Origin of the sequence: Streptomyces sp. NPDC020490, assembly GCF_044335305.1 — a bacterium.
Lineage (GTDB): Bacteria > Actinomycetota > Actinomycetes > Streptomycetales > Streptomycetaceae > Streptomyces.
This window is the reverse complement of record NZ_JBIRUY010000001.1, coordinates 1-57,671: the sequence shown is the minus strand read 5'-3', so window position 1 is coordinate 57,671 and position 57,671 is coordinate 1. Positions and strand designations below refer to the sequence as shown.

General features: G+C 72.3%; 44 protein-coding genes and 5 pseudogenes (1 of these 49 running past the window's edge). 31 read left to right on the top strand and 18 right to left on the bottom strand.

Features of this window, described 5'->3' with window-relative positions; all coding sequences use genetic code 11:
- Window positions 1-244, bottom strand: the 5' portion of a protein-coding gene (npdG, locus tag ACH4ZX_RS00245; RefSeq protein WP_398265048.1) for an NADPH-dependent F420 reductase. It extends 431 nt beyond the left edge of the window; only the first 244 of its 675 coding nucleotides appear in the window; its start codon is at window positions 242-244; its stop codon lies beyond the left edge, outside the window.
- A gap of 68 nt (window positions 245-312) precedes the next feature.
- Window positions 313-1,743, bottom strand: coding sequence for an aldehyde dehydrogenase family protein (locus ACH4ZX_RS00240; protein WP_398265045.1), 1,431 nt, complete (start codon window positions 1,741-1,743; stop codon window positions 313-315).
- Between the two features lie 157 nt (window positions 1,744-1,900).
- Between ACH4ZX_RS00240 and ACH4ZX_RS00235 the strand changes: the two genes are divergently transcribed.
- The 10 genes and pseudogenes from ACH4ZX_RS00235 (at window position 1,901) to cofC (ending at window position 14,130) form a co-directional block, all read left to right on the top strand.
- The gene (locus ACH4ZX_RS00235; RefSeq protein ID WP_398265042.1) at window positions 1,901-2,938 is read left to right on the top strand and encodes a LacI family DNA-binding transcriptional regulator; all 1,038 of its coding nucleotides are present in this window, start codon (window positions 1,901-1,903) and stop codon (window positions 2,936-2,938) included.
- A gap of 233 nt (window positions 2,939-3,171) precedes the next feature.
- Window positions 3,172-3,677: pseudogene (locus ACH4ZX_RS00230) on the top strand (transposase); the annotation flags it as partial.
- A 238-nt stretch (window positions 3,678-3,915) separates the two neighbouring features.
- Window positions 3,916-4,932, top strand: a complete 1,017-nt coding sequence (locus tag ACH4ZX_RS00225; RefSeq protein WP_398265039.1) for a biotin-dependent carboxyltransferase family protein — start codon at window positions 3,916-3,918, stop codon at window positions 4,930-4,932.
- Window positions 4,929-5,720 (top strand): LamB/YcsF family protein, encoded by a 792-nt coding sequence (locus ACH4ZX_RS00220; RefSeq protein ID WP_398265036.1) that lies wholly within the window; start codon window positions 4,929-4,931, stop codon window positions 5,718-5,720. The genes ACH4ZX_RS00225 and ACH4ZX_RS00220 overlap by 4 nt, the downstream gene beginning before the upstream one ends.
- The gene (locus ACH4ZX_RS00215) at window positions 5,717-6,550 is read left to right on the top strand and encodes a carboxyltransferase domain-containing protein (RefSeq protein WP_351898183.1); all 834 of its coding nucleotides are present in this window, start codon (window positions 5,717-5,719) and stop codon (window positions 6,548-6,550) included. The genes ACH4ZX_RS00220 and ACH4ZX_RS00215 overlap by 4 nt, the downstream gene beginning before the upstream one ends.
- A 13-nt stretch (window positions 6,551-6,563) precedes the next feature.
- Window positions 6,564-7,592: an LLM class flavin-dependent oxidoreductase gene (locus ACH4ZX_RS00210; RefSeq protein WP_398265032.1), complete on the top strand. Its 1,029-nt coding sequence runs from the start codon at window positions 6,564-6,566 to the stop codon at window positions 7,590-7,592.
- A gap of 41 nt (window positions 7,593-7,633) precedes the next feature.
- Window positions 7,634-8,791: a mandelate racemase/muconate lactonizing enzyme family protein gene (locus ACH4ZX_RS00205; protein ID WP_398265029.1), complete on the top strand. Its 1,158-nt coding sequence runs from the start codon at window positions 7,634-7,636 to the stop codon at window positions 8,789-8,791.
- 93 nt (window positions 8,792-8,884) lie between these two features.
- Window positions 8,885-10,201: an aminotransferase class III-fold pyridoxal phosphate-dependent enzyme gene (locus ACH4ZX_RS00200; RefSeq protein WP_398265026.1), complete on the top strand. Its 1,317-nt coding sequence runs from the start codon at window positions 8,885-8,887 to the stop codon at window positions 10,199-10,201.
- Between the two features lie 621 nt (window positions 10,202-10,822).
- Entirely contained in the window at window positions 10,823-13,414 is a 2,592-nt protein-coding gene (locus ACH4ZX_RS00195; protein ID WP_398265023.1) for a bifunctional FO biosynthesis protein CofGH, read from the top strand.
- Window positions 13,411-14,130, top strand: coding sequence for a 2-phospho-L-lactate guanylyltransferase (gene cofC / locus ACH4ZX_RS00190; RefSeq protein WP_398265020.1), 720 nt, complete (start codon window positions 13,411-13,413; stop codon window positions 14,128-14,130). The genes ACH4ZX_RS00195 and cofC overlap by 4 nt, the downstream gene beginning before the upstream one ends.
- 193 nt (window positions 14,131-14,323) lie before the next feature.
- Here the strand turns inward: cofC and ACH4ZX_RS00185 are convergent, their stop codons facing one another.
- From ACH4ZX_RS00185 to ACH4ZX_RS00160, 6 genes are all read right to left on the bottom strand, one after another.
- Entirely contained in the window at window positions 14,324-15,274 is a 951-nt protein-coding gene (locus ACH4ZX_RS00185) for a cytochrome P450 (RefSeq protein ID WP_398265017.1), read from the bottom strand.
- A 796-nt stretch (window positions 15,275-16,070) separates the two neighbouring features.
- Window positions 16,071-16,457, bottom strand: coding sequence for an aminotransferase class III-fold pyridoxal phosphate-dependent enzyme (locus ACH4ZX_RS00180; RefSeq protein ID WP_398265014.1), 387 nt, complete (start codon window positions 16,455-16,457; stop codon window positions 16,071-16,073).
- Window positions 16,450-17,646: a biotin synthase BioB gene (bioB, locus tag ACH4ZX_RS00175; protein ID WP_398265011.1), complete on the bottom strand. Its 1,197-nt coding sequence runs from the start codon at window positions 17,644-17,646 to the stop codon at window positions 16,450-16,452. Before bioB ends, ACH4ZX_RS00180 begins: the two co-directional genes overlap by 8 nt.
- Window positions 17,647-18,417: 771 nt before the next feature.
- On the bottom strand, window positions 18,418-20,028 hold the full coding sequence (locus tag ACH4ZX_RS00170; RefSeq protein WP_398265008.1) for a purine-cytosine permease family protein: 1,611 nt from the start codon (window positions 20,026-20,028) through the stop codon (window positions 18,418-18,420).
- Window positions 20,029-20,105: 77 nt separating this feature from the next.
- Window positions 20,106-20,339 (bottom strand): biotin/lipoyl-binding carrier protein, encoded by a 234-nt coding sequence (locus tag ACH4ZX_RS00165; protein ID WP_351895093.1) that lies wholly within the window; start codon window positions 20,337-20,339, stop codon window positions 20,106-20,108.
- 34 nt (window positions 20,340-20,373) lie between these two features.
- Window positions 20,374-21,735, bottom strand: a complete 1,362-nt coding sequence (locus tag ACH4ZX_RS00160; RefSeq protein ID WP_398265005.1) for an acetyl/propionyl/methylcrotonyl-CoA carboxylase subunit alpha — start codon at window positions 21,733-21,735, stop codon at window positions 20,374-20,376.
- Window positions 21,736-22,198: 463 nt separating this feature from the next.
- On the opposite strand from ACH4ZX_RS00160, the gene ACH4ZX_RS00155 reads away from it, so the two are divergent.
- From ACH4ZX_RS00155 to mug, 9 genes and pseudogenes are all read left to right on the top strand, one after another.
- Window positions 22,199-22,885, top strand: coding sequence for a class I SAM-dependent methyltransferase (locus ACH4ZX_RS00155; RefSeq protein ID WP_398265002.1), 687 nt, complete (start codon window positions 22,199-22,201; stop codon window positions 22,883-22,885).
- Window positions 22,886-23,137: 252 nt separating this feature from the next.
- Window positions 23,138-24,058: an ABC transporter ATP-binding protein gene (locus ACH4ZX_RS00150; protein ID WP_398264999.1), complete on the top strand. Its 921-nt coding sequence runs from the start codon at window positions 23,138-23,140 to the stop codon at window positions 24,056-24,058.
- A 4-nt stretch (window positions 24,059-24,062) separates the two neighbouring features.
- Window positions 24,063-26,630 (top strand): ABC transporter permease, encoded by a 2,568-nt coding sequence (locus tag ACH4ZX_RS00145; RefSeq protein ID WP_398264996.1) that lies wholly within the window; start codon window positions 24,063-24,065, stop codon window positions 26,628-26,630.
- An 81-nt stretch (window positions 26,631-26,711) separates the two neighbouring features.
- Window positions 26,712-27,138 (top strand): annotated as a pseudogene (locus tag ACH4ZX_RS00140) (GNAT family N-acetyltransferase).
- A 207-nt stretch (window positions 27,139-27,345) separates the two neighbouring features.
- Complete coding sequence (locus ACH4ZX_RS00135; protein ID WP_398264993.1) at window positions 27,346-28,680, top strand: hemolysin family protein; 1,335 nt, start codon at window positions 27,346-27,348, stop codon at window positions 28,678-28,680.
- Window positions 28,677-29,690 carry a hemolysin family protein gene (locus tag ACH4ZX_RS00130; protein ID WP_398264990.1) on the top strand — a complete coding sequence of 338 codons (1,014 nt, stop codon included), beginning with the start codon at window positions 28,677-28,679 and terminating at the stop codon, window positions 29,688-29,690. Before ACH4ZX_RS00135 ends, ACH4ZX_RS00130 begins: the two co-directional genes overlap by 4 nt.
- A 58-nt stretch (window positions 29,691-29,748) precedes the next feature.
- Entirely contained in the window at window positions 29,749-30,531 is a 783-nt protein-coding gene (locus tag ACH4ZX_RS00125) for an SGNH/GDSL hydrolase family protein (RefSeq protein WP_398264987.1), read from the top strand.
- Window positions 30,532-30,640: 109 nt separating this feature from the next.
- Window positions 30,641-32,083, top strand: a complete 1,443-nt coding sequence (gene purB, locus ACH4ZX_RS00120; protein WP_398264984.1) for an adenylosuccinate lyase — start codon at window positions 30,641-30,643, stop codon at window positions 32,081-32,083.
- 44 nt (window positions 32,084-32,127) lie between these two features.
- Complete coding sequence (mug, locus tag ACH4ZX_RS00115) at window positions 32,128-32,628, top strand: G/U mismatch-specific DNA glycosylase (RefSeq protein WP_398266623.1); 501 nt, start codon at window positions 32,128-32,130, stop codon at window positions 32,626-32,628.
- Window positions 32,629-32,635: 7 nt separating this feature from the next.
- On the opposite strand, the gene ACH4ZX_RS00110 is transcribed toward mug, so the two are convergent.
- Both ACH4ZX_RS00110 and ACH4ZX_RS00105 read right to left on the bottom strand, forming a co-directional pair.
- A complete protein-coding gene (locus tag ACH4ZX_RS00110; RefSeq protein ID WP_398264981.1) occupies window positions 32,636-33,079 on the bottom strand; it encodes a hypothetical protein in 444 nt (147 codons plus the stop codon).
- A 125-nt stretch (window positions 33,080-33,204) separates the two neighbouring features.
- A pseudogene (locus ACH4ZX_RS00105) lies at window positions 33,205-33,522 on the bottom strand (ABC transporter permease); the annotation flags it as partial.
- Here ACH4ZX_RS00105 and ACH4ZX_RS00100 point away from each other — a divergent pair.
- Window positions 33,499-33,801, top strand: a pseudogene (locus ACH4ZX_RS00100) (response regulator transcription factor); the annotation flags it as partial. The pseudogenes ACH4ZX_RS00105 and ACH4ZX_RS00100 overlap by 24 nt on opposite strands.
- 123 nt (window positions 33,802-33,924) lie before the next feature.
- Complete coding sequence (locus tag ACH4ZX_RS00095) at window positions 33,925-35,082, top strand: ROK family transcriptional regulator (RefSeq protein ID WP_398264978.1); 1,158 nt, start codon at window positions 33,925-33,927, stop codon at window positions 35,080-35,082.
- A gap of 51 nt (window positions 35,083-35,133) precedes the next feature.
- On the opposite strand, the gene ACH4ZX_RS00090 is transcribed toward ACH4ZX_RS00095, so the two are convergent.
- Window positions 35,134-35,895, bottom strand: coding sequence for a GntR family transcriptional regulator (locus ACH4ZX_RS00090; protein ID WP_398264975.1), 762 nt, complete (start codon window positions 35,893-35,895; stop codon window positions 35,134-35,136).
- 184 nt (window positions 35,896-36,079) lie between these two features.
- The gene (locus ACH4ZX_RS00085) at window positions 36,080-36,982 is read right to left on the bottom strand and encodes an RNA polymerase sigma-70 factor (RefSeq protein ID WP_398264972.1); all 903 of its coding nucleotides are present in this window, start codon (window positions 36,980-36,982) and stop codon (window positions 36,080-36,082) included.
- A 211-nt stretch (window positions 36,983-37,193) separates the two neighbouring features.
- Between ACH4ZX_RS00085 and ACH4ZX_RS00080 the strand changes: the two genes are divergently transcribed.
- From ACH4ZX_RS00080 to ACH4ZX_RS00055, 6 genes and pseudogenes are all read left to right on the top strand, one after another.
- The gene (locus ACH4ZX_RS00080) at window positions 37,194-38,024 is read left to right on the top strand and encodes an alpha/beta fold hydrolase (RefSeq protein ID WP_398264969.1); all 831 of its coding nucleotides are present in this window, start codon (window positions 37,194-37,196) and stop codon (window positions 38,022-38,024) included.
- A gap of 229 nt (window positions 38,025-38,253) precedes the next feature.
- A pseudogene (locus ACH4ZX_RS00075) lies at window positions 38,254-38,807 on the top strand (PLP-dependent aminotransferase family protein); the annotation flags it as partial.
- 240 nt (window positions 38,808-39,047) lie between these two features.
- Window positions 39,048-40,634, top strand: a complete 1,587-nt coding sequence (locus ACH4ZX_RS00070; RefSeq protein WP_398264966.1) for an alkaline phosphatase D family protein — start codon at window positions 39,048-39,050, stop codon at window positions 40,632-40,634.
- A 141-nt stretch (window positions 40,635-40,775) separates the two neighbouring features.
- Window positions 40,776-42,182: an SWIM zinc finger family protein gene (locus ACH4ZX_RS00065; RefSeq protein ID WP_398264963.1), complete on the top strand. Its 1,407-nt coding sequence runs from the start codon at window positions 40,776-40,778 to the stop codon at window positions 42,180-42,182.
- Complete coding sequence (locus ACH4ZX_RS00060) at window positions 42,179-44,827, top strand: DUF6493 family protein (protein ID WP_398264960.1); 2,649 nt, start codon at window positions 42,179-42,181, stop codon at window positions 44,825-44,827. The genes ACH4ZX_RS00065 and ACH4ZX_RS00060 overlap by 4 nt, the downstream gene beginning before the upstream one ends.
- 124 nt (window positions 44,828-44,951) lie before the next feature.
- Window positions 44,952-46,409 carry a GNAT family N-acetyltransferase gene (locus ACH4ZX_RS00055; protein ID WP_398264957.1) on the top strand — a complete coding sequence of 486 codons (1,458 nt, stop codon included), beginning with the start codon at window positions 44,952-44,954 and terminating at the stop codon, window positions 46,407-46,409.
- A 75-nt stretch (window positions 46,410-46,484) separates the two neighbouring features.
- Here ACH4ZX_RS00055 and ACH4ZX_RS00050 read toward each other — a convergent pair whose 3' ends face one another.
- Window positions 46,485-47,720 (bottom strand): trans-sulfuration enzyme family protein, encoded by a 1,236-nt coding sequence (locus ACH4ZX_RS00050; RefSeq protein ID WP_398264954.1) that lies wholly within the window; start codon window positions 47,718-47,720, stop codon window positions 46,485-46,487.
- Between the two features lie 60 nt (window positions 47,721-47,780).
- Between ACH4ZX_RS00050 and ACH4ZX_RS00045 the strand changes: the two genes are divergently transcribed.
- Together ACH4ZX_RS00045 and ACH4ZX_RS00040 are read left to right on the top strand one after the other, a co-directional pair.
- Window positions 47,781-48,272 (top strand): Lrp/AsnC family transcriptional regulator, encoded by a 492-nt coding sequence (locus ACH4ZX_RS00045; RefSeq protein ID WP_398264951.1) that lies wholly within the window; start codon window positions 47,781-47,783, stop codon window positions 48,270-48,272.
- Window positions 48,273-48,305: 33 nt separating this feature from the next.
- A complete protein-coding gene (locus ACH4ZX_RS00040; RefSeq protein WP_398264948.1) occupies window positions 48,306-49,994 on the top strand; it encodes a DUF885 domain-containing protein in 1,689 nt (562 codons plus the stop codon).
- A 210-nt stretch (window positions 49,995-50,204) separates the two neighbouring features.
- Here the strand turns inward: ACH4ZX_RS00040 and ACH4ZX_RS00035 are convergent, their stop codons facing one another.
- Complete coding sequence (locus tag ACH4ZX_RS00035; protein ID WP_398264946.1) at window positions 50,205-50,714, bottom strand: immunity 21 family protein; 510 nt, start codon at window positions 50,712-50,714, stop codon at window positions 50,205-50,207.
- A 66-nt stretch (window positions 50,715-50,780) separates the two neighbouring features.
- Window positions 50,781-51,314: a rhodanese-like domain-containing protein gene (locus ACH4ZX_RS00030; protein ID WP_398264943.1), complete on the bottom strand. Its 534-nt coding sequence runs from the start codon at window positions 51,312-51,314 to the stop codon at window positions 50,781-50,783.
- Between the two features lie 94 nt (window positions 51,315-51,408).
- Here ACH4ZX_RS00030 and ACH4ZX_RS00025 point away from each other — a divergent pair, with 94 nt between their 5' ends.
- Entirely contained in the window at window positions 51,409-51,855 is a 447-nt protein-coding gene (locus ACH4ZX_RS00025; RefSeq protein WP_398264940.1) for an Lrp/AsnC family transcriptional regulator, read from the top strand.
- On the opposite strand, the gene ACH4ZX_RS00020 is transcribed toward ACH4ZX_RS00025, so the two are convergent.
- The 3 genes from ACH4ZX_RS00020 to ACH4ZX_RS00010 all read right to left on the bottom strand — a co-directional run bounded on the left by ACH4ZX_RS00020 (window position 51,849) and on the right by ACH4ZX_RS00010 (window position 56,883).
- The gene (locus tag ACH4ZX_RS00020) at window positions 51,849-54,989 is read right to left on the bottom strand and encodes an AAA family ATPase (RefSeq protein ID WP_398264937.1); all 3,141 of its coding nucleotides are present in this window, start codon (window positions 54,987-54,989) and stop codon (window positions 51,849-51,851) included. The genes ACH4ZX_RS00025 and ACH4ZX_RS00020 overlap by 7 nt on opposite strands.
- The gene (locus ACH4ZX_RS00015) at window positions 54,986-56,149 is read right to left on the bottom strand and encodes an exonuclease SbcCD subunit D (protein ID WP_398264934.1); all 1,164 of its coding nucleotides are present in this window, start codon (window positions 56,147-56,149) and stop codon (window positions 54,986-54,988) included. Before ACH4ZX_RS00015 ends, ACH4ZX_RS00020 begins: the two co-directional genes overlap by 4 nt.
- A gap of 107 nt (window positions 56,150-56,256) precedes the next feature.
- Window positions 56,257-56,883, bottom strand: a complete 627-nt coding sequence (locus tag ACH4ZX_RS00010) for a YigZ family protein (protein WP_398264931.1) — start codon at window positions 56,881-56,883, stop codon at window positions 56,257-56,259.
- A gap of 261 nt (window positions 56,884-57,144) precedes the next feature.
- Here ACH4ZX_RS00010 and ACH4ZX_RS00005 point away from each other — a divergent pair, with 261 nt between their 5' ends.
- Window positions 57,145-57,435 (top strand): hypothetical protein, encoded by a 291-nt coding sequence (locus ACH4ZX_RS00005; protein ID WP_398264928.1) that lies wholly within the window; start codon window positions 57,145-57,147, stop codon window positions 57,433-57,435.
- Window positions 57,436-57,671 lie beyond the last annotated feature (236 nt).

Genomic DNA, 57,671 nt, shown 5'->3' with positions numbered 1-57,671 from the left:
CTTCCCAGGGGACGGCGACCACGACGATGTCGCCTGCTTCGGCAGCACCGCGATTGTCGAGGCCGGTCACGTCGCCGCCGGTGGCGGCGGCAAGCGCCGTGGCAGTGTCGGCTGCCCGTTCCGCACTGCGGCTGCCGATGACCACCTTCACCCCGGCGCTGGCGAAGCGGCGGGCCAGTCCACGTCCCTGGGGGCCCGTTCCCCCGAGCACTGTCACGACACGATCTGCGAGGAGAGAGAGCATGCGGGATTTCCTTGAGTCGGATTGGAGCTGCGGCCGCCGGCGCGGCACGGTGCCGCGCGGGGCCGAGTTCAGGCGATTTTGATAGTGACGGTTTTGGTCTGTACGTAGTGGTGAACTGCCTCCAGCCCCTTCTCGCGGCCGTAGCCGCTGTTCTTGAACCCGCCGAACGGTGTCTCCACACCCCCGGCGAAGTACTGGTTCACGAACACCTGGCCGGCCTCGAGTCGAGCAGCGACCCGGTGCGCCCGGCCCAGGTCATTGGTCCAGATGCCGGCCGCCAGTCCGTACTCGGAGTCGTTGGCGATGGCAACCGCCTGGTCCTCGCCGTCGAAGGGCAGAACGACGAGAACGGGGCCGAAGATCTCCTCGCGCGCCACGCGCATGCCCGGGGTCACTTCAGTCAGGAGCACTGGTGCCTTGAACTGCGCGTTGCCGGTGAGCGCGTCGGGGACCGAGCCACGGAACGCGACGTGGCAGCCTTCCCTTCTGGCGAGCTCTTCGTACTCGGCGACGAGCTTCGCCTGGGATGCGGTGGTCAGCGGACCCATCTGGGGGTCTTCCACTCCGGGCCCGATCGCCATCGCCGAGAGCCGCTCCACCAGAAGCCGCACGAACTCGTCGTGCACGGCCCGGGAGACCAGGAGCCGGGATCCCGCGGAGCAGATCTGACCGCTGTTCAGGAAGGCCGCGGTGATGGTGGAGTCGGCGGCGGCGGCGAGGTCGGCGTCGGCGAAGACGATGTTGGGCGACTTGCCGCCGAGCTCCAGCGTGGCCGGGATCAACTTCTCGGCGGCCAGGTGGGCCACCCTGCGGCCGGTCGCCACCGAACCGGTGAAGACCACTTTGCGGACGAGGCCGTGGCTGATGAGGGCCTCGCCCACCGACGAACCCGGGCCCGGGACGACGTTGAGTGTGCCGTCGGGAAGTCCGGCTTTCGAGGCGATGGCCGCTAGCTCCAGGCAGGTCAGTGGCGTCTCCATGGCCGGCTTGACGACAGCGGAGTTGCCGGCCACCAGTGCGGGCGCGATACCGCGAGCGGCCTGCTGGAGAGGTGCGTTCCACGGCACGATGTGGCCGGTCACACCGAAAGGCTCGCTCCGGGTATAGGACAGGTAGCCGTCTCCGAGGGGGATGGTCTCCCCCTGGATCTTGTCGGCGAAACCGCCGTAGTACTCGAAGTAGCGTGCCGCCAGCTCGACGTCGCCGCCTGCCTGACTGATCGGCTTGCCGTTGTCACGGGTCTCCAGGTGAGCCAGACGCTCGCTGTCCCGGCGCAGCAGTTCGGCGATCCGCAGCATGATGCGACCGCGTTCAGCCGGCTTGAGGGCCGCCCAGGCGCGCTGGCCCCGGGCGCTCGAGATCACAGCCCGGTCCACATCGGCGGGCGTCGCCTCGCTGACCCGGGCGACCACGTCCCCGGTGGCGGGATCCCGGGTGTCGAACCACCCGCCCTCGGACGAGGGGCTCCATCTCCCGTCGATGAACAGCTCGTACTGCATCAGCCCTCCTCGCTTTCCCTTTGGAATCGATTCCATTACACTAGCGGCAGGCAGTCGGTGACGCAACGTCGCGGGACTGCGGAAAATTGCCGCTAGGCTCGGGGGGATTCGAGGACATCGAACGTGAGCCGCAGTGCAGGGAGAGGAGAGCAGAGCGATGGCTGGGTCAGGGGGAGGCCGCGGCAAGCAGGCACGCAAGCCCGTCATCAAAGATGTCGCCCAGCACGCGGGGGTCGCGCCTTCGTCCGTGTCCCGCGCCCTGTCCGGGCATCCATCGGTCAGCGCCAGCCTGCGGGCGAAGGTGATGGCGTCGGCGCACGCGGTCGGCTACACGCCCGACCTCCTGGCCCAGGCGTTGCGCAGACAGCGGAGCAAGACCGTGGGCTTTGTCGTGAGCGACATCTCCAACCCGCTGATCTCCGAAATCGTCTCCGGTGCCGAGCAACGGCTGCGCCAGGCCGAGTACTCCCTGCTCCTCACGAACTCCGAGGGCCAGGCCGAGCGGGACGAAGCCCACATCCGGCTGCTCGAGCGCCGGAGGGTGGACGGGTTGCTGCTCTTGCTGTCGAGCGAGGAGCACCCTCAGACCGTGGCGGCGCTCGAGGAGCGAGTCGAGCCGGTCGTGCTCATCGATCGACAGCTCGATGGCGAGATCGAGGGCGGTGCGGTCCTCTCCGACCATGCGAGCGGAATGCTGGCCGCCGTGCAACATCTGTTCAAGATCGGCCACACCCGCATCGGACTCATGGTAGGGCGCAACGTGCGGCCGGCGAAGGAGCGCGTGCGTGCACTCAAGCAGGCGTACGACGAGGCCGGCATTCCACCCCGGTACGCCCTCGAGGTCAACATACCGCTGGACGCCGACCGCGCCCGGGCCGCCACTCGCCGCCTGGTGGAGCCGCCGAACGCCTGTACCGCACTCATCGTGGGGTCGAATCAGCTTCTGCCCTGGGCTCTGAGCGCGCTACGCGATCTCGGCCTTCAATTCGGCCGGGACCTTGCAGTCGTCACCTGCGACCGCACCGCCGTCACGGACGTGATCCACCCCGAGATCGCAGCCGTCCACCGCGACAACCGCGCGGTCGGCTACCAGGCTGCCGACCTGCTGCTCGCGCTGCTCAACGGCGAGGCGCCACATCAGGTGCTGCTCCCCACCGAGTTCTCCGCAGGTGAGACCTGCTGCCCGCCACACTGAAACCTGGCAGTCCCCAGCCTCGGGCTTTCGCGAGTGCGGCTGTCCGGGAACTTGTTCGAATAAGCGGAGAGCGCCGCTGAACCGCAACGAACTCTCCAGGGGAAGAAGCACAGCGCGTCGTACCCGCGCGTCCGGGACGAGGGCGGCGGCCGGGCCGTGGTCTCACAGCGCGGGTTCGGCGCTGCTGGTCGAGACGGTCCGCAAGACCGGCCTTGACCAGGCTGTATCCACACGCCGAACTCACTGGCCGCCTGCCCGGCGGATGACCCAGGGGCATGCGGCTGGTCATCCGAAAGGAACGGCCGCGCCCCGGGGCCCGGTCGAGAATCACGGACGTGGACGGCATGCGGATCACCGCTTCGCCACCAACACCGCCGATCCGCCCATCGCCGGACTCGAACTCCGCCACCGGCCGCCGACCCGTGCCGAGGACCGCACCCGGGCCGCGCGCTCGACCGGCCCGCGCGACCTGCCGCCGCACGACACCGCGCAGCAGCAGGTCTGACTGGAGATCGTCCAGATCCCGCTGGACCTGCCGGCCTGGATGCCCGTGCGCGCCCTGACTGGCACAGCCCGTCCCCGGGAACCCCGCCGCCTGCGGTTCCGCCTGTTCACCGCCGCCGGACACCTGGTAACCACCGGCCGTCGCCACATCCTCCGCCTCGCCGCCCACCGGCCCTGGACACGCGACATCACCGCCGCTCGCGAACGGCTCACCCTCCTGCCGAACCCTGGATGAACAGCGGAGTCCCGTCCCGACGAGCAGCGGCCTCTCCCCCGGAGCAGTGGAACCCAGCGCCTCCCGGGAACGTCAGCCGGACCACAGCTCTGCCCACCACCCGGCACTGAACGCGAAACGGTCCGCCGACTCCGTCGATGGACCGTCACAAAAGATCGAGGCCGGCTTTCACAGATCGCCGTTGACAGGTAGAAGTGCTGTCCCTACGCTGAGGAATCGATTCCAAGGAGATATTATCATGGTCAGATCAGCGACCGTCATCAAGCCCGGCACGCTGACCTCCGTACAGGATGCGGGCCGTCCCGGCTACCTCGGCAAGGGCATCGCGCCGGGGGGCGCCATGGACAATGCCGCCTTCCGCGCTGCGAACCTCCTCGTCGGGAACGAGGCCGGGTCCCGGGTCCTCTCACACGGGCCGCGCGGGGCCGCCGTCCTCGAGTGCACCATCTCCGGTCCTGAGCTCCGTTTCGACTCCGACGTGGTGGTGGCTGTGACGGGCGGCGAGTGCACTCCCAGGGTGGGCAAGGACACCGTGCAGATGTGGACGCCGTTCACGGTGCCCGCCGGCCAGCCCCTCGCGCTCGGGGCCATCCGGCGCGGGCTCCGCTCGTACGTGGCGGTCCAGGGAGGCTTCGACGTGCCGGTGTACCTGGGCAGCCGTTCCACGATGGTGGCGGCCGGACTCGGAGGGCATGAGGGCCGGGCGCTTCGGACAGGTGATGTCCTGCGGGTCGGTGACCCGCAGGGTCAGGCCACAGCGGGCCGGCGGTTCCCTCCTCTGCCCCTGCCGGGCCCTGAGGAGCCGTGCCGTGTCCGGGTGCTCGCCGGCCCGCAGGAAGACCGCTTCGAGGACGAAAGCGTCGCCGCGTTCCATGAGTCCGAGTGGACCCTCACGCCGATGACCAACCGGATGGGGAGCCGGTTCTCCGGACCGGCCCTGCGATTCAGGCCTCGCCCGTCGTACCTGGACCGCCAGGCAGGCGCGAACGACTCCAACATCGTCGACGACATCATCCCGTACGGCGGCATCCAGTGCCCGGACGGTGCTGCCTCGATCGTCATGAACAGCGAGCATCCCACCGCCGGTGGCTACGCCAAGATCGCCACGGTCATCTCCGCGGACATGCGCCTCATCGCCCAGATGAGGCCGGGGCAGAAGGCGGTCTTCGTGCGGGTGGCTCGCGAGGAGCTCCCGGCGATCCGCCGCGACAACGACGACCTCGTCAACCTCTCGAGACTGGAGGACGCAAGTTGAGCACGACACGGACGCTGGACGTCAACTGCGATCTGGGGGAAAGCTTCGGCAACTGGAGGATGGGCCAGGACGAGGCCATCATGCCGATGATCAGCACCGCGAACGTGGCTTGCGGCTTTCACGCCGGCGACCCGGTGACACTCATCGACACAGTCCGGCTCGCCGAATTCCACGGACTTGCCGTCGGTGCGCACCCGGGCCTCCCGGACCTTCTCGGGTTCGGCCGTCGACGCATGGCGATCACGCCGGGGGATGCCTACGCCCTGGTCGTCTACCAGGTGGGGGCGCTGCAGGCGGGATTGGCTACGCAGGGCATGACGCTCCACCATGTGAAGCCTCACGGCTCCTTCATGTCGATGGTGATGTACGAGCAGGACATCGCCGACGCCGTCATGGCGGCCGTTCGGGACACCTGCCAGAGCCCGATGGTCTACGTCACCGCCCCGGCGAGTGGAACCGCTTTGGAGGCTGCCGCCGAGGCTTGCGGCGTCCGTGTCGTGGAGGAGCTCTACCCAGACCTCTCCTACGCCGACGACGGCGCGGTCATCGTGCAGCGCAAGAAGCTCAAGACCGATGTTGACAAGGCCAAGGACCAGTTGCGCCGCTATCTCCACGACGGTGAGGTGCTCAGCGTCAACGGCAAGCCGATCCGGCTCCGTGCCGAGAGCCTGTGCGTCCACGGCGACGGGCCGAACGCACTTGAGGTGGTCACCGGCCTGCTCGAGGTGCTGCGTGAGGAAGGCATCGAGATCCGCGCGATCGCCCGAGCTCCGGAGCGCATGGCATGAGGCACGAGACCCCGCTGGTACGCGTGCTCAGCGACGGCTACGTCACCGTCGAGTACAGCGACGTCATCGACCTGGGCGACAACGTCCGCATCCAAGGCACTGCCAAGCTGCTGACCGACATGGATGTGCCCGGCGTGATCGAGGTGGTTCCCCATCTGCGCAGTCTCGCGGTGGTGTTCGACGACACGGAGGTCGATGAGCGCTACCTGCTGGCGGCCGTTCGGGAAGCCGTTGCGGGCGCGGAGGAGGTCGACAGGGTCACCTCACGGCTCTTCCGGCTGCCGGTCTGGTACGACGACCCGTTCTCGCGGGCGACCGCCGAGCACTTCAAGGTGGAGAACAACCTCGAGTATGTGGCTAGGATCAACGGACTCTCGCCGGAACAGGCGATCGAGCACCACACCGGGACCGACTTCTGGGTTGCGGCGGTGGGTTTCGTCCCCGGCTGTTTCTGGGCGGTCGCGCTCCACCAGAGCCTTGCCCTGACCGCTCCGAAGTATCTGCAGCCACGGGACCGTACGCCCTCCCGGACGGTGGCGCTGGCCGGGCTCACCACGACCATCTACCCGTACCCGGGGCCGGGAGGCTACCAGTGCATCGGCCGCTGCGCGGTCGATGTCTACCGGAGCCGGCCGGACGATTCGGGACTCTTCGGCGAGGACGGCGTTCTGGTGCGGGCCGGGGACCGCCACCGCTACTACGCAGTGGATGCCCTGGAGTACGAGGCGATCCGCCAGCAGGTTCACGCCGGCACCTACCGCTACGACATCACAGAGGAGGAGCTCAGCGTCAGTGATCTCCTCAGCCATGCCAACGACAAGCCCATCTGAAAGGAAACCCGCCGTGAAGTTCGGCCTCATGTACAGCTTCGTCGTCCCGCCTGACTCCGGGTACACCAACCTGGACGCCTACAGGGAGATGGACGACCTGCTCCCGCTCGCCGAAGAGCTCGGGTTCGATGCGTTCCACACCACAGAACACCACTTCCAGTTCAACGGCTGGGCGCCCAGCCCGCTGGTGGTGCTCGCGAAGGCTGCCGGACTCACCAAGCGCATGCGCCTGGTGACCAACATCCTCATCATCCCTCTGTACCACCCGCTTCGCCTCGCCGAGGATGTCGCTACTCTCGACAACCTGTCCGAGGGCCGGGTCACCCTGGGCGTCAGCCCCGGCTACGTCTCCGAGGAACTCGCCGCGTTCGGCGTCCCCTCCAAGGAGCGCTTCGGCCGTTACGAGGAAGCGCTGGACCTCATGGAACTCGCCTGGAAGGGCGAGGAATTCACCTGGGAAGGCAAGTACTTCCAGATCCCGAAGGCAAAGGTGGTACCCAAGCCGGTCCAGGACCGAATTCCCATTTGGTACGGCGTCTCGGGTCCCAAGCTCCTGCAACGGGCCGCAGAGCGGCGTGTCCCGGTCACGGCATCCCCGCGGCACACCGTCGACGAGCTGATCGGACACTTCGAGCACTACGGCGACGTAGCGGCCCGGATCGGCTACACGCCCACCGAGCGGCCGATCATTCGCGAGGTGTTCATCGCGCCCACGACCTCGGAGGCCGAGCGCCTCGCCGGACCCGCCGTCACCCACCTGTTCAGCCTGTACGGCAAGAAGTCCGCCCAGGGTGAGCGGGACCTTCGCAACGACCGCGGCGAGCTGATCACGGACGCGTCCATGGTCGACTTCCGCACCTTCAGCTCCCGATATGTGATCGGCGACCCGCAGACGGCGATCCAGGAGATCAAAAAGCTCCAGGAGCGCGTGCAGCCCACGGAACTGATCTGCCGGATGCAACTGCCCGGCATCCCCACCAAGGACCTGGAGCGGTCGATCCGGCTGTTCGCCGAAGAAGTCATGCCCGCCTTCAACGCCTGATCCCCCAGCCTCCGGACAACTCGAGTAAAGAAGGAGAACACGTGTCTCAGGAAATCGATTCCACTACTGCGGTCCAGGATCCGGCGCTCAACAGCCTCACCATCGAGGCGGTCGAGACCACGGCCATCCGTGTGGAGCTGCCCCGCGTCTACAAGGGCAGTCAGTACCAGATGACGCACCGGTCCACGATCATCGTCAGGGTGCACTGCTCCGGCGGCCTCGTCGGTGAGGCATACGCCGGCGACGAGGACAAAACGCTCTTCGAGATCGAGTCGATCATCAATGAGGAACTGAGTCCCAAGCTGCTGGGCATGGACGCCATGGCAACCGAGCTGTGCTGGCAGACGATGCGGCCGGCCACGTTCGACATCTTGCGGGACCGGCGTCTCGGGCTCGTGGCCTCGGCGGCGCTGGACGCTGCTCTCTGGGACGCGGTCGGCAAGAACCTCGGCCAGCCGCTGTGGCGTCTCTGGGGCGGTTACCGCAACCGGATCCAGATGATCTCCATCGGCGGCTACTACGACTCCGAGATGTCGATCGAGGAGGAGATCGAGTACCTGCGCTCGCGTGAGCTTGCCGGCATCAAGTTCAAGGTCGGTGGGCTCACCCCCGCGGAGGACGCCGAGCGCTTCATCCGCGCCCGGCGGGCGGCCGGCCCGGACTTCGTGATGGCAGCCGACGCCAACCAGGGCTGGTCTCCGGCCGAGGCGGTCGAGTTCGCCAAGCGGGTCGAGGACTACGACCTCCGCTGGTTCGAGGAGCCGTGCGGCTGGCAGAACGACCGGCTCGCAATGCGCGACGTGCGGCTGAAGACCGGAGCCCAGGTCTGTGCCGGACAGAGCGAGCTGTCCGCGGCAGCGTGTCGGCTGCTGATGGAGTCGGGTTCCATCGACGTGTGCAACTTCGACTCCTCCTGGTCCGGCGGGCCCACGGAGTGGCGTCGCGCCGCTGCCGTGGCGGCGCTGTGCGACGTGCAGATGGGCCATCACGAGGAGCCGCAGGTGTCCTCCCACCTGCTCTGCTCCATCCCGCACGGAACCTACGCCGAGTGCTTCCACCCCGAGCGCGACCCCATCTGGTGGAACCTCATCGCCAATCGGCCCAAGCTCGAGCGGGGATGGATGACACTCAGCAGCGAGCCGGGCCTCGGCTGGGAGCTGGACGAGGACTACATCGACGCTCACCGGGTGTCTGCCTGACTCCGGTCATTTCTGCCGCACCCCGAGATCACGAGAGGACTGACGACCATGAACAACCCCGGTGCAGCCGACTCGCCGGCGTGGCATGTCTGGATGCCTTTCAAGCCACCGTTCACGCCGACGTCCGAGCTGCCGCTCCGGATGGTCCGCGGCGAGGGCTGCTACCTGTACGACGACGAGGGCAACCGGTACCTCGACTCTTTCGCCTCTATCTGCTCGGTGGCCCTGGGCCACGGTCGGGCCGACCTCGTGGAAGCGGGCCTGGCTCAGGCGCGTGAGGTGGGCTACTCGCAGATGTGGAACTTCCGCAACAAGCCCGCCGAGGACCTGGCGGCATTCATCGCCGAACGGGCTCCCGAGGGGATGGACCGGGTTTTCTTCACCAGCGGTGGGAGTGAGGCGGTCGAGTCGGCCATCAAGCTGGCGCGGCAGTACTTCCGCCTGCGCGGAAAGCCGTCCAAGACCAAGATGGTCGCTCGGCGGACGGCCTATCACGGTACGACGATGGGTGCGCTCTCCCTCACCGGTCTGACCCCGATCCGCACGCCGTACGAGCCGATGCTGGGCGGAGCCAGGCACGTGCCGAACACCAACACCTACCGGCTGGAGGAAGGCCTCGATCCGTCCTGGTACGCCGAGGAGATCCGGCGGCAGATACTTGCCGAGGGGCCTGACACGGTCGCGGCCGTCTTTCTGGAGCCGGTACAGAACGCCGGCGGCTGCATCCCGCCACCGGACGGCTACTTCAAGCGCGTGCGTGAGATCTGCGACGAACTCGACGTGCTTCTCGTCAGCGACGAGGTCATCTGCGCCTGGGGGCGTCTGGGTGACTGGTTCGGCGCCGGCAGGCTCGGCTACCAGCCCGATCTGATCACTGCGGCCAAGGGACTGACCAGTGGTTACGCCCCGCTCGGCGCTCTGGTCGTCTCCAAGAAGATCGCCGAGGCGTTCGCCGCGGGGAGTACTCCTTTCCTCCACGGATACACGTTCTCCGGCCACCCCGTCGTGTGTGCGATCGGTCTGGCCGCGTCGCGGGCCATGGAGGAGGAAAACGTACTGGAGAACGTGCGTGTCCACGAGGACCGCCTGAGCGAGATCCTTGCCAGGCTCCGCGACATCCCCATCGTCGGCGACAGCCGAGGTATGGGCTACTTCCAGGCGCTGGAATTCGTCAAGGACAAGTCGACGAAGACCAGCTTCCGGCCTGACGAGGCGATCGCTCTGACCCAGCGGATCACCGCTCTGTCGCTCGAGCACGGCATGATCGCCAGATCCGACGTCCGCGGCGAGCCGGTCCTCCAGGTCGCGCTCCCGCTGATCGCCGGGGACGCCGAGCTCGACGAGCTCGCCGGCATCCTCGAGCGCGTCCTGACGCAGGTCTCCGACGAATTCACAGGCGGTCGCGGATGACCAGCGCGGCCGGCGCTGCCGCGTCATCGGCTTCGCCATGAACCGAGACGCCGCTTCCGCCTCCCGCTCGCGCTGCAGCAGGAGGTCCGGCGCGGTCCCTGCCTCGGTCGACGACCCGCCGCAGGCGTTACCACGCCTCGTTGATCCTCAACAACACCCCGTCCGGGTACCGTTCGCGTCCGTCCTGCGGCTTGCGGCGGCGCAGGACGGACACGTACGGGGCCCGGACCGGTCACACCACTGACGGACCGCCTCGTGGGAGACCGTGCCCCCGCAGACCGGAAAGCAGCACCCCGGCTCCACGGAACGACAGCGGGAGCGGTGACACAACCACACCGCAGGGGGAAGGCGGCCCTTGCCGGGCACCGGAAGTCCTTGTCCGGCACCACCGCGACGGCCTCCGCCAAGGCCGCCCTCCCCCACCCGCCCGAACGATCTGGATGATCACACAGGCCGACCGCCGTCACGGCCGTGCCCAGCACGCAGCCGAACATGTTTCCCTGACAGGAAGTCCCCCATGACGCAGACAGCCGCCGCCGGAACGCCGGCCGCCGCCATCCACCGGGTCGCCGTCCAGGCAGAACCCTCTCCGGGCGAAGGCGAGACTCGCAGGAGGCAGCCGTGACGCGCCCGCCTTCCGCGGCCCCGTCGCCGGGCGGGATGCGCCGTGCGCTCAGCCGCGCCCGCGCCGGCGTCGCGCTGGACGTGGCGGAGGCGGCCATGCTGCTCCAGGCGCGCGGCCGGGATCTGGAGGAACTGACCGCGGTCGCCGCCCGGGTGCGGGACACGGGCCTGGAAGAGGCCGGCCGCCCCGGCGTCATCACCTACTCCCGCAGCGTCTTCGTTCCCCTCACCCGACTGTGCCGGGACAAGTGCCGCTACTGCACCTTCGCGACCGTGCCCGGCAGACTGCGCCGGCAGGGCAGCAGCGGCATGTACCTCTCACCGGACGAGGTGCTGGCGATCGCCCGCCGCGGTGGCGAACTGGGTTGCAAGGAGGCGTTGTTCACACTCGGTGACCGGCCGGAGGAGCGCTGGCCGGAGGCACGCGAGTGGCTCGACGCGCACGGCTACGACGACACGCTCGCCTATGTCCGCGCGATGGCGATCCGGGTGCTCGAGGAGACGGGCCTGCTGCCGCACCTCAACCCGGGCGTGATGTCGTGGACGGACCTGCAGCGGCTCAGACCGGTCGCGGCGTCCATGGGCATGATGCTGGAGACGACCGCCGACCGCCTGTGGTCCGATCCGGGCGGGCCGCACCACGGGTCACCGGACAAGGCGCCGGCCGTGCGGCTGCGGGTGCTGGAGGACGCGGGCCGCTGCAATGTGCCGTTCACCACCGGCATCCTCATCGGCATCGGCGAGACACACGCCGAGCGGGCCGAGTCGCTGTTCGCCATCCGCACCGTGGCCCGTAGCTATCACGGCATCCAGGAAGTCATCATCCAGAACTTCCGCGCCAAACCAGACACGGCGATGCGGGGAATTCCCGATGCCGAGCTGGACGACCTGGTCGCGACCGTCGCCGTGGCGCGGCTGATACTCGGTCCTTCGGCCCGAATCCAGGCGCCGCCGAACCTGGTGGGCGGTGAGTACGCCCGTATGATCGCGGCCGGGATCGACGACTGGGGCGGGGTCTCCCCGCTCACCCCGGATCATGTCAACCCCGAGTGTCCCTGGCCGCAGATCGACCAGCTCGCCGCACGGACCGCTCAGGCAGGCTTCACGTTGCGCGAGCGTCTCCCGGTCTACCCCGATTTCGTCCGGCGCGGCGAGCAGTGGCTCGACCCGCGCCTCGTTGCACACGTCACCGCGCTCGCCGACCCCCGTACCGGCCTGGCCAACGAGGACGCGGTGCCCTCTGGCCTGCCTTGGCAGGAGCTGGCGGATGCCTTCGCCGCCACCGGGCGCACCGATCTGCACCGCAGCATCGACACCCAGGGCCGCACCGCCGGCCGTCGCGCCGACTTCGACGAGGTCTACGGGGACTGGGAGACCCTGCGCAGGCAGGCAGCGGCCGGCCTCTCACCCCGGTGGACCGGGCTCGCGGCAGAGATGCGCTCCGCGCTCGCCACCGCTGCCGACGACCCGGCCCGGCTGACCGACTCCGAGGCGCTCGCCCTGCTCCACGCCGACGGCCCGGCCCTGGACGCGCTCTGCTCGATCGCCGACGACGTGCGGCGCTCCGCGGTCGGCGACGAGGTCACCTACGTCGTCACCCGGAACATCAACTTCACCAACGTCTGCTACACGGGCTGCCGCTTCTGCGCCTTTGCCCAGCGGCGCACCGACGCCGACGCCTACACCCTCTCCCTCGACCAGGTCGCCGACCGCGCCCAACAGGCGTGGGAGGTCGGCGCCACCGAGGTCTGCATGCAGGGCGGCATCCACCCGGATCTGCCCGGTACCGCCTACTTCGACATCGCGCACGCGGTCAAGGAACGGGTGCCGGGGATGCACGTGCACGCATTCTCGCCGATGGAGGTGGTCAACGGGGCGACGCGCACCGGGATGCCGATCCGCGACTGGCTGCAGGCGGCCAGGGAAGCCGGCCTCGACACCATCCCCGGTACGGCCGCGGAGATCCTCGACGACGAGGTGCGCTGGGTGCTGACCAAGGGCAAGCTGCCCACTGCGACCTGGATCGAGGTGATAACCGCCGCGCACGAGCTCGGCATCCGCTCCTCGTCGACCATGATGTACGGGCATGTCGACCAGCCCCGGCACTGGCTCGGCCACCTTCGGCTGCTCGCCAGGATCCAGCAGGAGACCGGCGGCTTCACCGAGTTCGTCACCCTGCCCTTCATCCACACCAACGCCCCCGTCTACCTTGCCGGTATCGCCCGGCCGGGCCCCACCCGTCGCGACAACCGCGCGGTGACGGCCATGGCCCGGCTGCTCCTGCATCCTCACATCCCCAACATCCAGACGAGCTGGGTGAAACTCGGTACCGAGGGTGCGGCCGACATGCTGCGCTGCGGTGCCAACGACCTGGGCGGCACGCTGATGGAGGAGACCATCTCCCGGATGGCAGGCTCCAGTTACGGTTCCTACCGGTCGATCCGCGATCTGGAGGCGATCGCTGAGGCGGCCGGCCGACCGGCCCGCCAGCGCGACACGGTCTACGGCCCGGTGCCGCCCGAGCGGGTCGCCGCCGCGCTCGCCTCGGACGGGCACCTGCCCGAACTCCTTCCCATCGTCGGCTCATGACCGCGCCGTGGGCCGTGGTGATGCCGGTCAAGGCGTTCGCGGCTGCCAAGTCCCGGCTGCGTCCGCGGGCAGGCTGTCGCCGTGAGGAGCTGGCGCGCGCCTTCTTCCTGGACACCCTGAGCGCGGTCCTGCGTGCCGATGGCGTCCGCCGGGTGATCGTCGTGACGGACGATGCCGAAGCCTGCTCCGCGGCGGCGTCCATGGGCGCGCTGACCGTGGATGACCGGCCGAGGGAAGGGCTCAACGCGGCCGTCCTCAAAGGGCTGTACCGCGCGAGGAGTCTTCAGCCCCAGGCCGCGGTCGCCGCAGTGGCCGCCGACCTGCCGGCCTTGAAGCCGGCCGAGTTCAGTCGGCTGCTGGACGAAGCCCTGAGGCGTCCGCGGTCGTTCCTCGCGGATCACACCGGCCGCGGCACCACTGTCCTGACCGCCGCGCCGGGCCGGCCGCTGCGCCCCTCCTTCGAGGGGTGCTCCAGGCGCCGTCACCGGCTGGGCGGTGCCTGGGAGATCACCGGTCCCTGTTATCCCAGTGCGCGGCTCGATGTCGACACCGCTGACGACCTGTACGTCGCCCAGCGCCTGGGGCTCGGCCGGCACACCCGTCTGGTCCTGTCCGCACCCGTCGAACGGGCCGCAGGGCTGTGCGCCGCCCCCCTGGTGACTCCCGCGCGGCTGCCGCGGGACCACCCGCGGGCCGAGGCCGGTCCGCCCTCCTGAGGAACTGCGCTGCCGGGGTTTCGGAACGCCGTTGCGGATCCGTCCGTAAGTGCGGCACACATGCGCCCAGTCCGCCGTCACGTCCCGCAGCGACGAGGCGGACGGCGCCGCGGCCTCCACGGTGTCCTCCCCGGCCCGGACAAGCCGGCCCGGGGACCGTACCGGCCGGCCCCGGGCAGCCTGACCATGCGCGTTACGTGGTCGTCGGGACAGCCGGGCCGGTGTGGACGGGTAGGGTGCGCGGACCACGGACCAGCAGTCCGGGCCGGTAGGACAGACGGGCGGGATCCGAGGCCAGTCGAAGACCGGGAAGGGCCTCGAAGAGCATGGGCAGCGCCGTCAGGGCCTCCAGCCGAGCCAGCCGCGCGCCTATGCAGTAGTGCGGCCCGTGGCCGAAGGCCAGGCTCGGTGGCGATGCCGAACCGGCCCACCGCTGGGGTCGGAAGGCATCCGGCTCCGGATAGCGGCTAGGGTCGCGGCTGGCCGCGGCCAGGACGCCGAGCACGGACGCGCCGGCCGGGATATGTGTGCCGTCCAGCCGGACGTCCTCCACGGTGCAGCGCCATGTCGTCGCCTCCAAGGGGCTGGCGTGGCGCAGGGCCTCCTCGACCACGTGCGGCCAGTACGGCTGCTCCAGCTCTGCCGGGTGGCTGAGCAGCAGCAGGACGGCTGAGGCCAGCAGGTTCATCGTCGTTTCGTAGCCGGCGAACAGCAGCAGGAACGCCATGGCCAGCAACTCGTGGTGACTCAGCTCGGTGTGCACCAGCGAGCTGAACAGATCGCTTCCGGGAGTGCGGCGCTTGTCCTCGATCAGTGACGAGAAGTACGTGTACAGCGACGACCACGCCTCGTCCAGCGCACCCGGCGGCAGCGAGTCGGCGGGCGAGCCCACCCGGTAGGTCCACTCGCGCAGCGCCGACCGATCGGCGGGCGGCACGCCCAGCACCTCACCGATCACCAGTACCGGCAGCGGGAACGCGAAGGCGTCGACCAGGTCCACTTCGGTGCCGCGGGTGATGCGCCCCAGCAGACCGGCGGTCAGTGCTTCGATGCGCGGGCGCAGGGCGTCCACGCGACGGGGCGTGAAGGTCGCGGTGACCAGGCGTCTCAACCGGGTGTGCTCGGGGGCGTCGGTGTTGAGCATGTGTTGGGTGAGCAGCGCGCGAGCCCGCTGGGCGGCTGAGTCGGCCTTCGGACGTCCTGCCTTTGCCGGTGGCACGCTGGAGAACCGGCTGTCGGCAAGGACGGCTCGCACCTGGTCGTATCCGGTGACCATCCATGCCTGGGAGCCGTTGTCGAGTGGTACCCGGACTGCGGGTCCGGTGTCGCGGAGAGCGGCGTAGAACGGGTATGGGTCGGCGGCGAACCCGGGGTCGGCCGCATTCAGCGGGGTTCCGGTGTACGGGCACCCCGGTGTCGTCGTTCGGCTGGAGGTGGCCGAAGCCGGTGGAGGTGTTGTCATGGAGTTCACAATCATGATTCTTTACCGCCGGAGAGCTTCCGTTGCGATCTTGGAACACAGCGGCGTACCGGTGGCTGCCGAGAACGGTCACAGAACTTGCTGAAGCGATCCGGTGGGACGCGTCCCTGCTCCGACGGACGCGGCATCGCCGAAGGAGTCCGCCGGGCAAGGGGCGGCCGCTACGTCCGATAGGTCCGCCGGAGTGCAGCGGGCCTCCGGATCATGCTGCAGCGGCCAGAAACCGGTCACTGGGGCGAGCGGAGACGGGCCGCGTGGGCACAGCGGCGCTGCGGTGGCGGCCACCCTGCCACCCTGCCGGCCTGGTGGCCGAGTCGGACGACGCCGATCGTGCCCAGCACCCTTACGTCGTGCGTAACCGGTACCCCCGCCGTGCCGACCGGGCCGTCCTGCAGTGCCGCTTTGATCGGCTTGGCCTTGTGGCTCCGGTCACGGAAGAGCGAGAGGGCGATCGAGGCGTTCACGGCCGAACCCGCGAGCGGGTTGGCGAGGGACGCGGGACCGTGCGCGAGCGCCGGCGCTGCGCGCGGGCTGATGTGCTTCGCCCCCCCCTCGTCGAGGACAGCGTTCTCGCCGGTGGGAGGTAGCCGCGCGTCAGGGCCCTGGCCGGGCGTGTGGCATCAGGACCGCCCCCGGTGTGCTCGGCCGCGGACAGCGTCCCCGTGCGCCCGAAGGCAGTGGTGATCTCGTCGACGACGGACAGCACACCGTGCTCGTCACAGGCCTCCTGCAGTATCCGCGGTGAAGCCGGTGGGGGCTCGACCCGGTCGGGCACCGGGGCGTCCGCGCGCCGTGTGTGCTGCCGGTCCAGGGCTTGCGGCACGTGCGGCTCTGGTGCGTCAGGCATTGGGCGGGCGGTCCGTGCCCGCGCCGCGGCGGCGTACCGTCACCAGGTCCGTACGCGCCTGGCTGGGCGGGGTCTGCCGCGTCGCGGCGGCCACGACCGGGATATCGCCTCCGTCACTGTCACCGAGATGGCTGCCGCGCGGCCCACAGCCGCCCGCACCGGGCGGACCGCAGCTCGCCACGTCCCCTCGGTGCTCGGGCAATGTGGTGACGTCGGCGCCCTCCACCTCGAAGCCGGCGTCGGCGATCATGTCCAGGTCCGCCTTGCCCGCCTGGCCCTCGCTGGTCAGGTAATCGCCCAGGAAGATCGAGTTGGCGATGTACAGGCCGAGCGGCTGCATCGAGCGCAGGTGCACCTCGCGGCCGCCCGCGATGCGGACCTCGACGTCCGGGCACACGAACCGGACCATCGCCAGGATCCGCAGGCAGCGCTGCGGGGTGAGGTTCCACTGCTCGGCCAGCGGCGTGCCCTCGAACGGCATCAGGAAGTTGACCGGCACCGAGTCCGGGTCCAGCTCGCGCAGCGAGAAGACCACGTCCACCAGGTCCTCGTCGGTCTCGCCCATGCCCGCGATCAGGCCCGAGCAGGCCGACAGGCCCGCGCTGTGCACCCTCTGCACGGTGTCCACCCTGTCCCTGTAGGTGTGGGTGGTGGTGATGTCACCGTAAGTGGACTCCGAGGTGTTCAGGTTGTGGTTGTACGCGTCGGTGCCCGCCGCGCGCAGCCGCTCAGCCTGGTTGTCGGAGAGCAGGCCAAGGCATGCGCAGATCTCGACGTTCTCATAGGCCTCCTTGATGGCCGAGATGGTCTCGGCCACCCGGTCGATGTCCCGGTCCGTCGGGCAGCGCCCGCTGGCCACCAGGCAGACCCGCTTGGCACCGCCCGCGAGTCCGGCGGCCGCAGCCTCGGCGGCCTGCTCCGGCTTCAGCCAGGTGTACTTCAGGATCCCGGCCTTGGAGCCGAGCCGCTGCGAGCAGTACGAGCAGTCTTCCGGGCACAGGCCACTCTTCAGGTTCACCAGGTAGTTGAGCTTGACCCGGCGTCCGAACCAGTGCCGACGGACCCGCCCGGCCGCAGCGACCACGTCGAGAAGTTCGTCGTCGGAGGTCGCCAGCACCGCGAGCGCCTCGTCGCGGGTCGGCGGTTCGCACCGTAGCCCCTTTTCCACCAGCGTCTCCAGCAGGCCCATGGAACCTCCATTCATCGCGGAGCCTCGTGTTTCGATGTCGAAGCTCGTAGGTGTGTACGTGGGTGGCTGGGTTCGCCACCGGTTGCCGCGCGGCTGGGCGGAATGCCCCGGTCGGCGTGGCGGGCTCGGTCTCGGTCTCGGTCTGTGCGGAACAGTGACGAATCCGGGCCGGCTCCGATCGCCTCAGCCGTGCCGCGCGGGTCATCGATCAGGAGATCACGCTGACGGCCCGGTACGGGAACCAGCGCGGCTCCGGGTCGCAGGCGACGGCATGGTCCTCGGCCCGAGCGCTGTCCTGAAGGGGTACCGTCGGACGCCGGCCGTTGCCTGTGGGAGCCGTGATGGCGGCCGGGAAACCGGGTGGGAAGCCGTGATGTCCGCGGCTTCGCTGAGACGTTGCGGCCGGCATCGGCAGCGCGGTCGGGTCAAGGCATGTGGGAGAAGTGGCTCTCTGACTGCCCCTGAAGGTGGTGAAGTGGAGGGGAGCAGGTCTGCGGGCGACGCCTACGTGTCTCTTGGCGCGGCCTTCGAGTCCCGCTTCGGCCGGACCCGGATGCCCAGCACCCCACCGTCCGTGGTTGATGCCGCCTGCGTCCCGGACGGTGGTGAGCCCCGTGCCGCACGGCATGGCGGAAGCGCTGTCCGGCGAGGGTGCCATGATGAGCCGGTGATCCGCGAGCCGTGCGGCGTCCCCACTCCGTGAGGCTGGCAGGTGCGGCTCCCTTCCCAGTGCGGGAGTGGAGCCGCCCCGGCAGCGGAGTGACATCGGAATCAGGAGGTGCGCTGAGCCTCTGCCACCGCCGCGCCGAAGAAGCGCGGGCTTGCTTCGGCACAGGAGGCGCAGATGGGCATGTGGCCGGACGACGGGTCACGGTCGAGCTCCACGGCGATGTAGGAGTGGCCGCAGTGGCCGCAGGCGACCCGGTCCTCCCAGACGTCCTCGACCTCGTCGCGCGGATCGTGCGGACGGGCCATCGGACGTTGGGCCTTCAGCCCGCGGACGAGAAGATAACCAACCACCGCGATGGCCAGCGTCACGATGGGCGCCCATGCCGAGCCGGCGGCTCCGCCCCTCTCGACCATGGCGATCCCTGCGGCGGACGCGAGCAGCCAGACGCCGAGCCCTGGGGTCACGCTGCGAACCCGCCCTGGGCGGAACTCAGGAAGTCCGTCCCGATCCGCCTTCGCGACGAGGATGTGCACCAATGCGATGCCGACCCAGGCCACAATGAAGACGCTCTGCCAGGCGAGGGCGGTCAGAAGGTAGGTGAGGACGTCGGTGAGCATGAGCAGGTACACCAGCGCGCCGGTGACAACAGCCCACACGGTGCGGGGCAGCTTCAGCTTGAACAACTGAGCCGCGACCGTCTCCAGATTGGTGGAGGCGAGGTAGAAGTTCGCCGTGTTGATGCGTGTCTGACTGACCCAGATGAGGAGGACGCCCAGGATCCCCATCAAGTTCACGATGGCGAAGACCGCGGATACCTCGGAAAGCGGTCCGTCGGTCGGGACCGTATGGGCCAGGAAGATGCCGATGAGTCCGCTGACCAGGAAGATGAACGAGTAGAACACCGGGCCGAACGTCACCGTTCTGTGGAAGCCGGAGTCCCGCTTCTTTCCGAATCGGGCGAAATCGAACGTGTACATCATCATGATCCACATGCCCAAGTAGGTCACATAGGAGAAGAACCAACCGGGCACGGGCAGGTCCACACTCGCCGGTGCGGAGAGCCAGTCACTGCTTGCTCCGTACTCCGCCGACGCCCAGATCACCGCGCCGGCCATACCCACGAGGTAGAAGGGCAGGAGTACGCCGTTGAACTTGTCGAGCCAGGTACGCACCCCACCGAACACGAGAGGCACGCTGTAGAGCACGACGATCAGGTAGTAGACTTTGAGGTCGAGGCCACCGAAGTAGTGGTGAAGCGCTACGGCGATGACCGACCCTTCGAAGACGGAGTAGTAGATCGCGGTGGCGCCGAAGATGACCGGGGCGATGACCGCACCTCGGTACCCGAAGAGCCGTCGGGAGAACAACGCGACAGTCAGTCCGGTGTCGGCTGCGTATTTACTGAGGACCATGTTGACGACACTGTGCGTCACCACCGCCAGGACGATCCCGACGAGAGCGGCCACCGTGCCGACGGTCGCCGCCACGGTGGCCGCCGCGACGAGCCAGAACATGGCGCTGGCAAGCGCTCCCCACGCCATCGCCAGTGACCAGCGGCCGCTACGCCAGGTCGTCGGCACGACGTGATTGGCGTAGTCCTCGGAGCCCGCCTTCTTCACGACCTCCGGGTCGTCGTCGCGGGAGACGGTCAAGGGCGGCAACTGCGCGTTCCCCCCCGAGCTCTCCCCAGGTTGCAAGTACTGCGTGGTCATTCGGCACCTCCGTGCGGAATCGATTTTCTGGATGACCTCGAGAATTCCGGGATTCGGCAGAGTTGAGGACCAGAGGACTACGGGAGAGGAGACAGCCGGGCCACGGACGCCCCTTCATCGACGAGGTCGCCTGGCTGGACGAGGATCTCCTGGACCTGACCGGCCTCGGGTGCCAGCACAGGAATTTCCATCTTCATGGCCTCCAGCACGACGATCTCGTCGCCGGCCGACAGCTCGTCCCCCACGGCACAGCGGACCTGCCACACGCTCGCAGTCAGCTCACTGGTCACTTCGATCATGGAATCAGACATGGATCAGGCTTCCTACTCGTTGCTGGATGACCGTTCAGGATGCTGTGGATTTGAGCCACTCACGGTCGGCGACCAGCGAACGGCAGGTCTCTGCCGACATCCACTCGTCCGTCGCGAGCAGACGGCGGTAGAAGGGAATGAGAGTGGCAGGGCCGCCGACCTCGAACTCGGCCAGCGCGCGCCGCATGCGGCGCGTCGCACTTTCGCGGTCCTGGTCCCAGACGATCAATTTGGCCAGCAGAGGGTCGTAAAAGGCAGTGACCTCGTCCCCGGACTTTACCCCGGAATCCACCCGGACCCCCGGGCCGGCCGGCGGATTCCAGGAAGTGATCTTTCCGGGCGCCGGCAGGAAACCCTTGGCCGCGGACTCCGCGTTGATCCGGCATTCGATCGCCCACCCGCGCAACTGCACGTCCTTCTGTGCGAAGCTCAGTGGCTCGCCGGCCGCGACCCGCAATTGCTCGCGCACCAGGTCGATACCGGTGACCAGCTCAGTCACCGGATGCTCGACCTGGAGACGGGTGTTCATCTCAAGAAAGTAGAAATCCGACCCGACCAGCAGCCCCTCGACCGTGCCGACCGAACGGTAGCCGATGGCCCGGGCGGCGGAGACCGCGACGTCACCGATGTGCTCACGGAGCATGGGGTCCACAGTGGGACCAGGCGACTCCTCGATGAGTTTCTGGTGCCGCCGCTGGACGCTGCAGTCGCGCTCCCCGAGATGGACGACGTTGCCGTGCGCGTCGGCGACGATCTGCACCTCTACATGCCGGGGGTCCTCCATGTAACGCTCGGCGTAGACAGTAGGGTCGTTGAAGTAGCGCTCGCCCTCGCTGCGGGCACCGGCGAATGCTGCCGCGACCCCGGCGCTGTCGTGAGCAACCCGGAATCCGCGTCCCCCGCCGCCACCGCTCGCCTTGAAGGCCACGGGGTAGCCGATCGCGTCTGCCGCGGCGATGGCGTCCTCATCGGCGCGGATCGGGTCGGTACCGCCGGGCACCACCGGGATGCCTGCGGCACTCATCCGCCGCCGCGCCTCGATCTTGGAACCCATCCCGCGGATGGCCTCCGGCGACGGGCCGATGAAGACCAGGCCTTCCGCCTCGCACCTCTCGGCGAACTCGGCATTCTCGGCGAGGAAGCCATAGCCGGGGTGCACCGAGCGGGCTCCGGTCTCCCGGGCAGCCTGCAGCACCCGGTCGATATTGAGGTAGCTTTCGGTCGGCGCGGCAGGCCCGAGCAGGACCGACCGGTCCGCCATCCCCACGTGGACGGCATGCGCGTCGGCCTCCGAATACACCGCCACGGAAAGGATCCCGAGCTCGCGCAGCGCCCGCAGTACGCGCACCGCGATCTCGCCGCGGTTGGCCACCAGCACTGGTTCGATACTCCTCATGGGCAGGACTTCCTTTTCCAGCTTGGAATCGATTCCCGAATCGTAGGGACTGCCCCCCTCGGGCGCAAGGGTTCGGCGTTGCACGGTCCCGGAGGCAAGCGTGAAAGGCAGCGCGAGAATGCGGAGAACTGTGTCATCCGGGTCCGCGAGCGCATCCGGGCGTGGGGAGTCGGCAGCCGACGCGATGCCGGAAGCACACCCTTTGGGGAGGGCTCGCCAGACCCCGCGTCTTCTCCGGCATCATCCGGCGGGCAGGCCCTGATCCGCCCGCCGGGTGCGCCGGGGGCCGTGCCGTCGGTCGGCTGCCGGCGTCGTCGTGGCCGGTCGCGCCGTCCCCAAGCCCGTTCGGGGCGCTGCCTGACCGCTGCGGCTTCGGCCGGCCTGCTCGGCCCCGGCAGGGGTGCGGGAGTCCCGTAGGGGGGCAGAATCCCGGTAAGAGCTGCGAACGGGGAGGTTGGTTCACATGCCGTTTCGGCCGTCCGGCTCCGCGAAGGTGGCCCGGGATCCCGTGCACCACCCGCTGTTCGCCCGCTGCTACGCCCGGGTCAGTGTGCGGGCCGAGACGCGGATGGGCATGGCCGGCGTCCGGGACCGGCTGCTGACCGGACTGGCCGGGCGGGTCATCGAGATCGGCGCGGGCAACGGGCTGAACTTCGCCCGCTACCCGAACACCGTCTCGGAGGTCGTGGCGATCGAACCGGAGCGCCGACTGCGGCGGCTGTCCGTCGAGGCGGCCCTGCGCGCCGAGGTGCCCGTGGACGTGGTGCCGGGCGCGGCCGAGGCGCTGCCGGTCAAGAGCGAGGCCTACGACGCGGCGGTGATCTCGCTGGTGCTGTGCAGCGTGCGGGACGTCCCGCGGGCCCTCGGCGAGGTGCGGCGGGTGCTCCGGCCGGGCGGGGTCGTCCGGTTCTTCGAGCACGGCAGGGGCGGCGGGCGGCTCATGGTGCTGACCCAGCGCACGCTGGACCGGACCCTGTGGCCGGCGCTGAGCGGCGGCTGCCATCTGGCCCGCGACCCGGTCGCCGCCCTGCGCGACGCCGGGTTCGAACTCGGCCCCTACCGGCGGGTGATGATGCCCGAGAACGGGCCGGTGCTGCCCAGCTCCTACTGCGTGCTGGGCACCGCGTGGCGGCCGGAGGGCACCGGGTAGTCACGGTCCGGTCAGGCCCGCCGTCCACGCGGAGGCGGCCCCGCACATCGAGCACGAGCCGATGCCGCCGGGCCGCGGCACGCCTCCCCGACCCCGGCACGCCTCCCCGACCCCGGCCTGTGCGGCCTGCACCGGCCGGTACCGGCCTGGGCCGGAGATCGACCGGGACCTTCGGCGGGTACCGGGCGCTGAACGGACCGCACTAGGCTCAGCGCCGACCGGGGGAATCGACACGTCCAGAGGGAGGCGGCCTTGTCCACACCTGCTGCGCGGCCCGCACCGGGTCATGCGTCGGCCGACGGGGTCGCGGCCCGGGCCCGCGGTCTGACCAAGGCGTACGGCTCGGGCGAGACGGCCGTCCTCGCCCTGGACTCGGTGGACGTGGACATCGCGCGCGGCCGGTTCACCGCGGTCATGGGGCCGTCCGGATCCGGCAAGTCGACGCTGATGCACTGCCTGGCGGGGCTCGACACGGTCTCGGCCGGACAGGTCTGGCTCGGCGACACCGAGATAACGGGGCTGAGGGAACGTGAGCTGACCCGGCTGCGGCGGGACCGGATCGGGTTCATGTTCCAGTCGTTCAACCTCATTCCGACGCTGACCGCGGCCGAGAACATCACCCTGCCCATGGACATCGCGGGCCGCAGGCCGGACCGGGAGTGGCTGGACCAGGTCGTCGACACCCTGGGGCTGCGGGACCGGCTGGGGCACCGGCCCGCGCAGTTGTCGGGGGGTCAGCAGCAGCGGGTGGCCTGCGCGCGGGCGCTGGTCTCCCGGCCCGAGCTGATCTTCGCGGACGAGCCGACCGGCAACCTCGACTCGCGGGCCGGCCTGGAGGTGCTCGCCTTCCTGCGCCAGGCCGTCGACGATCTCGGCCAGACGGTCGTCATGGTCACCCACGACCCGGGCGCCGCGGCCCACTCGGACCTGGTGCTCTTCCTCGCCGACGGACGGATCGTCGACGAGATGGAGCGGCCGACGGCGGAGGCGGTGCTGGAGCGGATGAAGCGGTTCGACGTGATCCGCGGCCAGATCGACGAGGACACGCCCGCCACCGGCGAGGTCACGTCCGTCATCGGCGAGGAGAAGCCCGCCACCGCCGAGGTCACGTCCGTCATCGGTGAGGGCACGTCCGTCGCCGGCCGGGGCGCGTCCGCCACCGAGGAGGGCTGACACCGTGCTCAAGGCGACGCTCAGGAGCTTCCTGGCGCACAAGGGCCGACTGCTGCTGTCCGCGCTGGCCGTCCTGCTGTCCGTGGCGTTCGTCGCGGGCAGCCTGATCTTCTCCGACACCGTCACCCGCACCTTCGACCGGCTGTTCGCCTCCACCTCCGCCGACGTGACGGTCAAGCCCAAGAAGGACCTCGAGTCCCGGGTCCGGACGGGAGCGGTCCGGACCGTGCCCGCCGCGCTCGCGGACCGCGTGGCGAAGGTCGACGGGGTCGCGTCCGCGCACGCGGACGTGAGCGTCGAGAACGTCACGGTCGTCGACAGCCGGAACCGTTCGGTCGGCTCGACCAGCGGCGCGCCCACCATGGCCACCGACTGGTTCGTCACCGACCGCAGCCCCCTGAAGCTGACCTCAGGGCACGCCCCGCGCGGCCCCGGCGAGGCGCTCCTGGACGCCGACACCGCCGACAAGAAACACGTGCGGATCGGGGACACCCTGACGGTGCTCGCCCAGCCGGGCTCCTTCAAGGTCCGGGTCGTCGGCATCGCGACCTTCACCACCACCAACCCGGGCGCGGCCCTGGTCTTCCTCGACCCGGACACCGCGGCGGCCCGGCTGCTCGGTTCGGCGGGCAAGGCGACCAGCATCTCGGTGGACGCGGCGCGGGGCGTGAGCGACGCGCGACTCAAGGACCGGATCGTCGCCGCGGTCGGCGCCGGGGCCTACGACGTCAAGACCGCCGACGAGGAGGCCAAGTCGGCCACCGAGAGCCTCGGCGGGTTCCTCGACGTCATCAAGTACGTGATGCTCGGCTTCGCCGGCATCGCGGTCCTGGTCGGCGTGTTCCTGATCGTCAACACCTTCTCCATGCTGATCGCCCAGCGCACCCGCGAACTCGGCCTGCTCAGGGCCCTCGGCGCCGACCGGCGGCAGGTGCGGCGGTCCGTGCTGACCGAGGCGGCCCTGCTCGGCCTGGTCGGCTCGACGCTGGGCCTGGCGGCCGGCATCGGGCTCGCCGCGGGACTGATCAAGCTCATGGGCGTGTTCGGGATGAACCTGAAGGCGACCGAGATGGTCGTCGGCTGGGGCACGCCGGTGGCGGCGTACGTCGTCGGCGTCGGCGTCACCTTCCTGGCCGCGTATCTCCCCGCCCGGCGCGCCGCGGCGGTCTCCCCGATGGCCGCGCTGGCGGACGCCGAGATCGCCGGCATGGGACGGCCGCTGCGCACCCGCGCGGTGGTCGGCGCGTCCGTCGGGGCGATCGGTGCGGCCGCGCTCGCCGGCTGCGCCGTGGCGTCGCGGACGGCCACCGCCGCCTCCCTGCTGGGCCTCGGTGTGGTGCTGACCCTGATCGCGACGGTGATCGCGGGACCGCTGCTGGTCCGGCCCGTGATCCGGGTCCTCGGCGGCGCCTTCCCCGCCCTGTTCGGCTCGGTCGGCCGCATGAGCCAGCGCAACGCCCTGCGCAACCCCCGGCGCACCGGGGCCACCGCGGCGGCCCTGATGGTGGGACTCGCCCTGGTCGGCGGCATGTCGGTGGCCAGCGCCTCGATGTCGAAGTCCTTCGACCAGCAGATCGACAAGACGCTCGGCGCCGACTTCGTGATCATGAACGGGAATTATCTGCCGTTCTCGAAGGAGGTCACCGACAAGGTGCGAGGCACGCGGGACGTCGGACTCGTCGTGCGGCAGCGGTTCGCGCCGGTCGCCCTGCGGCTGCCGGACGGCAAGCGGGTGGAGACGACCGCCACGGGCTACGACGACCGCCTCGACGACGTCGCGCACGTGCCCTACGCGGCCGGCGGCTCGGCGGCGGCGCTGGCGGACGGCAGCCTCGGGATGGACGCCGGCTTCGCCAGGGAGCACCGCGTCCGGGTCGGCAGCACGATCCCCGTCGAGTTCCCGGCCGGGCGGAAGACCGAGTTGCGGGTCGGCGCCCTCACCGACCAGGAGACCTCCGACGGGTTCGGGATGGAGGGCGGGCTGGTCCTCGGCATCGCGACGGTCGAGAAGTACCTGCCGGGCGGCCAGGACTCGGCGCTGTACGTCAACGCGGCCTCCGGCACCAGCCCCGACCGGCTGCGCCAGGCGCTGCAGCGGACGCTCGCCCCGTACCCGCAGGTGCAGGTCCGCGACCAGGCCGACTACAAGAAGCTGGTGCACGACCAGATCGCCGTGCTGCTCTACCTCGTCTACGCGCTGCTCGGGCTCGCGATCGTCATCGCGGTGCTCGGTGTGGTCAACACCCTCGCCCTGTCGGTCGTCGAGCGCACCCGGGAGATCGGGCTGCTGCGCGCCATCGGACTGGCCCGGCGGCAGTTGCGCCGGATGATCCGGCTGGAGTCCGTGGTGATCGCGGTGTTCGGCGCGGTGCTGGGGCTGGCGCTGGGGCTGGTGTGGGGTGTGTGCACGCAGCAGGTGCTGGCGCTGCAGGGCATGAAGGCGCTCGCGATCCCGTGGGGCACCATCGTCGCGGTGGTCGTCGGCTCGGCGGTCGTCGGCATCGTGGCGGCGCTGCTGCCCGCGTTGCGCGCCTCCCGGATGAACGTGCTGGCGGCCATCGCGCACGAGTGACGGAATACCGGCGGATCCTCCGCCGGTGTCCGGATGCCGGAATTCCGGGCCGGGACGCTCGGGGGATGGTGGGATCGGCACATGAACGATCCGCGCGTACGCGCCGCGGCAGCGGCCGACCTCGACACGGTGCTGGCCTTCTGGAAGACGGCCGCCGAGGGCACCCAGCATCAGCGACGACCGCAGCGGCGTGGAGCGGCTGGTGGCCCGCGATCCCGGGGCGCTGCTCCTGGCCGAGGAGGACGGCGAACTCGTCGGCACGGTGATCGCCGGCTTCGACGGCTGGCGCTGCCACCTCTACCGGCTCGCCGTGCACCCCGAGCGGCGGCGCCGGGGAATCGGCACGGCGCTGCTCGCCGCCGCCGAGGAGCGCTTCGTACGGCTCGGCGGGCGGCGCGGCGACGCGATGGTGCTCACCCGCAACGAGCGGGCGCACCACGCGTGGCGTGCGGCCGGTTACGCGCCGGAGGAGCAGTGGCGGCGCTGGGTGAAGCCGCTCGCCGGGTGACAACGACCGGCACCGGCTGAGGCAGAACGGCGCCGACCGAGCCCCTTTGCTCATCCTTTACCATTGAGGGACCCTTCGGTCCGCCGCCCGCGGACCACCCGTTCTGCATGAAAGGTGTGAGCGTCCGCCCATGGGCGAGCCCCCCAGTAGTCGCCGGAGTCGAGCGATCCTCCCTGCCCTGTCCGACCATGGGACGGAGGTGACCCGATGACGGAAGTGCTCCTGCTGCTGGTGGCGGTCCTGCTCTCGCTGGCCTGCGGCGCCTTCGTCGCGGCCGAGTTCTCGCTCACCACGGTCGAGCGCGGCGAGCTGGAGCGGGCGGCCGAGCGCGGCGAGCGCGGCGCGCCGGGCGCCCTGAAGGCCGTACGGAACCTCACCTTCCAGCTGTCCGGCGCGCAGCTCGGCATCACCGTCACCAACCTGGTGGTCGGCATGCTCGCCGAGCCGTCGATCGCCGCGCTGATCGCCGGTCCGCTGGAGGCGCTGGGCATCTCGCGCTCGGCGGCCGGTTCCGTCGCGCTGGTGCTCGGCACCGCCCTGTCGACGGTGTTCCTGATGGTCGTCGGCGAGCTGGTGCCCAAGAACTGGGCGATCTCCTCACCGCTGGCCGTGGCCAAACGGGTCGGCAACGCGCAGCGCTGGTTCAGCGCGGCCTTCCGCCCCTTCATCTCGCACCTGAACAACATGGCGAACCGTGTGGTGCGCCGCCTGGGCGTGGAGCCGACCGAGGAGCTGGCCGCCGCCCGCGGACCGCAGGAGCTCGCGGCGCTCGCCCGGCACTCCGCGAGGGAGGGCGCGCTGGAGGCGGACACCGCCGAGCTGTTCGTGCGCACCCTGAACCTCGCCGACCTCACCGCGGAGAACGTGATGACGCCGCGCGTGCAGGTCGTCGCCCTCGACACCCAGGCGACCTGCGAGGACGTGGCGAACGCGACCCGGGCGACGGGCCTGTCCCGGTTCCCGGTCTACCGCGACAGCCTCGACTCGGTCGTGGGCACGGCGCACATCAAGGACGTGCTGGCGGTGCCGGCCGAGCGCCGGGCACGCGTGCCCGTCTCGGAGCTGATGCGCGAGCCGCTGCTGGTGCCGGAGACGCTCACCGTCGACCGGCTCCTCGACCGGCTGTCCGGCAGGCGCACGATGGCCGTGGTCATCGACGAGTACGGCGGCACCGCGGGCGTGGCCACGCTGGAGGACATCGTCGAGGAGGTCGTCGGCGAGGTGCGGGACGAGCACGACCCGCACGAGACGCCCGACCTGGCCCCGGCGGGCAGCGACGACGAGGGGCGGGCGTTGTACTCGGCCGACGGCTCGGCGCGCGTGGACCAACTGGCGCGCGTCGGCCTGAAAGCGCCCGAGGGACCGTACGAGACGCTGGCCGGTCTCGTGGCGACGGAGCTGGGCCGCATCCCGGCCGTCGGTGACCGCGTGGAGGTCACCGGGTGGCACCTGGACGTGACGGACGCGTCCGGGCGCCGGGCCGCGCGGGTGCTGCTGCACGCGCCGCTCGACGACGAGCGCGAGCAGGAGGACGAGCGATGACCGGCGTACAGCTGCTGATCGGTCTGGCGACCCTGGTCGTCAACGCCTTCTTCGTCGGCGCCGAGTTCGCGCTGATCTCGGTGCGGCGTTCGCAGATCGAGCCGTACGCCGAGGAGGGCGACCGGCGGGCCCGGAGCGTGCTGTGGGGTCTGCAGCACGTGTCGGCGCTGCTGGCCGCCGCCCAGCTCGGCATCACCCTGTGCACGCTGGTCCTGGGCGTGGTCGCGGAACCGGCGATCGCGCACCTGCTGGAGCCGGTGTTCCACGCGTCGGGCGTGCCGGCGAGCGCCGGGCACGCGGTGTCCTTCGTCATCGCGCTGACGTTGGCGACGTATCTGCACATGCTGCTCGGCGAGATGGTGCCGAAGAACATCGCGCTCGCCGAGCCGGTGCGCAGCGCGCTGCTGCTCGGCCCGCCGCTGGTCACGCTGTCCCGGGCGCTGCGCCCGGTGATCTTCACGGTGAACGCCTTCGCCAACGCCCTGCTGAAGCTGCTGCGGGTCGAGGCGAAGAACGAGGTCACCGCGACGTTCTCGGACTCCGAGCTGGCCCAGATCGTCAAGGACGCCGGTGAGGCGGGCCTGATCGACGAGCGGGCCCGGGAGCGGCTGCACGACGCGCTGGAACTGGGCCGCCGCCCGGTGCGCGACGTCGTGCTCCCGCTGGAACGCGTCGTCTACGCGCGCGTGGGCGTGACGCCGGAGGAACTGGAGCGGCTGTCGGCGCAGTCGGGCTTCTCGCGCTTCCCGGTGGTGGACGGCTCCCGCCGGATCGTCGGCTACCTGCACGTGAAGGACGCCCTCGACGCCTCCCCGCGCGAGGTGCCGTTCCACGTGGGCGACATGCGGCCCATCGCGCGGGTGCGGGAGAGCACGCCGCTGGACGACGTGCTCACCGCGATGCGGGGCAGCCGTACGCACCTGGCCGCGGTGCTCGGCGCCGACGGCCGGCTGTCCGGCCTGGTGACCATGGAGGACGTGCTGCGGCAGCTGTTCGGGCAGCCGGCGTGAGCGGCCGCCGGGACCGACCGACCGGCGGGTATGGAGTCGGGATACCATCGCTGTCGCCATGCACACGAACCCCGCCTATTCCAGCCTGGTCGCCGTGGGCGATTCCTTCACCGAGGGCATGTCGGACCTGCTCCCGGACGGTTCCTACCGGGGCTGGGCCGATCTCCTGGCCGCCCGGATGGCCGCGCGCACACCCGGCTTCCGCTACGCCAACCTGGCGGTGCGCGGCAAGCTGATCGGGCAGATCGTCGACGAGCAGGTCCCGGTGGCGGCGGCCATGCGGGCGGACGTGATCACGCTGGTGGGCGGGCTCAACGACACCCTGCGGCCCAAGTGCGACATGGGGCGGGTGCGGGACCTGCTGACCGAGGCCGTGGAGCGGCTGGCCCCGTCCTGCGAGCAGCTGGTGCTGATGCGCAGCCCCGGGCGGCAGGGGCCGGTGCTCGAGCGGTTCCGGCCGCGCATGGAGCAGCTGTTCGCCTGCGTCGACGAGCTGGCGGCGCGGCACGGAGCGCTGGTCGTCGACCTGTACGGCGCCCCCTCCCTGGCCGACCCGCGGCTGTGGGACGTCGACCGGCTGCACCTGACGGCCGAGGGGCACCGCCGGGTCGCGGAGGCGGTGTGGCAGACGCTCGGCCACGCGGCCGAGGACCCCGAGTGGCACACGCCCATCCCGGCGACGCCTCCGCCGGGCTGGGGCGCGCGGCGGATCGCGGACGTCCGGTTCGCCCACCGGCATCTGCTGCCGTGGATCGGCCGCCGCCTCACCGGCCGTTCCTCGGGCGACGGCCGCGCGCCCAAGCGCCCCGAACTGCTGCCGTACCGGGGCCCGCTGCTGTAGGCGCGGCCGGTGGAGGTGCGGTACGGCGGCGAGTGACGGGCGTCTCGTAGGTTCCGCCGAACAACCCCGCGGCGCTGGCCTGCACGAATCGCCAGTAGAATCTGGACACGTGACTTCCGCTCCCGCCAAGCCCCGCATCCCCAACGTCCTCGCCGGACGCTACGCCTCCGCCGAGCTCGCCACGCTCTGGTCGCCCGAGCAGAAGGTGAAGCTGGAGCGGCAGCTCTGGCTCGCCGTGCTGCGGGCCCAGAAGGACCTCGGGATCGAGGTGCCGGACGCGGCGATCGCCGACTACGAGCGTGTCCTGGACACCGTCGACCTGGCCTCCGTCGCCGAGCGCGAGAAGGTCACGCGGCACGACGTGAAGGCGCGTATCGAGGAGTTCAACGACCTCGCCGGGCACGAGCACGTGCACAAGGGCATGACCTCCCGCGACCTCACCGAGAACGTCGAGCAGCTCCAGATCCGGCTGTCGCTGGAGCTGATGCGCGACCGCACGGTGGCCGTCCTCGCCCGCCTGGGCAAGCTGGCCGGCGAGTACGGCGAGCTGGTCATGGCCGGGCGCTCGCACAACGTCGCCGCGCAGGCCACCACCCTCGGCAAGCGTTTCGCGACCGCCGCCGACGAGCTGCTCGTGGCGTACGGCCGGGTGGAGGAGCTGCTGGCCCGGTACCCGCTGCGCGGCATCAAGGGCCCGGTCGGCACCGCGCAGGACATGCTGGACCTGCTGGGCGGGGACGTGGCGAAGCTCGCCGAGCTGGAGCAGCGGATCGCCGGTCACCTCGGCTTCTCGCAGGCGTTCACCTCGGTCGGCCAGGTCTACCCGCGCTCGCTGGACTACGAGGTCGTCACCGCGCTGGTGCAGCTGGCCGCCGCCCCGTCGTCGCTGGCGAAGACGATCCGGCTGATGGCCGGGCACGAGCTGGTGACCGAGGGCTTCAAGCCGGGCCAGGTCGGCTCCTCGGCGATGCCGCACAAGATGAACACCCGCTCCTGCGAGCGCGTGAACGGCCTCATGGTGATCCTGCGCGGCTACGCCTCCATGACCGGCGAGCTGGCCGGCGACCAGTGGAACGAGGGCGACGTGTCCTGCTCGGTGGTGCGCCGGGTCGCGCTGCCGGACGCGTTCTTCGCCCTCGACGGCCTGCTGGAGACGTTCCTGACGGTGCTCGACGAGTTCGGCGCCTTCCCCGCCGTCGTCGCCCGTGAGCTGGACCGCTACCTGCCGTTCCTCGCCACCACCAAGGTGCTGATGGGCGCGGTGCGGGCGGGCGTCGGCCGGGAGGTCGCGCACGAGGCCATCAAGGAGAACGCCGTCGCCTCCGCGCTGGCGATGCGGGAGCGGGGCGCCGAGCGCAACGAACTGCTCGACAAGCTCGCCGCCGACGAGCGCCTCCCGCTGGACCGCGCACAGCTCGACGCGCTGATGGCCGACAAGCTGTCCTTCACCGGCGCCGCCGCCGGCCAGGTCGCCGCGGTCGTCGGCCGCGTCGAGGAGATCGTCAAGCAGCGTCCGGAGGCCGCGGGCTACACGCCGGGAGCGATCCTCTGACCCGGTTCACCCCGGCACAGCTCGAGGCCGCCCGCGACCGCGTCATACCGGACGTGGTCGCGGACGGCCTCGAAGTGCTGTTCTGCGGCATCAACCCCGGTCTGATGTCGGCGGCCACGGGGCACCACTTCGCCCGCCCCGGCAACCGGTTCTGGCCGGTGCTGCACCTGTCGGGTTTCACGCCCCGGCTGCTGAAGCCGTCGGAGCAGCGGGAGTTGCTGTCGTACGGGCTCGGCATCACGAACGTGGTGGCGCGGGCGACCGCGCGGGCCGACGAGCTGGACGCGGAGGAGTACCGCGCGGGCGGGCGGCGGCTGGCGCTGAAGGTGGCCCGTCACAAGCCCCGGTGGCTGGCCGTGGTCGGCGTCACCGCGTACCGGGCGGCGTTCGACGACCGCAAGGCCCGGGTGGGCCCGCAGGAGCGGGTGATCGGCGAGTCGCGCGTATGGGTGCTGCCGAATCCGAGCGGGCTGAACGCGCACTGGACGGCGCAGACGATGGCGCAGGAGTTCGCACGGCTGCGGGTGGCGGCGGAGGGCTCCTGACCGGTCGTCACGGCGGGTCGGCCGGCGTGACGACCGCGAGCAGCTGGAACGGCAGCTCCTTGTCCCACTGGGACACGCCGAGGGCGAGCCATCGGCCCGTGCCGGGTATCTTCCACAGGTGTACGTCCGGCACGTGGGCGCTCAGCGTGGCCCAGGGTTCGGCCGGGTCCTGCCCGTCCTGGGACCGCAGGAAGGTGCTCGCCAGGCTGACGGCGTGCGGCGGTCCCCAGCGCTCGGTCAGCCGCTCGGTCAGACCGTCCCTGTCGGCTTCGTACTGGGTCCGCGTCTCCTCCCACCGCGTCCCGTCGTCCTCCCAGAAGTCGTCGCTGGTCAGTAACTCGGCCATGAGGTAGCCGGGTCCCCCGCTGCCCACGTCGGTCCTGCCGTGCGCCGCGGGGAAGTCCCGGACGCACAGCACGTCGATCGTGGCGAGGCACCGCGCGATGTCCATGGCGTCCAGTAAACCCCCCGCCACTGACAATTGGCGGGGCGTCAAGCGCGGCCGCCGTCGCACGCGGCCACCGGCGCACGCGGCCACCGGCGCACGCGGCCATCGTCAAGCACGTGCCCGGGGTGTCAGGCGTCCCGGCGGTTCAGCCGCCACGCTCCGGTCAGCAGCGCGGCCGACGCCCACAGCGCCGTCACCGCCGGTCCGCTCCACGGCCCCGGCGCCCCGTCCCACGTCTCGTGCAGCACCACCTGGCCCGCCTTGTCCGGCAGGAGGTCCGCCACCGAGCCGGAGACGTCCCCGACCACGAACGAGACGACGAGCAGGAACGGGATCAGGACGCTCAAGGTGGCGACGCCGCTGCGCAGCAGGGCGGTGAGGCCGGCCGCGAGCAGGGCCATCGGCGTCAGGTAGGCCGCGCAGCGGAGGGCGAGTCGCTGCTGTTCCCGGCGTCGGCGCGGCGGATGGCCGCGGACCACGGCGACCCGGGCGGCAACCGGGCGGCCCGGGCCGTGCTGGACCGGGCCGGGCTGACCGGGCGGGAGGCCGAGGTGCTGCGGCTGATGACCCGTGGCCTGTCGAACGCGGAGATCGCCGCCCGGCTGGTGGTCGGGACGGAGACGGTGAAGTCGCATGTGAGCGCCGTGCCGGCGAAGCTGGGGGCGCGGGACCGCACGCAGGCCGTCATCGTCGCGTACGAGTCGGGGTTCGTGGCGCCGGGCTGATCCGGCCGGTGCGGGCGGGCCCGGCGCCCGGATCGCCCGGTCGCCTGCGGGGGCGCGCCTGGCCGGGGCCCGGCGTGCCGAGTACCATCCGCCCAACACGCGCACGAGCTGGGAGGACGGACGTTGGGGCGGCTGACCGGCGGGGATCCCTCGCTGCTGCGGAGGATCAACTCCGCGGTGGTGCTGCACGCGCTGCGTGCCGCGGACTGCGCGACGCTGACGGAGATCACCCGGGTGACCGGACTGTCCCGGCCCACCGTCGAGGGCGTGGTCGAGGGGCTCGTCGAGGCGGGGTACGTCGTCGAGAAGGCCGCCGACGAGGGCGCGGCCCGGCGTCAGGGGCGGCCCGCCCGGAGGTACCGGTTCCGGGCCGAGGCGGGTCATCTGCTGGGGCTGGAGATCGGTCCGCACCGCGTGGCCGCGCTGCTGGCCGACCTGGACGGCCGGGTGATCGGGGCGCAGGCGAAGGACGTCGAGGAGACCGCGCCGGCCGACGAGCGCCTGGAGCGGCTGCGCACGGCGGTCGTCGAGCTGCTGCGCCGGGCCGGCGTGCCGCGCGGTTCGCTGCGGGCGGTGGGGGTCGCGACACCGGGGATCGTCGAGGCCGGCGGGATCGTGCGGCTGGGCACGGCGCTGCCCGGGTGGACGGGGCTGCGGCTGGGCGAGCGGCTGAGCCGTTCCTTCAAGTGCCCGGTGCTGGTGGAGAACGACGCGAACGCGGCGGCCGTCGCCGAGCACTGGAAGGGCGCCGCCACCGAGTCCGACGACGTGGTGTTCGTGCTGGCGGGGCTGAGCCCGGGGGCGGGTTCGCTGATCGGCGGCCGGCTGCACCGGGGGTACGGCGGCGCGGCCGGGGAGATCGGCGCGCTGCACCTGCTCGGCCGGGAGGCGACCCCGGAGACGCTGCTGTCCACCACGGACGAGCCGCTGCACCCGCTGGACGAGCAGGCGGTCGCCGGGGTGTTCGCGCGGGCCCGCGAGGGTGACCAGCGGGCCCGCGCGGCCGTCGACCGGTTCATCCAGCGGCTCGTGCACGACGTGGCCGCGCTCGTCCTGGCCCTCGACCCGGAACTCGTCGTCGTCGGCGGCTGGGCGGCCGGCCTGGACGGTGTACTGGAGCCGCTGCGCGGCGAGTTGGCGCGCTACTGCCTGCGCCCGCCGAAGGTGACCCTGTCCCTGCTGGGCGAGGCGGCGGTGGCGATGGGCGCGCTGCGGCTCGCCCTCGACCACGTGGAGGAGCAGCTGTTCGCGGTGGAGGGCCCGGTCACCGCCCGGCGCTGAACCGCGTCGCGCCCCTCGCGGGTTGTGGGGTGCGACGCGGCTGAGGGGTCTTCAGGAGGCCTCTCGCTCCGGGCTCTGGTGGATCTCCACACCGCCGGAGTCGCCGAAGGTCAGCCGGCAGGTGTCCGCGCGATAGGTGGCGACGGACAGCGCCGCGCTGCGGCCGCCGGAGAGGAACCGGGTGGTGACGACGAGGACGGGCGCCCCCGGCAGCCGGTCCAGTTCCCTGGCGTCCTCCGCCCGGGCGGAGCCGAGCTCCACCGAGCTGTCGCGGCCCTCCAGCTCCAGCCGGTGCAGTTCGCGCAGCACGGCACGCGCGCGGGCGGGCCCGGACGGGGTGTCTATGGCGGACAGGTCGGGCACCGACGCGGCCGGGATGTGGAGCAGCTCCGCCGCGACGGACTGCCCGTGCGAGACGCGCGTACGCCGCAGCGTGTGCACGGGTTCGTCGGACGCGGTGCCCAGCGCGGCGGCCACGGCCGCGGGCGGGACCGCCAGCACGCAGTCGACGGCCTGCCAGACGTCGCCGGGGGCGCCGGGCCAGGCGTGCTGCCCGGTGCCGACGGCCACGCCCACGCGCGGCGGCGCGACGGTCGTCCCCACGCCGCGGCGGCGCTGCAGCCGGCCTTCCAGTTCGAGCTGCTCGAGGGCCTGGCGGAGCGTGGCGCGGGCGACGCCGAAGCGGGCGGCCAGATCGCGCTCGTTGGGCAGGATCTCCCCCACGGAGAACTCGGAGTCCAGTGCCTCGGTCAGCACGGTCTTGAGGTGCCAGTACTTCGGTTCCGGCACCGTTTCCAGCTGCGTGGTCCCCACCCTGTCCTCCGCATCCGCCGTGGCCCCCCGCGGCGTTTAAGCGCCCTTGTTTATTAAAGGTTGTTGCACTTGTCTGCGACCATAGGACGGCCCCCACCCTTGGTCAAGACCAATCCTCCGTCGCACGGATGACGCCGAGAGCCCCCGTCGTGGAACGGGGGCTCTCGGCGTGATGTCGCTCCGGCTACTGCCCGACGGTGTCCAGCGCCCGCAGCTTGTCGGGGTTGCGGATGACGTACACCGCCTGGACGCGTCCGTCGAGGACGTCGATCTGGAACACGCTGTCGGGCCTGCCCGCGGACAGCAGCAGGACGGCGGGGCCGCCGTTGACCTCCAGGAAGCGGTAGGACAGGTCGGGGACGCCCTTGCGCGCCGCGCCGACGAGGAAGCGGCCCACATGGTCGGCCGTCTCCAGCACGCGCAGCGGCGCTTTGGACTTGCCGCCGCTGTCGCCGACGAGCCGCACGTCCGGCGCGAGCAGCGACATGAGTCCCGCCAGGTCGCCCTCGGCCGCGGCGGCGAGGAAGCGTTCGGTGAGCTCGCGGCGCTCGGCGGGGTCGACCTCGTAGCGCGGCCGCCGTTCGTCGACGTGCCTGCGGGCCCGTCCGGCGAGCTGCCGCACCGCCGCCTCGCCCCGGTCGAGCATGGCCGCGATCTCCGCGTACGGGTAGGCGAAGGCCTCTCGCAGGACGAACACCGCACGTTCCAGCGGCGACAGGGACTCCAGGACGACGAGGAGGGCCAGCGAGACGGAGTCGGCGAGCACGGCCCGCTCGGCGGCGTCGGGCACGGTGTCCCCGAAGTCGGTGACGTACGGCTCCGGCAGCCACGGTCCGACGTACGTCTCGCCCCGCGCCTTGACCTGGCGCAGCCGGTCGATGGCGAGGCGGGTGGTGACGCGCACCAGGTAGCCGCGGGGTTCCCGCACCTCGCCGCGGTCGGCGCGGGACCAGCGCAGCCACGCCTCCTGGACCACGTCCTCCGCGTCGGTCACCCGTCCGAGCATGCGGTAGGCGACCCCCAGCAGGACCGGGCGGTGCTCTTCGAAGACATCGGTGTCGGTGTCGGTGTCGGTCTCGGTCGTCACCGGTCCATCCCATGCGACACATCCGGCCGTGTCCAGAAGAAATCGCGTGGCGTGAGCAGAATGACCACGCAGCGGACGGATCGTCACCCGGAGCATCACCGTCCGGGGGCTACCAGTCGGTAGCAATTGCTGACAAGCTGTCTCACGGCGTCCGCCGACACGGCCCAGACAGCGAGTCCCTGACAGCGAGTCCCACACGAGGAGCAGCCCCATGTCCGCCACCGTCTCCTTGAAGGTCCCCTCCCCGCGCGGCCCGCAGCCCGTCACCGTCTCCTACGCCCGCGTGGGCAGCGGCGAACCGCTGCTCCTGCTGCACGGCATCGGCCACCACCGGCAGGCCTGGGACCCGGTGGTGGACATCCTCGCGGCCGAGCGGGACGTGATCGCCGTAGACCTGCCCGGCTTCGGCGCGTCACCGGGCCTGCCGGACGGGCTCGCGTACGACCTGCCCACGACGACCGCCGTGTTCGCCGCGTTCTGCGAGGCGCTGGAGCTGGACCGGCCGCATGCGGCGGGCAACTCGCTGGGCGGTCTGCTCGCGCTGGAACTGGGCCGGGAGCGGCTCGTACGGTCCGTCACCGCCCTGTCCCCGGCCGGTTTCTGGTCGGAGGCCGAGCGGCGGTACGCCTTCGCGGTGCTGCTCGCGATGCGGCGGATCTCGCAGCGGCTGCCCCTGCCGCTGGTCGAGCGCCTGTCGCGCTCGGCGGCCGGCCGGACGATGCTCACCAGCACCATCTACGCCCGTCCGGCCCGGCGGCCGGCCGAGGCCGTGGTCGCCGAGACGCTCGCGCTGGCGGGGGCCACCGGATTCGACGCCACCCTCCTGGCGGGCGCCGCCGTCCGGTTCGCCGACGACGTGCCGGGACTCCCGGTCACCGTCGCGTGGGGCACCCGGGACGTGCTGCTGCCGCGCCGTCAGGGGGTGCGCGCGAAGCAGATCATCCCCCGGGCCCGGCTGGTGCGGCTGCCCGGTTGCGGACACTGCCCGATGAACGACGACCCGGCGCTGGTCGCCCGCGTCATCCTCGACGGCAGCCGCTGAGCCCCGCCGCCTCCTGGTCGGCCCCGTAGGAACCAGTCGCGACGAGCGGCGCGGTGCGGGCGGCGGCGACGGCCCTCCCCGTCGAGCGGCAACGGTACGGCCGTCACACCGGCCGAGGCGTACGGGGCGGCGTGCTGGGCGTGCAGCGCCTCGGTGCCGAGCGCGCGACGCCGTTCTCCGGGCCGCTTCCTGGTGCGAGGGCGTCGTCACGACCGCCCGTACCCCCGACCGCCGCAGAGCCGAACTGCTCGGCTGGGCACGGTCCGTGGACGGTTTCGTCCCCGAGGACGACTACGACGGCGACTTCCGCTACGACCGCGCCCCCGTCGGCGCGCTCCAGGGTCTCGACCCGGACCGCGCGGCCTGCACCGGGTCGGTCGGCAAGTCCCTGGCGCCGGGTTCACGGCTCGGCCGGCTGCTGGTGCCGGGGTCCCTGGCCGACGAGGTCGTCGAGCGCGGCGACTACGACCGGCGGCCGCGCCGCTGCCGGCGCGCCTACCGCGAGCGGCGGGACGCGCTCGTCGCCGCGTTGGAGGAACGCTTCCCCGGCGTGGAGGCGGCCGGCATCGCGGCGGGGCTGCACGTCATCGCCCGGTCGCCGCGGGGGTACGGCCCCCAGGGCCGCTTCCTGCGGCGCGTGTCCGCGGCCGGTGTGGCGGTGCGGCCGGTGTGGCGGTGCGTCCGACGGCGGACCACACGCACGCGCGTACCGGGCCCGCCGGGGACGGGGAGGTGCGGCCGGTCCTGGGATACGCGCACCGGTCACCCGCGCGGATCCGGGCCGACGCGGATCCGGGCCGACGTGGCGCTGATAACCCGGGCCGTGGCCTCCACATGACCGCTGGACGACCGGTGCGGGAACGGCACGGGCGACCGGACTCGCGTACCGACGCGATCCAGCGACCGGGGCCGGTTCCCTTGCTCCAGCGGCCGGTTGTTCACCCGTGGTTTCCGTGTGTGCCGCGACGCCCCAGTAGTTGTGGCATCGCACACTGGCCGGATCTCGTCCCTGGAGGCGCATCCATGTCACACCGTCCGTTCCCCGGCCGCCGCAGCGTCCTGCGCGGCTCCCTCGCCGCGTCGGCGGCCCTGACCCTGCCCACCGCCCTCGGCGCGGCCCCGGCGTTCGCCCTGTCCGGCCGTCCCAGGGCGGGCTGGGGCGTGCAGGCGGGCGACGTGACCTCCGACTCGGGGCTGGTCTGGGTGCGCTCCGACCGCCCCGCCCGCATGATCGTCGAGACCTCCGCGACCGAGTCGTTCCGCAACCCGCGCCGGTGGCAGGGCCCGCTGCTCGGCGAGGGCACGGACTTCACCGGCACCACCCGGCTGCGCGGGCTGCCGTCCGGCGAGCAGATCCACTACCGCGTGCTGCTGGCGGACCCGGACGACCCGCGCCGCACCGGCGAGCCGGTGACCGGCACCTTCCGCACGGTGCCGGCCCACCGCCACAGCGGCGTGCGCTTCCTGTGGTCGGGCGACCTCGCCGGGCAGGGCTGGGGCATCAACCCCGACTTCGGCGGCTACACGATCTACCGCGCGATGGCCGCGCTCGACCCCGACTTCTTCATCTGCAGCGGCGACAACGTCTACGCCGACGGCCCCATCGCGGCGACGGCCACCCTGCCCGACGGCAGCACCTGGCGGAACGTCACCACCGAGGAGAAGTCGAAGGTCGCCGAGACCCTGGCGGAGTTCCGCGGCACCTTCCGCTACAACCTGCTCGACGACAACCTCAAGCGGTTCAACGCGCAGGTCCCGTCGGTCATCCAGTGGGACGACCACGAGGTCCGCAACAACTGGTACCCCGGCGAGGTGATCGCGACCACCGACACCCGGTACACGGAGAAGAGCGTGGACGTGCTGGCGGCGCGGGCCCGGCGCGCGTTCAGCGAGTACTTCCCGCTGTCCACGCTGCGGCCGGGCGCCCGGGAGGGCCGCGTGTACCGGGTCCTGCGGCAGGGACCGCTGCTCGACGTGTTCGTGCTGGACATGCGGACGTACCGCAACGCCAACTCCCCCGACGACCAGACCGTGGACCCGCAGGGCATCCTGGGCGCCGAACAGCTGGAGTGGCTCAAGCGGGAGCTGTCGCGCTCGCGTGCCGTGTGGAAGGTGATCGCCGCCGACATGCCGCTCGGCCTGGTCGTGCCGGACACCACCGAGGGCAGGGCGAACATCGAGGCCGTCGCGCAGGGCGACCCGGGCGCGCCGCTGGGGCGGGAGCTGCAGATCGCCGAACTGCTGCGGTACATCAAGCACCGGCGGATCACCGGGACGGTGTGGCTGACGGCCGACGTGCACTACACCTCCGCCCAGCACTACCAGCCGTCGCGGGCGGCCTTCACCGACTTCGAGCCGTTCTGGGAGTTCGTCTCCGGACCGCTGAACGCGGGCGCCTTCCCCGCCAACGCGCTCGACGGCACGTTCGGCCCGGAGCGGGTGTTCGTGAAGGCGCCGACCACGGCGAACGTCTCCCCGGCCGGCGGCTACCAGTTCTTCGGCGAGGTCGACATCGACGGCGACAGCGGGGAGCTGACGGTGCGGCTGCGCGAGCAGGACGGCACGGTGCTGTTCACGAAGGTGTTGCAGCCGGGCCTGGTCGGTCAGTGACTCCCGTACGCTCTGCGGCAGGGCCGCGCACCGGCGTCATCCCCCGGTGCGCGGCCCTGCCGCACATCGCGCGCCGCGGCCTCCGGCCGGGCGTTCCAGCAGGTCGGGCCGATTGTCAGTGGTCGCCTCTACGGTTTTTCCATGACGCGATCTTTGCAGGCCGTGGCCTATCGCCGACCCTCCGTGCTGGAGTCGGCGCCTGATGGGCGACGGCTGGGACTCGAGACCTCACGGGGTGCGACGCCGGCCGGCGCCACGGACCATCCGCGGTTCTTCGCCGGCTTCCTGACCTCCCCTCAGGTCGCCTCCGCGGGGCTGCTGGCGGTGGCGGACGTGGCGGCCGCCCGGTACTACCAGCCGCAGTTGCGGGCGTCGCTCGACCCGGTGGTGACGGGCAACGGCGACCGGCTGCGGTTCGAGTCCTTCTCGGGATGCTGCGGGGTCTACGCCCGCCTGGACGTCCTGGAGGCCGGCCTCGACGGCGGCGAGGTGGGGCACGGCACGACCAACGTGGACGTCAACAACCCCCTGCGTGAGGCGCTCTCCCGGATCGGCACGGACGATCCGCTGCACCTGCGGGTCGGGCCGGAGGAGCTGGCCGTGACCACCCTGGACGGTCCGGTCGTGGAGAAGAAGGTGCCGCTGCCCGACCGCTGGCTGCGCGGCTTCGCGGAGGCCCAGGTGATCGCCGCCGGGTTCGACCTGCGGGCCGAGCTGACGGCCCCGGAGGCCGTCCGCTTCCTGCGCGCCCTGCCCCGCGGGGGAGGACGGGGCGCGTCGGCCGGCCCGCGCTGGGTGGTGCCCGCGGGCCGCGGGCTGCGGCCGACCACGCGGGCGGTGCCGGGCGCGGTGTGCCTGCCCGGACCGGAGCGGCTGGCGGCGCTCCAGCGCGTGCTGCGCCACGCCACCGCGCTGCGGGTGTACGGCCCCGCGGTCGCTGCCGGCGCCGCCGCGACCGCCAGTGCGTGGGAGGTCGTCCTGCCCGGCATGCGGCTCACGCTCACGCTGTCGCCGGACGCCTCGCGCGGGTTCTCCGGGGAGGGCGGCGTCCTCGACGCGCTCGCCGGCGACGAGGCCGCCGAGGACGCGGAGCTGGTCTCGGTGCTCCTGGCGTGGGAGCCCCGCGTCGACGTCGCCGAGCTCGCCGCCGCGTCGGGCCTCACGCCCGAGCGGGTCCGGGCCGCCCTGGTCCGCCTGGGCACGTCGGGCCGCGTCGGGTACGACACCGCGGAGGCGGCCTACTTCCACCGCGAACTGCCCTACGAGGCCGAGCGGGTGGAGCGCCACAACCCCAGACTGCGCTCGGCCCGGGCGCTGGTGGCCGCCGGAGGGGTCACCGTCGACGGCGCCCTCGCCACGGTGACGGCGGAGGACGGGCACGTGCACCGGGTGCGCGACGAGGCGGGGGTGCTCAGCTGCACCTGCCTGTGGTGGGCGAAGTACCGGGGCGGGCGCGGACCGTGCAAGCACGCGCTGGCGGTGCGGATGGTGCGGCGGGGCGCCGCGACGGAGCGGGACACGGCGCGGGTCGGCGGGGGTGTGCGATGAGTGCGCTGCTGGAGGCGGTGCGGGCGGGCCGGACGCCGGAGGTGGTGGGCCTGCTCGACGAGATGACGGACGCCGAGCGGCGCGCTCTCTTCCCCGAGTTGAAGGCGCTGCGCAAGGAGCTGAGGAAGGCGCCGTGGAACGCGGCGTCCCGCCGTGCCTATCCGGCGCTGTACGCGGCCGGGGTGGCGTGCCAGACCGGCGCGGCGGCCGTGGCCGGCTGGATCACCGCCGCGGACATGCGCTGGTCGCAGGCGGCGCCTGCCCTGCTGCTGCACATCCTCGGCGACCGCGACCGCGCCTGGCTCGCGGATCTGGCGCACCGGCTCGCGCAACGCCCGGACTCCTCGATGGTGCCGTACGAGCTGATGGCGGGCCTGGTGCGGCTCTCGGGCTGTCCGGTGCCGACGACCGAGGCCTATGTGCGGGGCTGGATGGCGCACATCGCGGGCACCGGGAAGAGCCACGGGACGGTCGCCGGCCGGCTTCGTCGGGAACCTCATCTTCCCGAGCTGGTGGCCGCGATGTTCGAGACCGACGACATCGGCGGCCTGCTCGAGTGGCTGGCCGGTGAGGGTCCGCACAGCTGGTTCGGCGCGCTGAGCGAGCTCACCGCCTCCGGCGGCCTCGACCGGAAGGTGGTCGTCGAAGCCTGCGTGGCCCGTCTGCTCAGGGGCGGATCGGCCGCCGATCACCGGGCGTTCCTGAAGCTGCTGAGAACTCTGGAGCTCACGGACGAGGAGGAGCGGGAGCGGACGGCCGACTGGCTGGCACTCGCCTCGGACGCCGTCTCACCGGTGGCCGCGCACGCCCAGTCGGTGCTGGCGTCCCGCGCGCTCGAGGGCGAGCTGACACGACATCAGCTCGCGGACATGTCGGCGGCGGTGCTGTTCCGCACCGAGAAGAAGCTCGTGCGCGCGCAGCTCGTACTGCTCGGCAAGGTCCTCGCCAAGGACCCGTCCGCCGCCGCGGAGCTGCTGCCGGCCGCCGCCGAGGCCTTCGGGCACCCGGATCCCGAGGTGCAGGAGCGGGCGCTGAAGCTGGTCGAACGCCATCTGCCGAAGGCGGACTCCGCGGACGTACAGACACAACTTGCGCTTGCTGCCCAACAGTTGATTCCCACGCTCCGTGTCCGGGCCGCCCGGGTGCTCGGCATCGACCCGGTGGGCCCCGGTCCCGTGGTCCACGAGGAGGTGCTGCCTCCGGCGCCGCGGCCGCTCCGCCTCGAACCGGCGCCCCGGTCGGCGGCGGAGCTCGCCGAGGAGGTGAGCGCGCTGCTGTCGGCGGGCACGGACGTCGCCGGGTTCGAGCGCGCGCTGGACGGCCTGGTGCGGCACGCCCACGACCGTCGCGACGGCCTCCTGGAGGCGCTCGCCCCGGTGGCCGGCCGCCGCTGGTGGCATCCGGAGGACGTCCGCCCGGACACCTACTTCGCCCGCACGCGCAGCCTCCCGGACCCGGCGCAGGCCGTCGACCTGCTGCTGGCGACCCTGCTGGGGCGTGTGGGCACGGGCACCCTCCTCGCTGCGGTCCAGCAGGGGGCCACGGCCGACGGCTGCGCCCACAGCGCCCTGTGCCGGGCCTTCGGCGCACGGCTGTGGGAGGTGGCGTACCGGATCCGCACCGAACCGCTGCCGTTCCTGCTGTCGACGCCGACGTGGAGCACGGGCCTGCTGGAGCCGGAGGAGCTCGTGGACCGGCTCGACGCCTACCGGCGCATCGGCGCGCGGCCCGCGGCGGCGGACTTCGCGCAGGCGCTGCTGCGGGTCCGGCGGTCGGACCGGGCGGCGGCCGCGACTGCGGCCGGGCGCGCGGCGGCTCTCGGCACCGCGGAGGGCGAGCGGCTCGCCCGGTGGCTGGCCTCGGACGGATCCGCCCTCCCGGAGTCCCGCAGGCACGTCGCCGGGCCACGCCTCCTGGTCGACGCCGGCGAGCTGCCGGAGCTGCGGGAGGACTTCCCCGCCGAGTTCCGTCCCCTGGGCAGGCCGACCAGCGCGGTCGCCGCCGCCCGGTACTGCCACCACTGGAACGACGGCATACGCCCGCACTGGCTGGCCCTGCTCCCCGAGCGGCGCGAGCTGGTGGCGGGGCGGATGCTGTGGGAGCTGTCCGGCGTGGCCGTGGAGGACACCCGGGGCGTCGCCGCCGTCCTGCCCCGGCTCGCCGAGTCCGGTGGCGAGGCGGGCGAGTCGGTGCACCTGTGCGTGGCGTACGGGCTCGGCGCGCGGCACCCGGAGGACCGGCTCGCGGCCGTGGACGCGCTGCTGACGCTGGCGGCGCGCGGGCAGCTCGACGCGGCCCGGCTGGGCGCGGACCTCGGGCAGTTGGCGGGGCACGGCGCGGTGAAGCCGCTCCGGCTGGCGGACGCGGCGCGCACCGCCGCCGCCACGGGAGCGAACGCCACGGTCTGGGAGGTGCTGCGGCACACCCTGCCGGCGCTGCTCGGCGACCGGGCGGCCGACGGCGCGGGGCCGGCGCCCCGCGGGCTCGCGGATCTGCTGGGCGTCGCGGCGGAGTGCGCCGAGCGGTCCGGGGCCCGGGGGCAGCTGCCGCACCTGGAACGGACGGCGCGGCGGTCCGGCTCCTCCCGGCTGGTGGCGCAGGCACGTCGGCTGCACAGCGCGCTGGCCGCAGGGAACGCCGCGTGACCCGCCCTGTCGTCCGCACCGCGAGACAATCGTAAAAAGATCAACAAAAAGGGCATAAGCGCGCTTTACCGATCAGTCACAGAGCGTTCGCGATCGCGCAACACCGCTCCTTCACAGTGGGTGCATGAGTCGAGAAATGTCGAATGTGACCCGTGCGAAGCACGGACGTCCCGTGCACCACTGGCGGCGGGACGTGGTCGAACTGGCCGCCCTCTTCACGGCGGTCGCGGTGGCGGACGCCGTGGCGAACCTGATCGGACACGGGCCGGACGGCCCGGCCCTGCTGGTGATCTCGGCGCTGGCCCTGGCCGGGACGGCGGGGTTCCACACATGGTGGGCACGCCGCCACGGCCACGCACCGCCGACGAGTGATACCGAGGCCCGGCCGCTGCCGACAGGGCGGCGGGCCGGGCAGGACGAGCAGGGCCCGTCCGCCCCGGCGCCGCAGGCCGCGCCCGGGCAGAGCACGCTGTGGCGGATGCGGACGACGGTCAGGGACGAACCGGGCTCGCTGGCCGCGCTGTGCACCGCGCTGGCCGGCGAGCGGGTGGACATCCTGAGCCTGCAGACGCACCCGCTGGCCGACGGCACGGTGGACGAGTTCCTGCTGCGGGCTCCCGGTGAGCTGGCGGCGTCCGGGCTCACCCGGGTGGTGTCGCTGGCCGGCGGCGCCGACACCTGGATCGAGCGGGCCGACGCCCACGACCTGGTGGACGCGCCGACCCGGGTGCTGGGCCTGGCCGCCCGCACCGCGCTGGACGCGGCGGAACTGCCGCTGGCGCTGCGGCAGTTGCTGGGCCGGTGCACCATCCGCCAAGTGCCCGCTTCGCCGTTCGGCGGGGGCCGGGCGCCGGAGGGGGTTCCCGTGGAGGGGGCGCTGGAGGACACCGTGATGCGGCTGCGGGCGCCGGAGGGCGGAGTGATCACCGTGGAACGGCCGTATCTGCCGTTCACCCCGACCGAGTTCGCCCGGGCGCGGGCGCTGGTGGAGCTGGACGCCCGGCTGGGACCGCGGGTGCCGCGCGGCCAGGACGTGCTGACGCTGCCCGAGGGCAACGAGATCACCGTGCGCCGGGCCGACATCCGTGACATCGATGCCGCGAAGGAGATGCACGAGCGGTGCTCGGCGCGGACGCTCGGCATGCGGTACCACGGGCCGGTCGGCGACGCGGACCGTTACCTCAACCACCTGCTGAGCCCGCGTTACGGTCGTACGCTCGCCGTGCGGACGGCGTCCGGGCGGATCGTCGGCCTCGGCCATCTGCTGTGGGACGGCGACGAGACGGAGGTCGCGCTGCTGGTCGAGGACAGCTGGCAGCGGCGCGGCATCGGCGGTGAACTGCTGGGCCGCCTGGTGGCGATGGCGATCGAGGCGGGCTGCGAGAGCGTGTACGCGGTGACGCAGGCGTCCAACACCGGCATGGTCGCCGCCATGCGCGGCCTCGGCCTGCCCCTCGACTACCAGATCGAGGAGGGCACGCTGGTCATCACGGCCCGCCTGGACACGGCCGTGATCGGCTCCGCCGTCCTGCCGCACGAGGTGGCCGAGGGCCGGTCCGGCGGGCGCGGGGCGCGCGGCTGAGGCACGGCACCGCACCGCACCACGGCGAACGGCCCGGCGGAAGGACGCCGGGCCGTTCGCCGTCCTGCCGGACGCTCACCCTGTTACGGACGCTCCGCTCAGCGTGCCCGTCTCCGAGGCGGGTGCCCGCTCCCCCAGCGCATGGTCCAGGTCGGCCCACAGGTCCTCGACGTCCTCCAGCCCGACCGACAGCCGCAGCAGCCGGTCGCTCACCCCGGAGCCGCGCCGGTCGTCGGCGTCGACGATGCGGTGGCTGATGGACGCCGGATGCTGGATGAGGGTGTCGACGCTGCCCAGGCTGACCGCCGGCGTGATCAGGCGGACGCCCGCGATCACCTCGTGCGGGTCGCCGGCGACCTCGATGGCGATCATCGCGCCGCCGATGCGCGGGTAGTGGACGCGGGCGACGCGCGGGTCCGCGGCGAGGCGGCGGGCGAGCTCGGCGGCGTTCGCGGAGGCCGCGCGCACCCGCACCGGCAGCGTCGAGAGGCCGCGCAGCAGCAGGTATCCGGCCAGCGGGTGCAGGACGCCGCCGGTGGCGAACCGCACCTGCCGCAGCCGGCCGGCGAACTCCTCGTCGCAGGCCACCACACCGGCCATCACGTCGCCGTGCCCGCCGAGGTACTTGGTGGCGCTGTGCAGCACCAGCCGCGCGCCCTGCTCGGCGGGCCGCTGCAGCACGGGCGTGGCGAAGGTGTTGTCCGCGAGCAGCGGGACCGAGCCGCAGGCGTGGGCGACGGCCCGCAGATCGACCTCGGCGAGCGTCGGGTTGGCCGGGGACTCGACCATGACCAGTCCGGTGTCCGGGCGCAGCGCGTCCGCTATCCCCGCCGGGTCGGTCCAGGTGACCTCGGAGCCGAGCAGTCCGGCGGTGAGCAGGTGGTCGCTGCAGCCGTACAGCGGCCGGACGGCCACCACGTGCCGCAGCCCCAGGGAGGCCCGGACCAGCAGGACGGCGGTCAGCGCGGCCATGCCGCTGGCGAACGCGACCGCCGCCTCGGTGCCCTCCAGCCGGGCCAGGGCGGTCTCGAAGCGGGCGACGGTCGGGTTGCCGAGCCGGCCGTAGACGGGCGGTCCGTCGAGTTCGGCGCCGGTGGCGGCGAAGGCGTCGATGCGGGCGGCCTCGCCCCGGCTGTCGTACGAGGGGTAGGTGGTCGACAGATCGATGGGCGGGGCGTGCAGTCCCTGCCGGGCGAGGTCGTCGCGGCCGGCGTGGACGGCTTCGGTGGCCAGTGCTCTCGGTGCGGTGGCCGGAGCTCCGGGTGCGGTGCGTGCTTCGTCGTGCGAGGTGTCCGTGCGCGCAGAGTCCATGGGCGCAAGGGTGAACACCGGCCGGGTCCCGGGACCCGAATCCCGTGTTACGTTCGGCGTATGACCGAATCCGTCGCACTGGATCCGGTGGACCTCCACCTGCTGCGGCTGCTGCAGAACGACGCCCGGACCACCTACCGCGACCTCGCCGCGCAGGTCGGCGTCGCGCCCTCCACCTGCCTGGACCGGGTGACCCGGTTGCGCCGGGCGGGGGTGATCCTCGGACATCAGCTGCGGCTCGATCCGGCCAAGCTCGGCCGGGGTCTGGAGGCGCTGCTGTCGGTGCAGGTCCGGCCGCACCGGCGGGAGCTGGTGGGGCCGTTCGTGGACCGGATCCGGGCGCTGCCGGAGTCGCGGACGGTCTTCCATCTGACCGGGCCCGACGACTACCTGGTGCACGTCGCCGTCGCGGACATGGCGGACCTGCAACGGCTGGTCCTGGACGAGTTCACGGCCCGCCGTGAAGTGGCCCGGGTGGAGACCCGGTTGATCTTCCAGCAGTGGGACTGCGGGCCGCTGCTGCCGCCTACGCCGTCCGCTCAATCCCGGTGACGCGCGGCGGCCCCTCGTACGAGGATGGTCCGCATGTCTCAGACCAACAGCCAGCTGCCCCGTCAGGTCGCCGACGCGTACGTCGACGAACTCATCGCCCTCGATCCGGTCATCGGCACCTACCTCGGCGTGAAGGAGAGCTCCAGCCGTCTGCCCGACCTCTCGCCCGCGGGCCAGGAGGCGCTGGCGCGGCTGAAGCGGGACACGCTCGCCCGGCTCGACGAGGCGGAGCGCCGGCCCGGCGGGGACAGCGACGTCGAGCGCCGCTGCGCGCGGCTGCTGCGCGAGCGGCTCACCGCCTCGCTCGCGATCGACGAGGCGGACGAGGGCCTACGTGACGTCAGCAACCTGAGCTCGGCCGCCCACGGAGTGCGCCAGGCGTTCACCGTGACGCCCACCGCCACCGAGGAGGACTGGGCGGCGGTCGCCGAGCGGCTGCGCGCGGTACCCGCCGCCCTGGACGGTTATCGGCAGTCGCTCGCGCTCGGTCTGGAGCGGAAGCTGTACGGCGGTCCGCGCGCGACCAGGACGTTCGTCGGGCAGCTCGGCGAGTGGGCCGACGCCGGGGACGGCCGGGGCTGGTTCGAGCACTTCGCGGACGCGGGGCCCGAGGCGTTGCGCTCCGACCTGGACGCGGCGGCTCGCGAGGCCACGCAGGGCGTGGTGGCCCTGCGCGAGTGGATGCGGGACGTGTACGCGCCGGCGGTCGAGGGCGCACCGGACGTGGTGGGCCGTGAGCGGTACGCGCGCTGGGTCCGTTACTTCAACGGCACGGACCTCGACCTCGACGAGGCGTACGCGTACGGCTGGTCCGAGTTCCACCGCATCCTCGGCGAGATGCGGACCGAGGCCGAGAAGGTCCTGCCCGGCGCCGCCACTCCGTGGGTGGCGCTGGCGCACCTGGACGAACACGGCACGCACATCGAGGGCGTCGACGAGGTGCGGCGCTGGCTGCAGGCCCTGATGGACGAGGCGATCGAGAAGCTGGACGGCACCCACTTCGACCTGGCGGAGCGGGTCCGGCGGGTCGAGTCCCGGATCGCGCCTCCCGGCAGCGCGGCGGCGCCGTACTACACGGCCCCGTCGGACGACTTCTCGCGTCCGGGCTGCACCTGGCTGCCGACGATGGGCCAGACCCGCTTCCCCGTCTACGACCTGGTCTCCACCTGGTACCACGAGGGCGTGCCCGGCCACCACCTCCAGCTGGCGCAGTGGAAGCACGTGGCGGCCGACCTCTCCCGCTACCAGGCCAGCGTGGGCATGGTCAGCGCCAACGCCGAGGGCTGGGCGCTGTACGCGGAGCGGCTGATGGACGAGCTGGGCTTCCTCACGGACGCGGAGCGCCGGCTGGGTTACCTGGACGCGCAGATGATGCGGGCCGCGCGGGTCGTCATCGACATCGGCATGCACCTGGAGCTGACGATCCCCGACCACTCCCCCTTCCATCCCGGGGAGCGCTGGACGCCCGCGCTGGCGCAGGAGTTCTTCGGCGCGCACAGCAGCCGCCCGTCGGACTTCGTGGAGAGCGAGCTGACCCGCTACCTGTCCATGCCGGGGCAGGCGATCGGCTACAAGCTGGGCGAGCGCGCCTGGCTGCTGGGCCGGGAGAACGCGCGCGAGCGGCACGGTGACGCGTTCGACCTCAAGGCCTGGCACATGGCGGCGCTGTCGCAGGGCTCGCTGGGCCTGGACGACCTGGTGGACGAGTTGTCCGCCCTCTGACCGCGTCCGCCCCCAGCTCACCCGGCCCGTGATCCGGTCCGCCTCGTCGTCCGTGCCGAGCCACGCGAAGAGGCGGGCCGGACGAAGAGGCGGGCCTGGCGACGAGGCGGACTTGGCGAAGAGACGGGCCTGGCGAAGAGGCAGGTCGATCGTCCGGCGGGCCCTGACGGGGATGGGTGCGCGCCCGCGCACCGCACGCGAAGTCCCGGGTCAGAGGCGGCGCAGTCGGACGAGGCCCAGCCAGGTCTCCGGGCCCGGCTGGACACTGGCCGCGCGCACCGCGTAGCGGCCGGGTTCCAGCGCGACGCGCAGTGCGTCCGTGCGCTCCGTCTCGGTTCCCGGCCAGGCCGAGTCGAACAGCAGGACCGGGCCCGGCACGTCCCAGCGGACCTCGTCCTCCCAGTCGGCGGTGGCGAGGGCTTCGGGCACACCGGCGAGGAGTTCGTCCTCGCTGCCGGCGGCGCACCACCGTACGAAGGCGGCGTGCTGCGGCAGGTAGGCGGTCGAGGCCGGTTCGTCGCCGAGGACCAGGGCGGCGCAGTCCCCGACCGGGAGCAGCCCGACGCTGCCGTCGACCTCGCAGGCCCGGTCGTAGTCGGAGGCGGTCTCGTCGCCGTCGGCCCCCGCCCAGAACGGCAGTACCGTCTCCGGTACCGCGATGAGCGGGCCGCCGCCCGACTCCACCCACTCCAGCGCACCGGGATCCGCGTATCGCACCATGGCGCAGAACCTACACGCACGACAGCCCGGTGATCCCAAGATCTCCAGGGTTCCCCGGCGTGACGGTCAGCAGCCGCAGTCGTCGGCGCCGGCGGATGCGGTCAGCGGGTCCGCGGGGCGGCGTTCGCGGCCGCGCCAGGTCTCGTACTCGAAGCCCTCGCGTGCCCAGTACTCGAAGCCGCCGAGCATCTCCTTGACCTGGTAGCCCAGTTCGGCGAGGGCGAGGGCCGCCCGGGTGGCGCCGTTGCAGCCGGGGCCCCAGCAGTACGTGACGACCGGCACGGACCTGTCGAGTAGCCGCTCGGCCTGTTCGGGGATGAGCGCGGTCGGCAGGTGGACCGCGCCCGGGACGTGCCCCTGGTCCCAGGACTCGGTGGAGCGGGAGTCCACCACGACGAACCCGGCGTCGCCGCCCGCGGCGAGCGCGGCGGCGACGTCGGAGGCGTCCGCGTGGAAGGCGAGGCTCGCGCGGAAGTGGGCGGCGGCCTCGGCGGGAGACGCCGGGGGGACGCGCAGGACCGGATTGAGGGTGGTGGCGGTGGTGACGGCGGTGGCAGTGGCGGTGGCGGCGGTGGCGGTGGCGGCTGAGGTTGTGGTCATGGGCAGAAAACTACGGTCGGTGATCGGCGTCCTGAAGTGACGATTCCCGGCGTTCCGCTTGATCGGCCGTGGATCTCCCTGCTATTGCTCGCTCATGACCGTGTATTCCCCGGACGCCACCGACTGGCGCATCCTCGACGTCCTCCAGCGGGAGGGCCGGGCCAGTTTCGCCGAGCTGGCGCGGGCCGTCTCCATGTCCGCCAGCGCGGTGACCGAGCGGGTGCGGCGCCTGGAGGAGGCCGGGGTGATCCAGGGCTACGCGGCGGTGGTCGACCCGGAACGGCTCGGCCTGCCGATCCTGGCGTTCGTGCGGCTGCGGTACCCCACCGGCAACTACAAGCCCTTCCACGATCTCGTCGCCACGACCCCGGAGATCCTGGAGGCGCACCACGTCACGGGCGACGACTGCTTCGTCATCAAGGTCGCCGCCCGCTCGATGCGCCACCTGGAGGAGGTGTCGGGCAAGATCGGCACGCTGGGCTCGGTGACCACGAGCGTCGTGTACTCCTCGCCGCTGCCCCGCCGACCGCTGGGTCACTGACCGCGCTGCCGCAGCACCGACCCGGATCTGCCCTTCACCACCTCAAGTTGGGCGTGGACACGGCGGCGCAGGTCGGCGACGTGGCTGACGATGCCGACACTGCGGTCCCGTTCGCGCAGGGAGTCCAGGACGTCCAGGACCTCGTCGAGGGTCTGGTCGTCGAGGCTGCCGAACCCCTCGTCGATGAAGAGGGTGTCGAGGCGGACGCCGCCCGCCTCGTCGGTGACGACGTCGGCGAGACCGAGCGCGAGGGCCAGCGAGGCGAAGAACGTCTCGCCGCCCGACAGGGTCGCCGTGTCCCGCTCGCGCCCGGTCCAGGCGTCCACGACGTGCAGGCCGAGCCCGCTGCGGCCGCGCCCGGCCCGGTCGTCGGAGTGGACCAGCGTGTACCGGCCGGACGACATGCGCCGCAGCCGCGCCGTCGCCGCGGCCGCCACCTGCTCCAGGCGGGCCGCCAGCACGTACGACTCCAGGCGCATCCTGCGCTCGTTCTCCGCCGAGGTGCCCGCGGTCAGGGCCGCCAGGCGGGCGACCCGGTCGTACTGCGCGCGCAGCGGGGCGAGCCGCCGGACGCTCGCGGCCGACCCGGCGGAGAGCCGGTCGAGTTCGGCGCAGCGCCGGGCGGCGGCGTCGCGCGCGGAGGCCGCCTCGCGCAGGTGTTGGGCCGCGTCGGCCGCGGCCCGCTGCGCGGAGGCGACGTCCGCGGGCGGCCGCCCGGCGGCGGCCGCGGTGTCGGCCTCGGCCAGGACGGCGCGCACGGCGGCCTCCTCGGACTGCCAGGCGTCCAGGCGGCGTTGGAGCTCGCGGTGGGCCGCGTCGTCGAGGAGGGCGGCCGCCGCGGCCCGCGGGGTGTCGAACCCGGCGCGGAAGGCGGCGTCGGCGAGCCGGGCGTCGGCAGCCTTGAGCCGCTGGGCGGTGTCCTCGGCCGCGCGGGCGGCGTCGGCGGCCTCGGTGAGCAGCGCGACCTCGCGCTCCAGCTGGGCGGCGCGGGCGGCCACGCTGTCGGCGGCGCCCCGGGCCCGGGCCAGCTCCTCCTCCAGGGCGGCCCGTTCCCGGTCGAGCCGCTCCCGGTGGCCGACGCGGGCGGCGGCCCGTACGGCCGCCTCCTGGCGCACGGCGGTGCGCCGCTCGTGTTCGTGCTCGGCGCGCCGCAGCTCCTCGCTCGTGGTGTGCAGACCGGATGCGGCGTCACGGGCCCGCGCGTAGCGCCGCTCCAGGTCCGCCACCTCGGCGGCGAGCCGGTCCGTCGGCGTGTCACCGGCTTCGGCGCTCGCCGCGGCCAGCGCCTCCCGGACGACGCCGAGCCGGCGCTCGTCCTCGGCACGCTGCTCGTCGGCGCGCTGGTAGGCGGTGAGGGCGCGCTCCTCCGCCTCCCGGTCGACGTGCCCGGCGACCTTGCGGGCGGGGGCGGGGTGCTCGGTGGCTCCGCAGACGGCGCAGGGCTCGCCGTCGGCGAGGTTCGCGGCCAGTTCGGCGGCGATGCCGCTCAGCCGCTGCTCCTTCAGGTCGAGCCAGTGGGCGCGGGCCCCGGCGGCGCGTTCCCGTGCGGCCAGGGCCCGGGCCTGGGCCGCGTCGGTGTCGCGGGCGAGCTGGTCGCGCTGCCGGGCGGCGCCGAGCCGCCGCTGGGCGGGCTCCCGCTGCACGGCCAGCTGCTCGGCCCGGGTGGCTGCCTCCTGGGCGGCCTCGATACGGCCGTGCAGGCCGGCGCGGGCGTCCTCCCAGCCGGCCAGCCAGGCGTCGGCCTCCTGGAGCACCTCGTCGTCGGCGCGCTCCTGCCGGTCCAGGCCGGCGCGCTCCGCGACGAGCTGGGCGAGCCGCCGCTCGGCACGCCGGGCCGACTCCAGGCCGCCCAGTTCCTCCGCGCTGCGGCGTGCGGCGGCGGCGAGGCCCGCGGCGCCGGCGTCGGCGAGAGGGCCGGCCGCGGGCCCGTCGGCACCCTCCGCCGGCCCGGCGGCCCGGGCGCCCGGCGTCCGCTCGGAAGCCGCCGCGTGCTCGGAGCCGTCGGTCCAGGCACCGCTCCCCGCCCGCCCGGAGCCGTCCGCCGGCTGCCCGGTGACGGCGGCGGCGCGCAGTCGGGCGCGCGCGCGTGCCTCCGCCCCGGCCGCCCGGCGGTGTTCGGCCTCGGCGGCCTCCCTGAGGTCCAGGGCGGGGGCCACCGCCTCGGCCTTGCGGGCGCGCTCCATCCGCTCCTGCGCCTGCCGGTGGGCGTCGGCGTGCTCCTGAAGCCGGGCGGCACGCTCCCGCGCCTGGGTGAACCGGTCCTGCAGGCGCGCCAGTTCACGGGCCTCCCCCAGCGCGCGCTCGGCGGCGGCCTGCGCGGACTCCGCGGCCGTGAGGCGCGACTGGGCGACCGTCAGCTGCTCCCGGGCGGTGGAGCGGGCGACGGCCGCCGCGGTCAGGACAGCCGCCGCGAGGCCGGGATCACCCGGCCGAAGCGCGGGCAGTTCCATGGCGTCGCCCGCGGCCTGCTGCATCCGGTGCGCGTCGGCCAGCAGCGCGGCGTCCCCGTCCCGCACCTGGGCCTCGGCGGCCCGCCGGCCCTCGGCGAGGCGCTTTTCGACCTCGGCGAAGCGGCGGGTGTCGAAGAGGCGGCCGAGCAGCTTGCCGCGCGCCTCGGCGTCCGCGCGCAGGAACCGCGCGAAGTCGCCCTGCGGCAACAGCACGACCTGGCAGAACTGCTCACGGCTCATGCCGAGCAGCTGGGTGATCTCCTCGCCGATCTCCTGGTGCGAGCGGCTGAGCTGCTTCCAGGCGCCGGCGGTCGCGTCGTATTCGCGCAGCCCGCTGTGGGCCTTGTCGAGCGTGGTGCCCGTCCCGCGCTTCTTCGGGCGCTCCCAGGGCGGCTGCCGGGTGATCTCCAACCGCCTTCCGGCGATGGTCAGTTCGAGGGTCACCTCGGTGCGCGTGCCGGGTGCGGCGTGGTCGCTGCGCAGGGTGAGGCCCTGGCCGCTGTGACGGGCGCCCGGCACGGCGCCGTAGAGCGCGTAGCACACGGCGTCGAGGACGGAGGTCTTGCCGGCGCCGGTCGGGCCGTGCAGCAGGAAGAGCCCGGCCGCCGACAGCTCGTCGAAGTCGACGCTCTGCGAGCCGCCGAACGGTCCGAAGGCGGTGACGTCCAGCCGGTGCAGCCTCACCGCGCCACCTCCCGCACCGCGTCGTCCGCGCGCACCGCGTCGAACGCCTCCCGCAGCACGGCCTGTTCGTGCTCGTCGGGTCCGGCGCCGCGCACATGGGCGACGAAGTCCTCCGCGATCTGCTGGTCGCTGCGGCCCGCGAGCCGCCTGGCGTAGGACACGTCGGGGTCCTCCGGGGAGCGCTCGGGCTCGAAGACCAGGCTGAGGGTGTGCGGGAAGCGCTCGGTGAGCCGGGCCATCGGCTCGGCCGGGCGGACCGGGTCGGTGAGCGTCGCCTCGACCCACGCCTCCTCGTGCCGGGCGAGAGCCGGATCGGCGAGCAGGTCCTCCAGGCGGCCGCGGATCCGGGCCAGCGGCCGGGGCACCGGGCAGTCGACGCGCTCGGCGGCTATGGAACCACCGGCGCCCAGGTCGACGAGCCACATGGTCTTGCGGTGGCCGGCCTCCGAGAAGGAGTACGGCAGCGGGGAGCCGGAGTAGCGGACGCGTTCGGTGATGGTCTGACAGCCGTGCAGGTGTCCGAGCGCCGCGTAGTCGACGCCGTCGAAGACGCCGGCGGGGACGGCGGCCACGCCGCCGACGGTGATGTCCCGTTCGCTGTCGCTGGCTTCGCCGCCGGTGACGAAGGCGTGCGCGAGGACGACGGACCGGGTGCCGGGCGGGCGCGTGGCGAGGTCGGCGCGGACCCGGTCCATGGCGGCGGCGAGCACCGCCTCGTGGCCCGCCTTCGGCACCCCGAACTCGTCCTTGACCAGCGCCGGCTCGAGGTACGGCAGCCCGTAGAAGGCGACGTCGCCGTGCGCGTCGGACAGCACCACGGGGGTCGCGCACGCGGACGGCTCGGTGCGCAGGTGGATGCCCGCGCGCCCGATGAGTCCGGCGCCGACGCCGAGGCGGCGGGCCGAGTCGTGGTTGCCGGAGATCATCACGGTGGGCACGCCGAGGGCGGCGAGCCGGTGCAGCGCGTCGTCGAACAGCTCGACGGCGGCGAGCGGCGGCACCGCACGGTCGTACACGTCTCCCGACACGACCACCGCGTCCACCTGGTGCTCGCGCACGGTGTCGACGAGGTGACCGATGAACTCGGCCTGGGCACCGAGCATGCCGACCCGGTGGAACGCCCGGCCGAGATGCCAGTCGGAAGTGTGCAGCAGCCTCATGATCCCCGAGACTAACGGCCGGGTCTGACATCACGGACGCTCATGGTCGAACCGTCCCGTCACATCCCGCCGCACATATGTCCGTTGCGCACCTTTCGTCCGGGTTCTCAGGTGTCCCCGTACGCCTCCCCGCCCAGTCGGAACCCGGCCGTTCCGGCGGTCGCGTCGGCCAGCCAGGCGCGGAAGGCGTCCACGTCGGCGTCCGGCAGGCCGATCTCGATGGTGACCTCTTCGCCGTAGCGGACGTCACGCACCTCGCGTCCGGTCGCGCGCAGGTCGTTCTGGACCTTGCCGGCCCGCTGGTGGTCGACGGTCAGCGTGGCCAGCCGGAACCGTCGCCGGGTGATCGTGCCGAGCGTGTCCAGCGCCTCGCCGACCGCTCCGCCGTACGCCCTGATGAGCCCGCCCGCGCCGAGCTTGACGCCGCCGAAGTAGCGGGTGACGACGGCGACGACGTACCGCATGTCGCGGCGCAGCAGCATCTGGAGCATGGGGACGCCCGCGGTGCCGCCCGGTTCGCCGTCGTCGCTCGCCTTCTGGACGGAGGCGTCCGCGCCGATGACGTAGGCCCAGCAGTTGTGGGTGGCGTCCGCGTGCTCCTTGCGCACGGACGCGATGAAGTCCTGGGCCTCCCGCTCGGTGGCCGCCGGGGCGAGGGCGCACAGGAAGCGTGAGCGGTTGACCTCGGTCTCGTGCACGCCCGCGCGGGCGACTGTGCGGTACTCGTCCTGCATCGGACCAGCCTAGTCCGTGGCCGTCGGGGGTCCCGACGGCCACCGGACCGCGCTGACCGCCTCACGCGGCGGCGAGCCGCCTTGCGATGTCCGCCCTGGCCGCCTCCGCCGAGACACCGCCGCGGTCGCCCGGTGTGCCTAGGCCGCGACGGAGAGCATGGGCGCTCCCCCGTCGCCGCGCCCTGGAACCGTGAACTCCCGCGAACGGCGGGTCGGTTGCCGATTTCAGGAGCATGCGCACGACTGATTATGATCTTGGTCATGACAGTGCAGAACTCTGAGAAGTCCGTTTCCCGCAAACAAAGGCTCCAAGAGAAGCAGCGCCGCCAGTTGGCGGTGGTCGACACGGTGGACAAGGCCGAGGCCAAGGTCCGCAAAGCAGAGGTCGAACTGGCCGTGGCTGTCACCGAGGCGGTGCAGGTGTTCGGCGACGAGCTGTCCGCGTCCGAGGAGCTCGACATGCCGGTGGAAGCGATCCGGCGCTTCCTCGGCATGGCCCAGGAGGAAGCGAGCGGCGCCGACAACGTCGCCGGGGACGCCGCACCGGCCTGAGGTCGCGGTGGCTGCCGGGGGCCGCTTCCCCGCCGGGGCCGGTGTGCGACAGGAGTGTCCGCCGGAGGACCTGTCGGCGAGCTGGACGCCGGTGGTGGAAAGCGACCGGAACAGCCGCCTTCACGGCCTCGGGGCTAGCCACAATGCCGGTGACTTAGGTGGTTGTGTCTCGTTGTTGTTCGTGTGGCGAGGGCGGGGCAGGCCAGGACGCCTGCGGGTGAGCGGTTGTCGGACCG

Coding starts and splice junctions, on each gene's coding strand:
- ACH4ZX_RS00240 (WP_398265045.1), bottom strand. CDS start 1,743: ATGCAGTACGAGCTGTTCATCGACGGGAGATGGAGCCCCTCGTCCGAG.
- ACH4ZX_RS00235 (WP_398265042.1), top strand. CDS start 1,901: ATGGCTGGGTCAGGGGGAGGCCGCGGCAAGCAGGCACGCAAGCCCGTC.
- ACH4ZX_RS00225 (WP_398265039.1), top strand. CDS start 3,916: ATGGTCAGATCAGCGACCGTCATCAAGCCCGGCACGCTGACCTCCGTA.
- ACH4ZX_RS00215 (WP_351898183.1), top strand. CDS start 5,717: ATGAGGCACGAGACCCCGCTGGTACGCGTGCTCAGCGACGGCTACGTC.
- ACH4ZX_RS00200 (WP_398265026.1), top strand. CDS start 8,885: ATGCCTTTCAAGCCACCGTTCACGCCGACGTCCGAGCTGCCGCTCCGG.
- cofC (WP_398265020.1), top strand. CDS start 13,411: ATGACCGCGCCGTGGGCCGTGGTGATGCCGGTCAAGGCGTTCGCGGCT.
- ACH4ZX_RS00185 (WP_398265017.1), bottom strand. CDS start 15,274: ATGCTCAACACCGACGCCCCCGAGCACACCCGGTTGAGACGCCTGGTC.
- ACH4ZX_RS00180 (WP_398265014.1), bottom strand. CDS start 16,457: ATGCCTGACGCACCAGAGCCGCACGTGCCGCAAGCCCTGGACCGGCAG.
- bioB (WP_398265011.1), bottom strand. CDS start 17,646: ATGGGCCTGCTGGAGACGCTGGTGGAAAAGGGGCTACGGTGCGAACCG.
- ACH4ZX_RS00170 (WP_398265008.1), bottom strand. CDS start 20,028: ATGACCACGCAGTACTTGCAACCTGGGGAGAGCTCGGGGGGGAACGCG.
- ACH4ZX_RS00165 (WP_351895093.1), bottom strand. CDS start 20,339: ATGTCTGATTCCATGATCGAAGTGACCAGTGAGCTGACTGCGAGCGTG.
- ACH4ZX_RS00160 (WP_398265005.1), bottom strand. CDS start 21,735: ATGAGGAGTATCGAACCAGTGCTGGTGGCCAACCGCGGCGAGATCGCG.
- ACH4ZX_RS00155 (WP_398265002.1), top strand. CDS start 22,199: ATGCCGTTTCGGCCGTCCGGCTCCGCGAAGGTGGCCCGGGATCCCGTG.
- ACH4ZX_RS00135 (WP_398264993.1), top strand. CDS start 27,346: ATGACGGAAGTGCTCCTGCTGCTGGTGGCGGTCCTGCTCTCGCTGGCC.
- ACH4ZX_RS00130 (WP_398264990.1), top strand. CDS start 28,677: ATGACCGGCGTACAGCTGCTGATCGGTCTGGCGACCCTGGTCGTCAAC.
- ACH4ZX_RS00125 (WP_398264987.1), top strand. CDS start 29,749: ATGCACACGAACCCCGCCTATTCCAGCCTGGTCGCCGTGGGCGATTCC.
- ACH4ZX_RS00110 (WP_398264981.1), bottom strand. CDS start 33,079: ATGGACATCGCGCGGTGCCTCGCCACGATCGACGTGCTGTGCGTCCGG.
- ACH4ZX_RS00080 (WP_398264969.1), top strand. CDS start 37,194: ATGTCCGCCACCGTCTCCTTGAAGGTCCCCTCCCCGCGCGGCCCGCAG.
- ACH4ZX_RS00070 (WP_398264966.1), top strand. CDS start 39,048: ATGTCACACCGTCCGTTCCCCGGCCGCCGCAGCGTCCTGCGCGGCTCC.
- ACH4ZX_RS00065 (WP_398264963.1), top strand. CDS start 40,776: ATGACGCGATCTTTGCAGGCCGTGGCCTATCGCCGACCCTCCGTGCTG.
- ACH4ZX_RS00060 (WP_398264960.1), top strand. CDS start 42,179: ATGAGTGCGCTGCTGGAGGCGGTGCGGGCGGGCCGGACGCCGGAGGTG.
- ACH4ZX_RS00055 (WP_398264957.1), top strand. CDS start 44,952: ATGAGTCGAGAAATGTCGAATGTGACCCGTGCGAAGCACGGACGTCCC.
- ACH4ZX_RS00050 (WP_398264954.1), bottom strand. CDS start 47,720: ATGGACTCTGCGCGCACGGACACCTCGCACGACGAAGCACGCACCGCA.
- ACH4ZX_RS00045 (WP_398264951.1), top strand. CDS start 47,781: ATGACCGAATCCGTCGCACTGGATCCGGTGGACCTCCACCTGCTGCGG.
- ACH4ZX_RS00040 (WP_398264948.1), top strand. CDS start 48,306: ATGTCTCAGACCAACAGCCAGCTGCCCCGTCAGGTCGCCGACGCGTAC.
- ACH4ZX_RS00035 (WP_398264946.1), bottom strand. CDS start 50,714: ATGGTGCGATACGCGGATCCCGGTGCGCTGGAGTGGGTGGAGTCGGGC.
- ACH4ZX_RS00030 (WP_398264943.1), bottom strand. CDS start 51,314: ATGACCACAACCTCAGCCGCCACCGCCACCGCCGCCACCGCCACTGCC.
- ACH4ZX_RS00025 (WP_398264940.1), top strand. CDS start 51,409: ATGACCGTGTATTCCCCGGACGCCACCGACTGGCGCATCCTCGACGTC.
- ACH4ZX_RS00015 (WP_398264934.1), bottom strand. CDS start 56,149: ATGAGGCTGCTGCACACTTCCGACTGGCATCTCGGCCGGGCGTTCCAC.
- ACH4ZX_RS00010 (WP_398264931.1), bottom strand. CDS start 56,883: ATGCAGGACGAGTACCGCACAGTCGCCCGCGCGGGCGTGCACGAGACC.
- ACH4ZX_RS00005 (WP_398264928.1), top strand. CDS start 57,145: ATGACAGTGCAGAACTCTGAGAAGTCCGTTTCCCGCAAACAAAGGCTC.